General features: G+C 52.0%; 33 protein-coding genes and 1 riboswitch (1 of these 34 running past the window's edge). Of the genes, 21 read left to right on the forward strand and 12 right to left on the reverse strand.

Features of this window, described 5'->3' with window-relative positions; translation table 11 throughout:
• Positions 1-609: the 3' portion of a bifunctional UDP-sugar hydrolase/5'-nucleotidase gene (locus FEK47_RS14160; RefSeq protein WP_130215284.1), read on the forward strand. Its footprint begins 945 nt before the window's first position; 609 of the gene's 1,554 nt are visible here — the last part of the coding sequence; the start codon falls outside the window, past its left edge; it ends in the stop codon at positions 607-609.
• Positions 610-682: 73 nt separating this feature from the next.
• Here the strand turns inward: FEK47_RS14160 and malI are convergent, their stop codons facing one another.
• Together malI and FEK47_RS14170 are read right to left on the reverse strand one after the other, a co-directional pair.
• A complete protein-coding gene (malI, locus tag FEK47_RS14165; protein ID WP_135487056.1) occupies positions 683-1,699 on the reverse strand; it encodes a Mal regulon transcriptional regulator MalI in 1,017 nt (338 codons plus the stop codon).
• Between the two features lie 87 nt (positions 1,700-1,786).
• A complete protein-coding gene (locus FEK47_RS14170) occupies positions 1,787-3,286 on the reverse strand; it encodes a PTS transporter subunit EIIC (protein WP_135487057.1) in 1,500 nt (499 codons plus the stop codon).
• Between the two features lie 497 nt (positions 3,287-3,783).
• Here FEK47_RS14170 and metF point away from each other — a divergent pair, with 497 nt between their 5' ends.
• The 3 genes from metF (at position 3,784) to yijE (ending at position 8,183) form a co-directional block, all read left to right on the forward strand.
• Positions 3,784-4,674, forward strand: coding sequence for a methylenetetrahydrofolate reductase (gene metF, locus FEK47_RS14175; RefSeq protein ID WP_130206580.1), 891 nt, complete (start codon positions 3,784-3,786; stop codon positions 4,672-4,674).
• 329 nt (positions 4,675-5,003) lie between these two features.
• Positions 5,004-7,184 carry a catalase/peroxidase HPI gene (katG, locus tag FEK47_RS14180; RefSeq protein WP_138183223.1) on the forward strand — a complete coding sequence of 727 codons (2,181 nt, stop codon included), beginning with the start codon at positions 5,004-5,006 and terminating at the stop codon, positions 7,182-7,184.
• 93 nt (positions 7,185-7,277) lie between these two features.
• The gene (gene yijE / locus FEK47_RS14185; RefSeq protein ID WP_001271242.1) at positions 7,278-8,183 is read left to right on the forward strand and encodes a cystine transporter YijE; all 906 of its coding nucleotides are present in this window, start codon (positions 7,278-7,280) and stop codon (positions 8,181-8,183) included.
• Positions 8,184-8,209: 26 nt separating this feature from the next.
• On the opposite strand, the gene FEK47_RS14190 is transcribed toward yijE, so the two are convergent.
• The 4 genes from FEK47_RS14190 to ptsP form a co-directional block, all read right to left on the reverse strand.
• Entirely contained in the window at positions 8,210-8,827 is a 618-nt protein-coding gene (locus FEK47_RS14190) for a DUF1287 domain-containing protein (RefSeq protein ID WP_135487058.1), read from the reverse strand.
• A 275-nt stretch (positions 8,828-9,102) separates the two neighbouring features.
• Positions 9,103-10,206 (reverse strand): bifunctional L-1,2-propanediol dehydrogenase/glycerol dehydrogenase, encoded by a 1,104-nt coding sequence (gene gldA, locus FEK47_RS14195; RefSeq protein ID WP_135487059.1) that lies wholly within the window; start codon positions 10,204-10,206, stop codon positions 9,103-9,105.
• A 10-nt stretch (positions 10,207-10,216) separates the two neighbouring features.
• Positions 10,217-10,879, reverse strand: coding sequence for a fructose-6-phosphate aldolase (gene fsa, locus FEK47_RS14200; RefSeq protein ID WP_000424845.1), 663 nt, complete (start codon positions 10,877-10,879; stop codon positions 10,217-10,219).
• An 11-nt stretch (positions 10,880-10,890) separates the two neighbouring features.
• On the reverse strand, positions 10,891-13,392 hold the full coding sequence (gene ptsP / locus FEK47_RS14205) for a phosphoenolpyruvate--protein phosphotransferase (RefSeq protein WP_135487060.1): 2,502 nt from the start codon (positions 13,390-13,392) through the stop codon (positions 10,891-10,893).
• A gap of 309 nt (positions 13,393-13,701) precedes the next feature.
• Here ptsP and FEK47_RS14210 point away from each other — a divergent pair, with 309 nt between their 5' ends.
• The 5 genes from FEK47_RS14210 to FEK47_RS14230 are packed head-to-tail and all read left to right on the forward strand — an operon-like array spanning position 13,702 to position 18,651.
• Entirely contained in the window at positions 13,702-14,781 is a 1,080-nt protein-coding gene (locus tag FEK47_RS14210; protein ID WP_135487061.1) for a PTS fructose transporter subunit EIIC, read from the forward strand.
• Between the two features lie 14 nt (positions 14,782-14,795).
• Positions 14,796-15,116 carry a PTS fructose-like transporter subunit IIB gene (locus FEK47_RS14215; RefSeq protein WP_000161265.1) on the forward strand — a complete coding sequence of 107 codons (321 nt, stop codon included), beginning with the start codon at positions 14,796-14,798 and terminating at the stop codon, positions 15,114-15,116.
• A gap of 50 nt (positions 15,117-15,166) precedes the next feature.
• A complete protein-coding gene (locus tag FEK47_RS14220; protein ID WP_135487062.1) occupies positions 15,167-17,464 on the forward strand; it encodes a formate C-acetyltransferase in 2,298 nt (765 codons plus the stop codon).
• On the forward strand, positions 17,430-18,308 hold the full coding sequence (locus FEK47_RS14225; RefSeq protein WP_000204107.1) for a [formate-C-acetyltransferase]-activating enzyme: 879 nt from the start codon (positions 17,430-17,432) through the stop codon (positions 18,306-18,308). The genes FEK47_RS14220 and FEK47_RS14225 overlap by 35 nt, the downstream gene beginning before the upstream one ends.
• A gap of 1 nt (position 18,309) precedes the next feature.
• Positions 18,310-18,651 carry a PTS fructose-like transporter subunit IIB gene (locus tag FEK47_RS14230; RefSeq protein ID WP_032304250.1) on the forward strand — a complete coding sequence of 114 codons (342 nt, stop codon included), beginning with the start codon at positions 18,310-18,312 and terminating at the stop codon, positions 18,649-18,651.
• On the opposite strand, the gene FEK47_RS14235 is transcribed toward FEK47_RS14230, so the two are convergent.
• The 4 genes from FEK47_RS14235 to argE form a co-directional block, all read right to left on the reverse strand.
• A complete protein-coding gene (locus tag FEK47_RS14235) occupies positions 18,638-19,489 on the reverse strand; it encodes an AraC family transcriptional regulator (protein WP_130258326.1) in 852 nt (283 codons plus the stop codon). The two genes, FEK47_RS14230 and FEK47_RS14235, sit on opposite strands and share 14 nt — an antisense overlap.
• Positions 19,490-19,714: 225 nt before the next feature.
• Positions 19,715-21,448, reverse strand: a complete 1,734-nt coding sequence (locus FEK47_RS14240; protein WP_135487063.1) for a phosphoethanolamine transferase CptA — start codon at positions 21,446-21,448, stop codon at positions 19,715-19,717.
• A 180-nt stretch (positions 21,449-21,628) separates the two neighbouring features.
• Complete coding sequence (gene ppc, locus FEK47_RS14245; protein ID WP_054495099.1) at positions 21,629-24,280, reverse strand: phosphoenolpyruvate carboxylase; 2,652 nt, start codon at positions 24,278-24,280, stop codon at positions 21,629-21,631.
• A gap of 720 nt (positions 24,281-25,000) precedes the next feature.
• Entirely contained in the window at positions 25,001-26,152 is a 1,152-nt protein-coding gene (argE, locus tag FEK47_RS14250) for an acetylornithine deacetylase (RefSeq protein ID WP_130258324.1), read from the reverse strand.
• Positions 26,153-26,305: 153 nt separating this feature from the next.
• Here argE and argC point away from each other — a divergent pair, with 153 nt between their 5' ends.
• From argC to oxyR, 6 genes are all read left to right on the forward strand, one after another.
• A complete protein-coding gene (gene argC, locus FEK47_RS14255; protein ID WP_135487064.1) occupies positions 26,306-27,310 on the forward strand; it encodes an N-acetyl-gamma-glutamyl-phosphate reductase in 1,005 nt (334 codons plus the stop codon).
• Positions 27,311-27,317: 7 nt separating this feature from the next.
• Positions 27,318-28,094: an acetylglutamate kinase gene (argB, locus tag FEK47_RS14260; protein ID WP_130206548.1), complete on the forward strand. Its 777-nt coding sequence runs from the start codon at positions 27,318-27,320 to the stop codon at positions 28,092-28,094.
• Between the two features lie 60 nt (positions 28,095-28,154).
• Positions 28,155-29,528: an argininosuccinate lyase gene (gene argH / locus FEK47_RS14265; protein ID WP_047643719.1), complete on the forward strand. Its 1,374-nt coding sequence runs from the start codon at positions 28,155-28,157 to the stop codon at positions 29,526-29,528.
• A gap of 513 nt (positions 29,529-30,041) precedes the next feature.
• A complete protein-coding gene (manD, locus tag FEK47_RS14270; RefSeq protein WP_135487065.1) occupies positions 30,042-31,256 on the forward strand; it encodes a D-mannonate dehydratase ManD in 1,215 nt (404 codons plus the stop codon).
• A 67-nt stretch (positions 31,257-31,323) separates the two neighbouring features.
• Positions 31,324-32,607, forward strand: a complete 1,284-nt coding sequence (locus FEK47_RS14275) for an MFS transporter (RefSeq protein WP_135487066.1) — start codon at positions 31,324-31,326, stop codon at positions 32,605-32,607.
• 251 nt (positions 32,608-32,858) lie between these two features.
• On the forward strand, positions 32,859-33,776 hold the full coding sequence (gene oxyR / locus FEK47_RS14280) for a DNA-binding transcriptional regulator OxyR (protein WP_130206544.1): 918 nt from the start codon (positions 32,859-32,861) through the stop codon (positions 33,774-33,776).
• Here oxyR and sthA read toward each other — a convergent pair.
• Entirely contained in the window at positions 33,759-35,159 is a 1,401-nt protein-coding gene (gene sthA, locus FEK47_RS14285) for a Si-specific NAD(P)(+) transhydrogenase (RefSeq protein ID WP_130215323.1), read from the reverse strand. The two genes, oxyR and sthA, sit on opposite strands and share 18 nt — an antisense overlap.
• A 329-nt stretch (positions 35,160-35,488) precedes the next feature.
• Here sthA and FEK47_RS14290 point away from each other — a divergent pair, with 329 nt between their 5' ends.
• The 4 genes from FEK47_RS14290 to FEK47_RS14305 all read left to right on the forward strand — a co-directional run bounded on the left by FEK47_RS14290 (position 35,489) and on the right by FEK47_RS14305 (position 39,128).
• Positions 35,489-36,655 (forward strand): M20 aminoacylase family protein, encoded by a 1,167-nt coding sequence (locus FEK47_RS14290; RefSeq protein ID WP_135487067.1) that lies wholly within the window; start codon positions 35,489-35,491, stop codon positions 36,653-36,655.
• Positions 36,656-36,698: 43 nt separating this feature from the next.
• Positions 36,699-38,015, forward strand: a complete 1,317-nt coding sequence (locus tag FEK47_RS14295) for a citrate-proton symporter (protein WP_135487068.1) — start codon at positions 36,699-36,701, stop codon at positions 38,013-38,015.
• Between the two features lie 103 nt (positions 38,016-38,118).
• Positions 38,119-38,769 carry an HTH-type transcriptional repressor FabR gene (gene fabR, locus FEK47_RS14300; protein ID WP_001309117.1) on the forward strand — a complete coding sequence of 217 codons (651 nt, stop codon included), beginning with the start codon at positions 38,119-38,121 and terminating at the stop codon, positions 38,767-38,769.
• Positions 38,769-39,128 carry a YijD family membrane protein gene (locus FEK47_RS14305; RefSeq protein WP_000806411.1) on the forward strand — a complete coding sequence of 120 codons (360 nt, stop codon included), beginning with the start codon at positions 38,769-38,771 and terminating at the stop codon, positions 39,126-39,128. The genes fabR and FEK47_RS14305 overlap by 1 nt, the downstream gene beginning before the upstream one ends.
• Positions 39,129-39,167: 39 nt before the next feature.
• On the opposite strand, the gene trmA is transcribed toward FEK47_RS14305, so the two are convergent.
• A complete protein-coding gene (trmA, locus tag FEK47_RS14310) occupies positions 39,168-40,268 on the reverse strand; it encodes a tRNA (uridine(54)-C5)-methyltransferase TrmA (RefSeq protein ID WP_138183224.1) in 1,101 nt (366 codons plus the stop codon).
• Positions 40,269-40,381: 113 nt separating this feature from the next.
• Positions 40,382-40,572: riboswitch (cobalamin riboswitch) on the forward strand.
• 64 nt (positions 40,573-40,636) lie between these two features.
• Here trmA and btuB point away from each other — a divergent pair.
• Entirely contained in the window at positions 40,637-42,481 is a 1,845-nt protein-coding gene (gene btuB, locus FEK47_RS14315; protein WP_135487069.1) for a TonB-dependent vitamin B12 receptor BtuB, read from the forward strand.
• Entirely contained in the window at positions 42,426-43,283 is an 858-nt protein-coding gene (gene murI, locus FEK47_RS14320; RefSeq protein WP_135487070.1) for a glutamate racemase, read from the forward strand. The genes btuB and murI overlap by 56 nt, the downstream gene beginning before the upstream one ends.
• Positions 43,284-43,486 lie beyond the last annotated feature (203 nt).

Consider the following 43,486-nt stretch of genomic DNA (forward strand, 5'->3'; position numbering starts at 1 on the left):
GGCTGGAATAAAAAGCTTGATGAAGTGGTGCAACAAACGGTGGCGCAATCGCCGGTTGAATTAAAACGTGCCTATGGTGAATCGGCATCCCTCGGGAACCTGGCGGCTGACGCTTTACTGGTAGCGGCGGGTAAAAACACCCAATTGGCTTTAACCAACTCTGGTGGTATCCGCAATGAGATCCCCGCAGGGGCGATTACGATGGGCGGCGTCATCAGTACCTTCCCGTTCCCCAACGAACTGGTGACGATGGATCTCACGGGTAAACAATTACGCAGTTTGATGGAACACGGAGCAAGTTTAAGTAATGGCGTTTTACAGGTATCGAAAGGCCTGGAAATGAAGTACGACAGCAGTAAGCCGGTTGGTCAGCGGGTTATCTCACTGACTCTGAATGGCAAACCGATTGAAGATGCGACGGTTTACCCTATTGCTACTCAAAGTTTCCTTGCTGATGGTGGGGATGGTTTCACCGCCTTTACCGAAGGGAAAGCGCGTAACACAACGGGCGGTTATTACGTTTATCACGCCGTGGTTGATTACTTCAAAGCGGGCAATACCATCACGGATGAACAGCTCAACGGTATGCGAGTGAAAGATATCAAGTAAACATACGCATTGAGTTGGTTTACACCTTATTGCCGGATGATGATATCGACGTATATCTCATTCGGCATTTGTATTACGCCGATTCCCGCACCACCAGTTGCCCGGAAAGCGCAATTCTTTGGGTTTGCAAATCCGGGTCTTTTAATTTGCGAATCATCAGGGTCGCTGCCTGGCGTCCGGTTTCTTCACTGGCGGAAGATACATAGGTGAAAACAGGAGAGGTCAGGTTGATATGCAGCATATCTTCAAAACCAATTAGCGCTACCTGCTGGGTCAGAAAGACGTCTTTCCCGACGGTGCGCCCCACCTGATGTATGCCGTTGATGCTGCCAATCATAGCGTCGGGCGAATGGCAGAGCAGGGCGGTAATGGCGTTGTTATTTTCCAGCAACTGGCGCGTTGCTATGCTGGCAGCCCAGGTGTCACCGTCACAGGCTGGCGTGAACTCGTCACGACCAGCAATGCCAAATTTTGCCAGGGTCTGGCGAAAACCAACCAGTCGCTGCTGACGGATAAGATCACTTTCTCTGCCACCGAGATAGGCAATGTAACGATGGCCGCGCTCAATTAAATAACGTGTGGCAAGACTTGCTGCCTGCTGGTTGTCACGCAACACCAGGTTGCACTCATCTTTGATAGGCGTTTGTGACGCGACAACAAGGGGAAGCGAACACTGGCGGATTAGTGTGGGGAGGGTTTCACGATGCACATCGGAAGCCAGATAAATCACTCCGGCAACACCTTGTTGTTTGAAGGAAAGTAAACAACGTTCAAGATGTTCATGTTCGTTCTGTGGTTGCCCAAGGAATACCATATAGCCCCTGGCTTCCAGTTCCTGAACAATGCTGGCCATCACTTTGATGGAAAAGCTATCGCTAAAATCACGTAAAATCAGTCCGATAAGATTTGAAGTGTGGGAACGTAAATTGGCGGCGGCAACATTATGCACGTAGCCCAGTTCGTCAATAGCAGCATGAACTTTCCCGATGGTCGCCTCCGAGATTTTCCCTTTCTGGCGCAACACTAGCGACACAGTAGAGACGGAAACTCCGGCTCTTTTGGCAACATCAATTATGCTGACTTTCTTCAAACTCACTCCCTGAACAACGTTGATTCTTTAAATAGCAAGAAGGTTCTGGTCAGGGACCAGAACCTCTGACATCGAGTAATCTTAAGGCTATTTACCGATCATCGTCGACATGGTTTGCGCGATAAATTGCGCTCGCGCGCCAAAAATGACCTGAATGCCGTTATCGCCGACAAAAACCACGCCACGGGCGCCAATATTATTCAGACCATCCTGATCCACCGCTTCTTTATCAGAGACTTCCAGACGTAAACGCGTGATGCAGGAGCCTACCGATTTAATGTTTTGCTGACCGCCAAGTAGCGTGATGATTTCTGTTGCCAGCTCGTCATCGGTTTTATCATTAGCGCTAACCGTAGTTTCGGTACGACCAGGCGTTTTTACATCAAAACGACGAATAACAAAGCGGAAGGTGAAGTAGTAGATCACCGCCATTGGCACGCCGACGATAATGGCGCTCAGGAAGTTGGTTTCGTAGCCGTTAAATGATGGCAGGATGCCAAACGAAATATAATCGATAAGCCCTGCCGAGAAGGATTTTGCAATGTGGGCATGGAGCAGATACATCGCCATATAGGAGAGGCCAGCCATTATCGCGTTGAATACGTACAGTACCGGTGCCACGAAAATAAAGGTAAATTCAACGGGTTCTGTAATACCTGTCAGGAAACAGGTTAATGCGGCAGAGAACAGAATACCGGCGGCAATTTTCTTATTTTTGGTGTGTGCTTCATGGTACATCGCCAGACACGCCGCAGGCAGCGCGAACAGCATGAGCGGGAACTCGCCCTGTAAAAACTTACCTGCGTTATGGTAGCTGTCGCTACTGAACGATTTCACACCTTCTTCCAGCATTTTGAACCAAATTGTTTGGTCACCGTGGATTGTTTGCCCTGCCTGGGTGGTGTAATCACCAAAAGAGTACCAGAACGACGGATACCAGATGTGGTGCAGCCCAAGCGGAATGAGCGCACGTTCTGTCACACCAAAAATAAAGGTCGATGCCGCCTGGTTATCACCATTGACGATAACTGATAGTGCATCGATTCCCGACTGAATATGTTGCCAGACATAGGGTAGTAACAAGCCAAGGATGAAGGAAAGAAAAGCCGTCGCGATAGCGACAAAGCGTTTTCCGGAGAAAAAACCAAGGAATTCTGGCAATTGCATGGTATGAAAACGGTTGTAACACCACGCTGCCAGAATCCCGCATATCAGGCCGCCAAAAACGCCCATTTGCAGTGTTGGGATCCCCACCACCATCGCGTATTTGCCGCCTTGCCCGGCCATTTCTGGCGTGATGCTAAGTACGGTGCTGATGGTGATATTGGTGACAAAAACGGAAACGGCTGCGGATAACGCCGCAATTCCTGATTCAGAAGCCAGCCCTACGGCGGAACCGATAGCAAAAAGCATCGGCAAGTTATCAAAAATAATGCCGCCTGCATTCATCATCAACGGCAAATGGAATTTATCGCCGAACGCCAGTAACAACCCAGCGGCAGGCAGAAGCGAAATTGGCAGCATTAGCGCGCGACCAATCATCGACAATTTAGAAAGTGACTTCACGAAACTCGACATCAGATTCATGCTGATTTCCCCCGAATAGCGCATAAATCTGCGCGAATTAGTCTTTTTTGTATAAGTAGAACGTTCTAGTAGAACGTTCTACTTATCGTGGGGGATGCATAATTGCTCTGCAACATAATTTTGGAGGAATTGTTAATAGTTTGAAGTAGTTCAAATAATAAACATGCAGTATTGAATGCAAATTATGGTATCTATTTGTTTTATTTAAATAAGTGTCCAGCTAACACTGACGAGCATATTAATTAACTCTTATTTAAATAAATTTGAAGCCGATGGCTTATCCGTTTATTCATTACTTCGCGCGCGATAATGCGAGAGAACCCATTTACTCCCACATTCAAATGAAGAAAATTCATCTTCACTGATTATTCCTCACCATCATGGGGCATTTTTCGGTTGACGCCCCTCGGCTTTTCCTTCATCTTTACATCTGGACGTCTAAATGGATAGATGTTCACAACACAACATATAACTACAAGCGATTGATGAGGTAAGGTATGAGCTTTTTTCACGCCAGCCAGCGGGATGCCCTGAATCAGAGCCTGGCCGAAGTCCAGGGGCAGATTAATGTTTCGTTCGAATTTTTCCCGCCGCGTACCAGTGAAATGGAGCAGACCCTGTGGAACTCCATCGATCGTCTTAGCAGCCTGAAACCGAAATTTGTTTCAGTGACCTATGGCGCAAACTCCGGCGAGCGCGACCGTACGCACAGCATTATTAAAGGCATTAAAGACCGTACGGGTCTGGAGGCTGCGCCGCATCTCACCTGCATTGATGCGACGCCTGACGAGCTGCGGACCATCGCCCGCGACTACTGGAATAACGGTATTCGCCATATCGTGGCGCTGCGTGGCGACCTGCCGCCGGGAAGCGGTAAGCCGGAAATGTATGCCTCTGACCTGGTGACGCTGTTAAAAGACGTCGCGGATTTCGATATCTCCGTGGCGGCGTATCCGGAGGTTCACCCGGAAGCAAAAAGCGCTCAGGCGGATTTGCTCAACCTGAAACGCAAAGTCGATGCCGGAGCCAATCGCGCGATTACTCAGTTCTTCTTCGATGTCGAAAGCTACCTGCGTTTTCGTGATCGTTGTGTTTCGGCGGGTATTGATGTGGAAATCATTCCGGGCATTTTGCCAGTATCTAACTTTAAACAGGCGAAGAAATTTGCTGACATGACCAACGTGCGTATTCCGGCGTGGATGGCTCAAATGTTCGACGGGCTGGATGATGACGCCGAAACTCGCAAGCTGGTGGGCGCAAATATCGCCATGGATATGGTGAAGATTTTAAGCCGTGAAGGGGTGAAAGATTTCCACTTCTATACGCTTAATCGCGCTGAAATGAGTTACGCGATTTGCCATACGCTGGGTGTTCGACCTGGTTTATAAATATTGTGGCTTTTGTAAAAATCACACAGTGATCACAAATTTTAAACAGAGCACAAAATGCTGCCTCGAAATGAGGATGGGAAAATAAGGCAGTCAGCCTTGTTTTCTCCCTCCTTCCTTGAAGGATACGAAGCTAAAAACCCTTTTTTATAAAGCATTTGTCCGAAATCAGACATACTCATAAAGGCTTAATTACGATCAATTTGATCTACATCTCTTTAACCAACAATATGTAAGATCTCAACTATCGCATCCGTGGATTAATTCAATTATAACTTCTCTCTAACGCTGTGTATCGTAACGGTAACACTGTAGAGGGGAGCACATTGATGAGCACGTCAGACGATATCCATAACACAACAGCCACCGGCAAATGCCCGTTCCATCAGGGCGGTCATGACCAGAGCGCGGGGGCGGGCACCACTACTCGCGACTGGTGGCCAAATCAACTCCGTGTTGACCTGTTAAACCAACATTCTAATCGTTCTAACCCACTGGGTGAGGACTTTGACTACCGCAAAGAATTCAGCAAATTAGATTACTACGGTCTGAAAAAAGATCTGAAAGCCCTGCTGACAGAATCTCAGCCGTGGTGGCCAGCAGACTGGGGCAGCTACGCCGGTCTGTTTATTCGTATGGCCTGGCACGGCGCGGGTACTTACCGTTCAATCGATGGTCGCGGCGGCGCGGGTCGTGGTCAGCAGCGTTTTGCACCGCTGAACTCTTGGCCGGATAACGTCAGCCTCGATAAAGCGCGTCGCCTGTTGTGGCCAATCAAACAGAAATATGGTCAGAAAATCTCCTGGGCCGACCTGTTTATCCTCGCGGGTAACGTGGCGCTGGAAAACTCCGGCTTCCGTACCTTCGGTTTTGGTGCCGGTCGTGAAGACGTCTGGGAACCGGATCTGGATGTTAACTGGGGTGATGAAAAAGCCTGGCTGACCCACCGTCATCCGGAAGCGCTGGCGAAAGCACCGCTGGGCGCAACCGAGATGGGCCTGATTTACGTTAACCCGGAAGGCCCGGATCACAGCGGTGAACCGCTTTCTGCGGCTGCGGCTATCCGCGCGACCTTCGGCAACATGGGTATGAACGACGAAGAAACCGTGGCGCTGATTGCGGGTGGTCATACGCTGGGTAAAACCCACGGTGCCGGTCCGACATCAAACGTAGGTCCTGATCCAGAAGCTGCACCGATTGAAGAACAAGGTTTAGGCTGGGCGAGCACTTACGGCAGCGGCGTTGGCGCAGATGCCATTACCTCTGGTCTGGAAGTAGTCTGGACCCAGACGCCGACCCAGTGGAGCAACTATTTCTTCGAAAACCTGTTCAAGTATGAGTGGGTACAGACTCGCAGCCCGGCTGGCGCAATCCAGTTCGAAGCGGTAGACGCACCGGAAATTATCCCGGATCCGTTTGATCCGTCGAAAAAACGTAAACCGACGATGCTGGTGACCGACCTGACGCTGCGTTTTGATCCAGAGTTCGAGAAGATTTCTCGTCGCTTCCTCAACGATCCGCAGGCGTTCAACGAAGCCTTTGCCCGTGCCTGGTTTAAACTGACGCACAGGGATATGGGGCCGAAATCTCGCTACATCGGGCCGGAAGTACCGAAAGAAGATCTGATCTGGCAAGATCCGCTGCCGCAGCCGATCTACAACCCGACCGAGCAGGACATTATCGATCTGAAATTTGCGATTGCGGATTCTGGTCTGTCTGTCAGCGAACTGGTATCGGTGGCCTGGGCGTCTGCTTCTACCTTCCGTGGTGGCGACAAACGCGGTGGTGCCAACGGTGCGCGTCTGGCATTAATGCCGCAACGTGACTGGGATGTGAACGCCGCAGCCGTTCGTGCTCTGCCAGTTCTGGAGAAAATCCAGAAAGAGTCTGGTAAAGCCTCGCTGGCGGATATCATCGTGCTGGCTGGTGTGGTTGGCGTTGAGAAAGCCGCAAGCGCCGCTGGTTTGAGCATTCATGTACCGTTTACGCCGGGCCGCGTTGATGCGCGTCAGGATCAGACTGACATTGAAATGTTCGAACTGCTGGAGCCAATTGCTGACGGTTTCCGTAACTATCGCGCTCGTCTGGACGTTTCCACCACCGAGTCACTGCTGATTGATAAAGCCCAGCAACTGACGCTGACCGCGCCGGAAATGACCGCGCTGGTGGGTGGGATGCGTGTACTGGGTGCCAACTTCGATGGCAGCAAAAACGGCGTCTTCACTGACCGCGTTGGCGTATTGAGCAATGACTTCTTCGTGAACTTGCTGGATATGCGTTACGAGTGGAAAGCGGCGGACGAATCGAAAGAGCTGTTCGAAGGCCGTGACCGTGAAACTGGCGAAGTGAAATACACAGCCAGCCGTGCGGATCTGGTATTTGGTTCTAACTCTGTCCTGCGTGCGGTGGCTGAAGTTTACGCCAGCAGCGATGCCCACGAGAAGTTTGTTAAAGACTTCGTGGCGGCATGGGTGAAAGTGATGAACCTCGACCGTTTCGACCTGCTGTAATCTGACCTTCTTCAGCGACTGCCTTTCAGGCAGTCGCTGAAGTTTCTTTACCGGCGTATAGTGTCCACAGGAAAACTACACACTGGATCTCTCATGTCTGCCGCAGGAAAGAGCAACCCACTGGCAATCAGTGGCCTGGTTGTGCTCACACTTATCTGGAGTTATAGCTGGATTTTCATGAAGCAAGTCACCAGCTACATCGGTGCCTTCGACTTCACCGCCTTACGCTGCATTTTCGGCGCTCTCGTTTTATTCATCGTCCTTTTATTACGTGGTCGCGGAATGCGCCCGACGCCGTTTAAGTACACCTTAGCCATTGCCCTGTTACAAACCTGCGGGATGGTTGGTCTGGCGCAGTGGGCGCTGGTCAGCGGCGGAGCGGGGAAAGTGGCGATCCTGAGCTATACCATGCCGTTCTGGGTGGTGATTTTCGCCGCGTTGTTTCTCGGTGAACGCCTGCGACGTGGGCAATATTTCGCGATTCTGATTGCCGCTTTCGGTTTATTTTTGGTGTTGCAGCCGTGGCAACTCGATTTCTCTTCGATGAAAAGCGCCATGCTGGCGATCCTCTCCGGTGTCAGTTGGGGGGCGAGCGCCATTGTCGCTAAACGCCTTTACGCCCGTCATCCGCGCGTGGATTTATTGTCGTTAACATCCTGGCAGATGCTGTATGCGGCGCTGGTGATGAGTGTGGTCGCTTTACTGGTACCGCAACGTGAAATTGACTGGCAGCCCACCGTGTTCTGGGCGCTGGCCTACAGTGCGATTCTGGCGACGGCGCTGGCGTGGAGCTTATGGTTGTTTGTATTGAAAAACTTGCCTGCCAGTATTGCCAGCTTAAGTACTCTGGCGGTTCCCGTTTGCGGCGTACTCTTTTCCTGGTGGCTGCTCGGTGAAAATCCTGGTGCGGTTGAAGGTAGCGGTATTGTGCTGATTGTGCTGGCACTGGCGCTGGTGAGCCGTAAGAAAAAAGAAGCCGTCAGTGTAAAAAGGATCTGAATTTTTTCTTCACGTGGGGCGATCGCTTATTTAACAAAATACCGATAGTGCCCCACAATCCGCCAGCTAAACAGTACATCTTCTTCCTGCGCGCCTGCGCCAATGTTATGTATCACCAGCGGCGTACCGTCGCGGGCGAAGCCATCTGAAACCACCCCAATATGTGCCAGCCCGTTGTCCAGTCGCCAGGAGACAATATCACCCGCTTGATAGTCACCGGCGTTTTTGCTGGTGGGGCGTGTTTTATCGTGGCGGGTAAACCAGGTTTCCAGATTAGGCACCCGACGGTGATCGATGTTGCTGTCCGGCCGCTTTAACTTCCATTTTTGTGGGTACTCGGCAAAATTCTTCGCCATATCTTCGTGCACCAGTTTCTGCAAATCGACCTTCTGGCTGCGCAAGGCGCGGATCACCACATCGGAACATACGCCGCGTTCTTGCGGGACATCACCGCCAGGATAGGTAAGCTGCACATACGCCGGATCGTAAAATAGCGTGCTGCCGATTTGCTGTCTGGCACCCTCTGCGATGGCAAGGTTGGTGTTGGCCAGGATTTGTACCACGGTTGGTGGAATGGCGGGAGATTTTAAGGAGTGGCTGGTAAATGCCGTTAGCAGGCTGACCAGCGCCAGTGAAGCTTTCATCTGTTTCATCCGTGAAAATAAGAGTCACAGATTCGACCTTCCTGGCTAACGATTGTTCTGTGGAAAAAATGTCCAGAAGCGGATAAAAAAACTCCCAATCAACGTGGGAGTTTTAGTTTACTGGCACAGAGTGCCGGATGCGGCGTGAACGCCTTATTTGGCCTACAAAAGCACGCAAATTCAATATATTGCAGAGATTGCGTAGGCCTGATAAGCGTAGCGCATCAGGCAATTTTGCGTTCAAACTCCCGGACAAGCCGGGAGTTTGGAGTAGGTTATTCCCACTCTTGCAGGAAACGCTGACCGTACTGGTCGGCTACCAGCAGTGCGGCGTAAACCTGATCTGGCGTCGCGCCGCCAGGCATGTTGTGAATGGTTTCACCTTCTGCACATGCCGCTTCTGCCACAATTCGCATTTTCGCCGGGACATCTTCTTTAATATCCAGTTGAGCGAGAGTTATTGGCAAACCTACCGCATGGCTAAGTGCAGCTACGGTTTCGATTTCCTCAACCGGCGCGTTTTCCAGAACCAGCTGCGTCAGCGTACCGAATGCCACTTTTTCACCGTGATAATAGTGATGCGCATCCGGGATAGCGGTCAGGCCGTTATGCACCGCGTGAGCCGCCGCCAGACCACCGCTTTCAAAACCAACGCCGCTCAAATAGGTGTTCGCTTCAATCACGCGCTCCAGCGCCGGAGTCACTACATGCTGTTCGGCGGCAAGCATCGCTTTTTCGCTTTCTTCCAGCAGGGTGTTGTAGCACAGTTCAGCCAGCGCCAGCGCCGCCTGAGTACACCTACCGCCCGCCATCGTGGTTGCGCCGCTACGAGAGCAGGCACGCGCTTCAAACCAGGTCGCCAGCGCATCACCGATACCCGCTGCTAACAGACGCGCAGGTGCGCCCGCGACGATTTTGGTGTCGACAATGACCATATTCGGGTTATTTGGCAGCAGCAGATAGCGGTCAAACTCACCATCATCGGTGTAGATAACAGACAATGCGCTGCACGGTGCGTCGGTAGAGGCGATAGTCGGTGCGATCGCTACCGGAACACCCATGAAATGTGCCAGCGCTTTGGCAGTATCGAGGGTTTTTCCGCCACCGATACCGAGAATTGCGCCACACTGCGCAGTCTCCGCGATGCCACGCAGACGGTCGATCTCATTTTGCGAACATTCACCGCCAAATGGCGCAATTTCTACTACCAGCCCGGCATCTTTAAAGCTTTGCTCGACGGTTGCCTGAGCAAAACCTAATACAAATTTATCGCCAACAACCAACCAACGTTCTGCCAGCGGCTTCAGGTATTCGCCCAGGCGATTAATGACATCAGCGCCTTGGATGTATTTACCCGGTGATTGAATAATGCGGTCCATAATTGCTCCTTTAGAGATGAGTAGTGCCAAATGCGGCATTCCAGTCGTGTTCGAACTTCTCTATAGCTGACTCTACCGCAGGGGTGTTGAGCATTTGTTGCGCTACATCTAAAGGCAGGGTGATGGATTCACATCCTGCCAGTAAACAGTCCAGCGCCTGACGCGGCGTTTTAAAGCTGGCAGCCAGCACCATACTTTCTGGCGCGTGCATTTCTAACAGCGCTTGCAGCTCCTGAACCGTACGAATGCCGTCTCCGCCCTGGGCATCTACGCGGTTAACATACGGAGCAACGTATTTTGCCCCTGCCAGCGCGGCCAGTAACCCTTGTGCAGCACTGTACACTGCGGTGCCAAGCGTAGTAATACCCTCTTTTTTCAGCATCTTAATGGCGGCCAGACCTTCGGAAGTCACCGGGATTTTCACCACAATGCCCGGAATGGCGTCACGCAGGCGCTTCGCTTCTTCCACCATCCCCTGCGCGTCACGACTCATAGTCTGAGCAAACAGAATGCCTTCATCACCAATCGCTTTTTGCAAACGCGGCAGCACTTCCCAGATGGACTCCTTGCTGGCAGCGATAATGCTCGGGTTAGTTGTTACCCCGGCAATGGGGAATATGCGTGCCAGACGTTCGACTTCTGCGACGTTAGCGGTGTCCAGATACAGTTCCATGATGTTTCCTTTTACAGTTCCAGTTCATGTTGCAGCAGGCTGGCGATAGCGTCGGCAGAGGCGGCGTTAACCAGCGCGTTACGGAATTCTTCGTGCATGATGCGACGAGCGAGGCGCGAGAAAATGCGCATATGCTGATCGCCCGCAGCGTGTTTGTTCAGGGTTAACATAATGATGAATTGCGCTTCATCATCGCCCCAGCGCACCGGTGCTTGCAGACGCGCCACGCTGATGGTGGATTGCTCAATGTGTTCTGATTTGCTGTGTGGAATGGCAAAACTAAAGCCCAGACCGGTAGAGAAAACGGCCTCGCGCGCCCACAAGTCGGCTTCCAGTTTACGCGGATAGCGGCAGCGGCCCGCCAGCAGCAGGTTATCGGTCATGCCTTTGAGCACTTCTTCTTTGCTGCGCCAGTCGCTTTCCAGCGTGATGCACTCGGCGGTGACCAGCGGTGCGTCCTGTTGCGTCATACGGAATTGCGCCAGCAGGTGTTCCACTTCCAGCGAAGTACGGCAGGCCATTGCCTGGTTGAGCAACTGGCGGCACTCACGGCTATCAAGTTGCGCCATCCGCGCTTTCGCCGCCGGAATTGACGGTGCGCTCATGCTCAGCTCATCCAGCCCTAAACCGATCAGCAACGGCAGCACGGAACCTTTCGCCCCCAGTTCACCGCACAGACCAATCCATTTTCCCTGGCGATGCACCGCCTGCACGGCGTAATCGAGCGCCCGCAAGAATGCCGGATTCAGGCTGTTGTAGTGACGAGTAACCTTAGCGTTATCGCGATCCACCGCCAGCAGATACTGCGTCAGGTCATTACTACCAATACTAAAGAAATCAATCTCTTCACAGCATTGATCGATGATGAACATCACCGATGGCACTTCCAGCATAATGCCAAGCTGGATCTTCTCATCAAACGGAATGTGTTCGTTACGCAGTTGCTGTTTGGCTTCCGCCAGTTTTTCTTTCACCCATAAGATCTCTTCCATTGAAGAGATCATCGGGATCATGATTTTCAGGCTGCCGTGAGCGGAGGCGCGCAGGATCGACCGTAGTTGTGTGGTGAACAGCGAGGCGTATTCTTCATAAATACGCACAGCGCGATAACCGAGGAACGGGTTAGCTTCTGCCGGAATGTTCAGATAATCAACGGGTTTGTCGCCGCCAATGTCCATAGTGCGCACAATAATGCTGCGCCCGTTGGCGGACTCCAGCGCCTGACAAAAAATGTTGTACAGCTCGCTTTCGCCCGGTGCGCTGGTGCGATCCATATAGAGCATTTCAGTGCGGAACAAACCAACGCCTTCCGCGCCATTGCCAAATGCGGCCTGCGCTTCCACGGAGTGGGCGATGTTCGCCGCGACTTCGATACGGATACCGTCAGCGGTACGCGCTTGCTGGGTCAGCCAGACACGCTGTTGCTCACGCAGAGCGTCCTGTACGCGGGCTTCTTGCTGATAATAACGGGCCACGGCTTCCCCTGGCTCAACCACAATTGCCCCGGCGTTGCCGTCGATATAAATCGTCTGATGCTGCCACGGAGTAAGGGCATCAATATCCACACCAACCAGCGTCGGAATGTTGAACGAACGAGCAAGAATTACCGTATGTGACGTAGTGCCGCCGCTTTTCAGTAACAAACCTTTGAGGTGATTTTTATCCAGTTCGAGGAACTGGCTGGGGGTCAGTTCATCAGCCATACAAATGGCGGGCTGCGTCAGTTTGCCCGGTGCCGGGAAGCGTTGTTCACCGTAGATTTGCTGAAGCAGCTGGAAGCAGACATCGCGTACGTCCAGCGCACGCTCTTGCAGGTAGCTACTGCTGGAACGGGCGAACTCTTCGCAAAAGTGATTCGCACTGGCGACAATCGCTTCGGCGCAGCTTAATCCGGCGCTGACGCCTGCCAGTAAATGTTCGCGCAGGGAAGTATCGCCAGCCAGTGATCGGTGCGCTTCCAGAATCGCGCTGGTAGCACCGTCGCTATCCAGCAGACGAAACTCAATGTTTTTCATCACCAGCGTCAGGCCGTTTTCCAGCGCGGATTGCTCGGCGTCAACGCCTTTGGCAGCGGGAAGATTACCCAGCGCGTTGAGATCTAAAGAAGATATTGGCGTCAGAATGCCGCCTGCGCTACCACTGCATACGGTGCGGGCGCGGATAATTTGCGGATTCAGATTGGTCAGTGAAACCGGCAGCGGCTCCAGCTCGTCAGATTTAACTTCTGCCAGCGGCGCATCGCAGTGGGGGAATTCATCACGTAACCACTGGCTCAAGCGCTGGTGTGCTGCTTGTTCGTCAGCCCCGGAAATCAGTAACTGGCAGTTATCGCCCACCAGTGTATCGGTGCCAATCAGCGCCAGGGCGCTTTTGGCGTTGCCTTTACGGTCAGTACGCAGGTTATGCCACTCAATTTGAGATGAAAAAGTATTACACAGCGTTTCAACGTGGCTTGCCGGACGCGCATGTACGCCGTTAGGTAGCTCACAAATAAATTCCACAATCAGGGCCATTGCCTCTCTCCCGGTACGGTTTTCTGTTTACAGGATAAGAGCGCACGGCAACGACCTGCCATGTGACAAATCTGCCAAAAGCTGGACAAATGTAATGTAACCGCCAATTTGCGACGCGTCTCACAAGACGCGCCATTCCGGCATGATTCCGAGTTAACGCAAGTTATGAGGCGGATCGCATTTTTGTACTGACATTACAAAAATCCAGTAAATGGCCTTTTTATCCACTGTTTGACCTGCTTGCGATTGCCTTTTGTTTCTCCCATCAAAAAATATGGACATAGGCTTGGGTAAGCCTGGGAGCGACTTATGAATGAGTTGGTACAGATCCTGAAAAACACTCGTCAGCACTTAATGACGGGCGTTTCACACATGATTCCCTTCGTGGTATCGGGCGGTATTTTGCTGGCGGTTTCCGTCATGTTGTATGGCAAAGGCGCAGTGCCGGATGCCGTAGCCGATCCGAATTTGAAAAAACTGTTTGATATCGGCGTTGCAGGTTTGACGCTGATGGTGCCTTTCCTCGCCGCTTACATAGGTTATTCCATTGCAGAACGCTCTGCGCTGGCCCCGTGCGCTATCGGTGCCTGGGTTGGTAACAGCTTTGGTGCGGGCTTCTTTGGTGCGCTGATCGCCGGGATTATCGGCGGCATCGTGGTGCATTACCTGAAGAAAATTCCGGTGCATAAAGTTCTGCGCTCGGTGATGCCAATCTTCATCATTCCAATCGTCGGCACACTGATTACCGCTGGCGTCATGATGTGGGGGCTGGGGGAACCTGTCGGTGCGTTAACCAACAGCCTGACTCAGTGGCTTCAGGGGATGCAGCAAGGCAGCGTGGTGATGCTGGCGGTGATCATGGGGCTGATGCTGGCGTTCGATATGGGCGGCCCGGTTAACAAAGTGGCCTATGCGTTCATGCTGATTTGCGTTGCTCAGGGTGTTTATACCGTGGTGGCCATTGCGGCCGTGGGTATTTGTATCCCGCCGCTGGGGATGGGGCTGGCGACGCTGATTGGTCGTAAAAATTTCTCTGCGGAAGAGCGCGAAACCGGTAAAGCGGCGCTGGTAATGGGCTGTGTTGGCGTCACTGAAGGGGCGATTCCTTTCGCTGCCGCCGATCCGTTGCGTGTCATTCCTTCCATTATGGTGGGGACTGTCTGTGGCACGGTGACCGCAGCAGTGGTAGGTGCGCAGTGCTATGCAGGCTGGGGTGGTCTGATTGTACTGCCGGTGGTTGACGGCAAGCTGGGGTATATCGCGGCAGTGGCTGTCGGGGCTGTAGCAACGGCAATCTGCGTAAACGTGCTGAAAAGTCTGGCGCGTAAAAATGGGTCTTCGACTGCTGAGAAGGAAGATGACCTGGATTTGGATTTTGAAATTAATTAATTGAGGAACGAGCCATGACGAAAATTATTGCAGTAACCGCATGTCCTTCAGGTGTTGCCCATACCTACATGGCAGCAGAGGCGCTGGAAAGTGCCGCGAAAGCGAAAGGCTGGGAAGTGAAAGTAGAAACCCAGGGCTCGATTGGTCTGGAAAATGAACTGACTGCGGAAGACGTGGCGAGCGCCGATATGGTGATTCTGACCAAAGATATCGGCATCAAATTTGAAGAGCGTTTTGCTGGCAAGACCATCGTGCGCGTCAATATCAGCGACGCGGTAAAACGCGCTGATGCCATTATGAGCAAAATTGAAGCTCACCTGGCGCAAACCGCTTAAGTTCTTATCCCGCCCGTAAGGGCGGGTTCGCTTTCCCACAGGAGTTCCTCATGACGAATCGTATCTCTCGCCTCAAAACTGCACTGTTTGCCAATACCCGTGAAATCTCGCTGGAGCGTGCGCTGCTTTATACCGCCAGCCATCGGCAAACCGAAGGCGAACCGGTGATATTGCGCCGGGCGAAAGCAACAGCGTATATCCTTGAACACGTTGAAATTTCGATTCGTGATGAAGAACTGATTGCCGGTAACCGCACCGTAAAACCGCGCGCCGGGATTATGTCGCCGGAAATGGACCCTTACTGGTTGCTGAAAGAGCTGGATCAATTCCCGACGCGCCCGCAGGACCGCTTCGCCATTAGCGAAGAAGATAAACGTATCTACCGCGAAGAGTTGTTCCCGTACTGGGAAAAACGTTCGATGAAAGATTTCATCAACGGGCAGATGACGGATGAAGTAAAAGTCGCGACCAGCACGCAGATTTTCAGCATCAACCAGACGGATAAAGGCCAGGGACACATTATTATTGATTACCCGCGCCTGCTGAATCACGGGCTGGGTGAGCTGGTAGCGCAGATGCAGCAATATTGTCAGCAACAGCCGGAGAATCACTTTTATCAGGCAGCGCTGTTACTGCTCGAAGCCTCGCAGAAACACATTCTGCGTTACGCCGAACTGGCGGAAACGATGGCGGCAAACTGCCCGGATGCTCAGCGTCGCGAAGAGTTACTGACCATTGCGGAGATCTCCCGCCATAACGCCGAACATAAGCCGCAGACGTTCTGGCAGGCGTGCCAGTTATTCTGGTACATGAACATCATTCTGCAATACGAATCCAACGCCAGTTCGCTATCGTTGGGGCGCTTCGACCAGTATATGTTGCCGTTCTATCAGGCATCATTAACTCAGGGCGAAGATCCGGCGTTCCTGAAAGAACTGCTCGAATCTTTATGGATGAAATGCAACGACATCGTGCTGTTGCGTTCCACCAGTAGCGCGCGTTATTTCGCAGGTTTCCCAACCGGCTATACCGCACTGCTCGGCGGGTTAACCGAGAATGGACGTAGCGCGGTGAACGTGCTTTCGTTCCTCTGTCTCGACGCCTATCAAAGCGTGCAATTACCGCAACCGAACCTCGGTGTGCGCACTAACGCCTTGATCGACACGCCGTTCCTGATGAAAACCGCAGAAACCATTCGCCTCGGCACAGGTATTCCGCAAATCTTCAACGATGAAGTGGTGGTGCCAGCGTTCCTCAACCGTGGCGTTTCGCTGGAAGATGCGCGCGACTATTCAGTGGTCGGCTGCGTGGAATTATCTATTCCTGGCAGAACCTACGGCTTGCATGACATCGCGATGTTTAACCTGCTGAAAGTGATGGAAATCTGCCTGCATGAAAATGAAGGCAATGCTGCGCTGACTTATGAAGGCTTACTGGAACAGATCCGCGCCAAGATCAGCCACTACATCACCCTGATGGTTGAGGGCAGCAATATTTGCGATATCGGTCACCGTGACTGGGCACCTGTACCGCTGCTCTCGTCGTTTATCAGCGATTGTCTGGAGAAAGGCCGCGATATTACCGACGGCGGCGCGCGTTATAACTTCTCCGGCGTACAGGGGATCGGTATCGCCAACCTGAGCGATTCTCTCCATGCGTTGAAAGGGATGATTTTTGATCAACAGCGTTTAAGTTTTGATGAATTGCTGTCGGTATTAAAAGCCAACTTCGCAACGCCAGAAGGCGAAAAAGTCCGCGCTCGCTTAATTAACCGCTTCGAGAAATACGGTAATGATATCGACGAGGTGGATAACATCAGCGCCGAACTGTTACGCCATTACTGCAAAGAAGTGGAAAAATACCAGAACCCGCGCGGCGGCTACTTCACGCCGGGATCGTATACCGTTTCTGCTCACGTCCCGTTGGGATCGGTGGTTGGCGCGACGCCAGACGGTCGTTTTGCCGGAGAACAGCTGGCAGACGGCGGCTTGTCACCCATGCTGGGTCAGGACGCACAAGGGCCAACGGCGGTACTGAAGTCAGTCAGTAAGCTCGATAACACGCTGCTGTCTAACGGTACGTTGCTGAACGTGAAATTCACTCCGGCGACCCTGGAAGGTGAGGCGGGATTACGCAAACTGGCCGACTTCTTACGGGCGTTTACCCAGCTTAAGTTACAACATATTCAGTTTAACGTGGTGAACGCCGACACGTTGCGGGAAGCGCAACAGCGCCCACAAGATTATGCCGGGCTGGTGGTGCGCGTTGCCGGATACAGCGCCTTCTTTGTCGAACTGTCGAAGGAGATCCAGGATGACATCATCCGCCGGACAGCGCATCAGCTGTAACGTTGTGGAAACGCGCCGCGATGATGTGGCGCGCATTTTCAACATTCAGCGTTATTCGCTGAATGACGGCGAGGGCATTCGTACGGTGGTCTTTTTTAAAGGCTGTCCGCATCTTTGCCCGTGGTGTGCTAATCCGGAGTCGATCTCCGGCAAAATCCAGACGGTACGCAGAGAGGCGAAATGTCTGCACTGTGCGAAATGTTTGCGCGATGCGGATGAATGCCCCTCCGGGGCGTTTGAACGGATTGGTCGCGATATCAGCCTTGACGCGCTGGAACGGGAAGTGATGAAAGATGACATTTTCTTTCGCACGTCCGGCGGCGGCGTCACGCTTTCTGGCGGCGAAGTGTTAATGCAGGCGGAGTTTGCTACCCGTTTTTTACAGCGACTGCGGCTGTGGGGTGTGTCATGCGCCATCGAAACTGCCGGAGACGCGCCAGCCAGCAAGCTGTTACCGCTGGCGAAATTGTGCGATGAAGTGTTGTTCGATTTAAAAATTATGGACGCGACTCAGGCGCGGGATGTGGTGAAGATGAACCTGCCACGCGTACTGGAGAACCTGCGTTTGCTGGTGAGTGAGGGTGTCAACGTGATCCCGCGTTTGCCGCTGATCCCCGGTTTCACACTCAGCCGGGAGAATATGCAGCAGGCGCTGGACGTGCTGATCCCGCTGAATATCAGGCAGATCCATCTGTTACCGTTTCATCAGTACGGCGAACCGAAATACCGTCTGCTGGGGAAAACATGGTCGATGAAAGAGGTGTCTGCGCCGTCGTCAGCCGATGTGGCAACGATGCGCGAAATGGCAGAACGGGCCGGATTTCAGGTTACCGTGGGAGGTTAAAATGGCATACCTGGTGGCAGTAACCGCCTGCGTGAGCGGCGTGGCGCATACTTATATGGCGGCGGAACGGCTGGAAAAGTTGTGCCAGATAGAGAAATGGGGCGTCAGCATTGAAACCCAGGGCGCGCTGGGAACGGAGAATCGTTTAGCGGACGAGGATATCCGCCGGGCGGATGTTGCGCTGTTGATTACGGATATCGAGCTTGCTGGTGCCGAGCGATTTGAACATTGTCGCTACGTGCAATGCAGTATCTACGCGTTCCTGCGTGAGCCGCAGCGGGTGATGAGCGCGGTGCGTAAAGTGCTTTCTGCGCCGCAGCAAACCCATCTTATTCTGGAGTAGTCGGTTTTTCTGTCAGTTGGCTGTGGTACTGCCGACGATATTCCGACGGCGAGCGTTCGGTGTTTTTACGAAACAGACGGCAGAAGTAGTTGCTGTCGACAAAGCCGCAGGCGTGCGCCACTTCTTTTACCTTCAGGTCATAGCCTTTCAATAACGTCTTAGCGTGCTCCAGTCGCGTGTGATTCAGGTATTCGTTAAAACCAATGGCCCCCGTTTTTTGAAACAGGTGCGAGAGATAGTTTGGTGAAATATAGAACGCCTGTGCGACAGATTCGCGGGTAAGCGCGGAGGCATAGCGTTCGTCGATATAATCACGAATAGCTTCGAATAGAGCCTGGCTGCGTGAGGCGGTCTGGATTTGGCTGCCAAGCAAATCGCGGCAGTGGCTAAGCAGGCTGGCGACGATAAGCCTTGCCGTTTGCTGCTCCTGCGGCTGCATTTGCATTTCATTGAGCGTTTGTAGCAGAAAAGAACCTATGCGTGGGCCGCGTCGGGCGACGTGTTGCTTCGCCAGATTTTGATATTGTTTGCCATCCCATTGTACGACGCTGAAGCCGAGTTGCTGTTTGCCAAACAGCACGCTAAAGGTGGTCGCGGGTGTTTTCCATTGTGGGAAATTCCAGCCGCCAGCGGGAACGTACAGCACATCGCCAGGAACTAACGTTGCTCCAGCGCCGGTATCAACAAACTCACCTTCCAGCACTATTTCCAGCCGTGGAAAATCGACCTGATACGCAAGATCGGGCACCGGACCGTTGCTACTGGCAAAGTAAATCTGGCGCAGCGACAGCGGGCCGTTGATCAGGCGGGAGAGCAGATAGCTGACGTCGTGATACATGTTATTCCCTTAGGTATGTAGACGGGAAAACAGTAACTGGCATTATGAAAAAAGGCCACCTGAAAAGTGTGGCCTGATGGGAGTTCGATGTAAACATTGCGGCAGTTTCAGTCGCCTTGTATTGCCGGATGCGGCGTAAACGCTTTATCTGGCCTACCGCCGCGATCTGTAGGCCGGATAAGACGCGTCAAGCGTCGCATCCGGCAAATAGCATCTGGCTGATAATTACTGATTACCCACCTGATCGCCATACGGCAGAGTGTCGTAATCGATCAGCGCATTTTTCTTATACGGGTTACCAATCCAGCGGGTAGTTTCTTTGAACTGCGGATTCACCACTGAACGGGTTGGATCGTAACCGTCGTAAGATAAGCCCGCCAAATCTGACCAGGTGTGGATCAGTTCCGCCAGGCTGTATTTACGATCAACATCCTGCGAGAAATCACGCGGATGAGTCGCTTGCCATTTTTCCGACGTCCACAGCAGGAACGGAATGGTGTACATATGGCGCGTCGGGTTGTCTTCGTTACGCCCCTGAGTTTTGTGTGGCGGCGTGTCGTAAACCTCTTCACCGTGGTCAGAGAAATAAACCAGGAATCCGTTCGGATCTGCTGCTTTAAAGTCTTTAATCAGGCTGGCAACCACATGATCGTTATACAGGTTAGCGTTGTCATAATCGTTATATGACTCCAGCTCTTCTGCGCTTAATCCTGGCGGAACATGATCGGTATTGCCATCAAACTTGCCCTGATTTTCCGGGTAGCGGTATTTGTATTTGATATGCGTACCCAGCAGATGAACGATGATCAGTTTCTTCGGCGCAGGGTCCTTCAGAACTTCCTGGAACGGCTTCAGCACATTGGTGTCGTATTCACGCGCACTCTGCGTACGTTGCTGGTTCATGTAGTACTGCTTGTCGGTCTGGCGCGAAAATACCGTCAGCATGGTGTTGCGGGCAGTCATCGTCTGCTGGTTGGTTATCCAGAAGGTTTTATAACCTGCCTGTTTCATCATGTTCATCAGCGACGGCTGTGTCAGATACAGGTCCGGGTTCTTTTCGTTGGCAAAGGTTAGCGCCTGTTGCAGGATTTCAATGGTGTACGGACGCGATGTGACCACGTTATTGAACACCGTCAGGTTCGGATCGGTTTTATGCAGCGCATCCAGTTCCGGCGTGGTTTCACGCGGATAGCCGTACAGGCTCATGCGTCCACGCTGGGTCGATTCGCCAATCACCAGCACTAAGGTGCGCGGTTCGTTACCTGATTCGTCTTTGAAATTAGCCAGTGGCGGTAATGCGTTATTTTCATTCAGCAGCTTCGTCAGTGAGTTAAGTTGTTGACGATACTGATAATAACCGGTCAGAAATTGCCACGGCGCGGCAGGTTCCATGCGAGATGCCAGATTATCCAACGTTTTCTCAAATGGCTTGTTCTTGATAAACGTATTCATGGCGATCGGGTGCAGAATCAAGCCATAAAGCAGGGCAAAAGAGACAACATAACGCCACGGTTTTGGAATATAGACCGGGCGCAGGCGCGTCCACAGCAAAACTGCCACCGCCGTGTAGGCCAGCGCGATAAGCACAATCTTCAGGCTGAAATACTGGCTTAAATACTCGCTGGCTTCGTTGGTGTTGGTCTCAAACATCACAAACAGAACGCTCTGCGAGAACTCCTGACCGTAGATGACGTAGTAGCACAACGCTGCCAGAGAAGCCGCCCACAGCATTACGCCGATTACCGCTGCGATAATCTTAATCCGCTTCGGAAAGAGGAATACCGGGATCAACCACAGCGAACTGAACAGCAGCGAGTCGCGAATGCCGTTGGTGCCGCTGTAGCCGCTGATGTAAATAATGGCCTGTAACAGGGTAGAGAAAAACCAAAAGTAGAGCAGTGCCCAACCCAGGGCTTTCCAGCTAAAAATGGGTTTAGTCTGGACTTCAGTGGAATGCATAGTAAGAACCCGTTTTGGATAATAGCGCCGAATGTAAGGACAAAACCTTAAGGATATCTGAAGGGATATCCAGAATCTGGGTGAAATGCAGACAGAAATATATTGAAAACGAAGGTGTTAGAACAGAAGTATTTCAGAAAACCCTCGCGCTATTGCACGAGGGTTGATAGAGGAGGGGGGTTAGCCAGTATTACGCATACCAGCTGCAATTCCGGCAATAGTGACCATCAACGCTTGTTCGACGCGGGGATCTGGCTCCTGGCCTTCTTTTTCAGCCTGGCGCGAACGATGCAGCAACTCTGCCTGCAGTACGTTCAGCGGGTCAGTGTATATATTTCGTAGCTGAATAGACTCGGCAATCCACGGTAGATCGGCCATCAGATGGGAGTCGTTGGCAATCGCTAGCACCACTTTGATGTCTTCTTCTTGCAGATTGCGTAACTCTTTACCTAACGGCCACAGTGCTTTGTCGACCAGGCGTTGGTCATAGTATTCCGCCAGCCACAGATCTGCTTTGGCGAATACCATTTCCAGCATACCCAGACGCGTTGAGAAGAACGGCCAGTCGCGGCACATGGCTTCCAGTTCGCTCTGTTTGCCATCTTCCACCACTTTTTGCAGCGCCGTACCCGCGCCCAGCCAGGCGGGGAGCATCAGGCGGTTTTGTGTCCAGGCAAAAATCCACGGAATGGCGCGCAGAGACTCGACGCCGCCGGTTGGGCGACGTTTCGCCGGGCGTGAACCTAACGGCAGTTTACCCAGTTCCTGTTCCGGCGTAGCGGAGCGGAAGTAAGGGACAAAGTCTTTGTTTTCACGCACGTAGCCACGGTAGAGATCGCAGGAGATGACTGACAGTTCATCCATAATGCGACGCCAGCTCTCTTTCGGCTCAGGCGGTGGCAGCAGGTTAGCTTCCAGAATCGCCCCGGTGTACAGCGACAAGCTGCTAACGGTGATTTCTGGCAGACCGTATTTGAAGCGGATCATCTCGCCCTGCTCGGTTACTCGCAGGCCGCCTTTCAGGCTTCCCGGCGGTTGCGACAGCAGCGCCGCATGGGCAGGTGCGCCGCCGCGACCAATGGAACCACCGCGACCATGGAACAGCGTCAGTTCAATACCCGCTTTTTCGCAGGTTTTGATTAACGCGTCCTGTGCCTGATATTGCGCCCAGGAGGCCGCCATCACGCCCGCATCTTTTGCTGAGTCGGAATAGCCAATCATCACCATCTGTTTGCCCTGAATCAGACCGCGATACCAGTCGATATTCAGCAGTTGGGTCATGACATCGTTGGCGTTGTTCAGGTCATCGAGAGTTTCAAACAGCGGTGCGACTGGCATCGCAAACCCGATACCCGCTTCTTTCAGCAGCAGGTGGACGGCCAGTACGTCGGACGGCGTTTTCGCCATCGAGATCACGTAGGCGGCAATAGAGCCTTGCGGCGCTTCGGCAATCACCTGACAGGTATCAAGCACTTCGCGCGTTTCGGCGCTTGGTTGCCAGTTGCGCGGCAGAAGCGGACGTTTGGAGTTCAATTCGCGGATCAGGAATGCCTGCTTGTCGGCCTCTGACCAGCTTTCATAATCGCCGATACCGAGATAGCGGGTCAGCTCGCCCAGCGCTTCGGTATGGCGGGTGCTCTCCTGACGGATATCAATACGCACCAGCGGTACGCCGAAACATTTCACGCGGCGCAGGGTGTCGAGCAGATCGCCGTTGGCGATAATACCCATGCCACACGCCTGAAGTGACTGGTAGCAAGCGTAGAGCGGCTCCCACAGTTCTTCGTTCTGCGTCAGCAGACCTTCCGGCTTCGGCAGTTCTTCGCCTTTCAGACGCGCCTCCAGCCAGGCCTGTGTCGCCATCAGGCGAGAACGCAGGTTTTTCATCAGATAGCGATACGGTTCTGCGGCACCTTCTTCGCCGACCAGCGCCAGCAGTTCTGGGGTGGCCTCAACCATCGACAGTTCAGAAACCAGAACCTGAATATCTTTCAGGAACAGGTCGGTGGCTTTCCAGCGGCTGAGCAGCAGGACGTGGCGGGTGATATCGGCAGTGACGTTCGGGTTGCCGTCGCGGTCGCCGCCCATCCACGAAGTAAAACGGACCGGAACAAATTCGACCGGCAGTTTGTAGCCGAGGTTCTCTTCCAGTTGTTCGTTCAGTTCGCGCAGGTAATTTGGTACGCCTTGCCACAGGCTGTTTTCCACTACGGCAAAGCCCCATTTGGCTTCATCTACCGGGCTTGGACGCAGCTTACGGATTTCATCAGTATGCCAGGACTGAGCAATCAACTGGCGCAGGCGGCGCATCAGCTGGTGGTGTTCGTAGTCGGCGATATCTTTGTTATCGAGCTGTTTTAAGCAGGCGTTCACTTCCACCATTTTGTGGATCAGTGTCCGACGGGTAATTTCGGTTGGGTGAGCCGTGAGGACCAGTTCCAGCGACAGCGATTCCACTGCTTTTTTGATGGTGTCTTCGCTCAGTTCCGGCTGGTTTTTCAGTTTACGCAGGGTGCGGGCGATCACTTCCGGATTGCTGGCAGCCTCGCCTTTCGGCGAAATGCTGTGGTATTGCTCGGCGGTGTTGGCCAGGTTCAGGAACTGACTAAACGCACGCGCAACGGGCAGCAGCTCGTCGTTCGACAAATTTTGTAAGGTGGTGAGTAACTCCTGGCGGTTAGCATCATTGCCAGCGCGTGAAGATTTGGACAACTTACGGATAGTTTCTACGCGTTCAAGAATGTGTTCTCCTAACGCATCCTTGATGGTTTCTCCCAGCACTTTGCCGAGCATACTGACATTACTACGCAATGCGGAATATTGTTCGTTCATATTACCCCAGACACCCATCTTATCGTTTGATAGCCCTGTATCCTTCACGTCGCATTGGCGCGAATATGCTCGGGCTTTGCTTTTCGTCGTCTTTTATAAAGCCACGTAAAAGCGGTGACGTCAAATGCTGCGAAATCGCTTCAGCAAACGAATAAATAGCAGGAATTTACGCCATTAAATTCACGACGTTTTAAATAAGCGTAACTTATGGGAATGTTAAAAAACCACCATACATAACACCAAAGGTGTAGGTCAGATAAGATGCGCAAGCATCGCATCCGACATTATTGCGGCACTGGAGTTTGGCAACGGTGCCGGATGCGGCGCGAGCACCTTATCCGGCCTACGGTTGGACATCGTTTGAGTCACTGTAGGTCGGATAAGATGCGCAAGCATCGCATCCGACATTATTGCGGCACCGTAGTTTGACAACAGTGCCGGATGCGGCGCGAGCACCTTATCCGGCCTACGGTTGGGCATCGTTTGAGTCACTGTAGGTCGGATAAGATGCGCAAGCATCGCATCCGACATTATTGTGGCACCGGAGTTTGACAACAGTGCCGGATGCGGCGCGAGCGCCTTATCCGGCCTACAGTTGGGCATCGTTTGAGTCACTGTAGGTCGGATAAGATGCGCAAGCATCGCATCCGACATTCATTGCGGCACCGGAGTTTGGCAACGGTGCCGGATGCGGCGCAAGCGCCTTATCCGGCCTACGTTTTAATGCCAGCAAAAATGGTGAATTACCTGGGTAATCAACTCACGGGTGGGTTTAATAAACCGCGTCTCCAGATATTCATCAGGCTGATGAGCTTGATTGATGGAACCCGGACCGAGCACCAGCGTCGGGCATAACGTTTGAATAAACGGCGCTTCGGTACAGTAGTTAACCACTTCGGTCTTTGCACCGAGCAATTTCTCAACCACTTCAACCAGTTGATGATTTGGCGGGCATTCATAGCCTGGGATCGGTGGGTGCAACTCTTCGACCGTCAGACGACCCGGCCAGCGTTCGCTCACCGGAGCCAGCGCGTCGTTGAGTAGGCCATTAAGTTCATTAAGTGTCATGCCCGGCAGCGGTCGAATATCCATATGCAACTCACAGCAGGCGCAAATTCGGTTAGAGGCGTCGCCGCCGTGAATATGCCCGAGGTTGAGCGTGGGGTATGGCACGGTAAACGCTTCGTAGTGATAACGTTCTTTCAGGTTATCGCGTAATTGCAAAATATGGCCGATGGCGTCGTGCATCAGTTCGATAGCGTTAACTCCGCGCGCCGGATCGCTGGAGTGGCCCGACTGACCCAGAATGCGAATGGCATTTGAGATGTGGCCTTTATGCGCGCGTACTGGTTGCAGCGACGTCGGTTCGCCAATGATGGCGCAATCCGGGCGCAGGGCGGTAGTTTCGGCAAAATAACGCGCTCCGGCCATACTGGTTTCTTCATCGGCAGTCGCCAGAATGTAGAGCGGTTTTTTCAGTTTCGTGACGTCGACATCGCGTAATGCATCGAGGATAAACGCAAAGAAGCCTTTCATGTCGGCGGTGCCTAAGCCGTAAAGCTTGCCGTCATGCTCCGTTAGCGTAAACGGATCGCGCGTCCAGCGACCGTCATCAAACGGCACCGTATCGGTATGCCCCGCCAGCAACAAGCCACCAGCACCCTGTCCGGTACTTGCCAGCATATTAAATTTGTTGCGAGTTCCTGGCACAGGCTGCACTTCCACATTGAAGCCCAAATCTTTAAACCAGTCCGCCAGCAGAGTGATTAAATCTGCATTGCTTTGATCGAGTGCCTCTTCCGTAGCGCTTATTGAAGGTGTGGCAATCAGAGCGCGGTAAATCTCGATAAATGGCGGTAATTTGTTTTTCATTGTTGACACACCTCTGGTCATGATAGTATCAATATTCATGCAGTATTTATGAATAAAAATACACTAACGTTGAGCGTAATAAAACCCACCAGCCGTAAGGTGAATGTTTTACGTTTAACCTGGCAACCAGACATAAGAAGGTGAATAGCCCCGATGTTGAATACGCTGATTGTGGGTGCCAGCGGCTACGCTGGCGCAGAGCTAGTGACCTATGTAAATCGCCATCCGCATATGAACATAACCGCTTTGACTGTCTCAGCGCAAAGCAATGATGCGGGAAAGTTAATCTCCGATTTGCATCCGCAGCTCAAAGGCATCGTTGACCTGCCGTTGCAGCCGATGTCGGATATCAGCGAGTTTAGCCCAGGGGTGGATGTGGTGTTTCTCGCCACCGCCCATGAAGTTAGCCACGATTTAGCGCCGCAGTTTCTTGAAGCTGGCTGTGTGGTGTTCGACCTTTCCGGCGCGTTTCGTGTTAACGACGTCACCTTCTATGAAAAATATTACGGCTTTACCCATCAATACCCGGAACTGCTGGAACAGGCAGCCTACGGTCTGGCGGAGTGGTGCGGTAATAAATTAAAAGAAGCAAATTTGATTGCGGTGCCAGGCTGTTATCCGACGGCGGCACAGCTGGCGCTGAAACCGTTGATTGATGCCGATCTTCTTGACCTCAGTCAGTGGCCGGTGATTAACGCCACCAGCGGCGTGAGCGGTGCAGGACGTAAGGCAGCGATTTCAAACAGCTTTTGTGAAGTTAGCCTGCAACCGTATGGCGTCTTTACTCATCGCCATCAACCAGAGATCGCCACACACCTCGGTGCTGACGTTATCTTCACCCCGCATCTGGGCAATTTCCCGCGCGGCATTCTCGAAACCATTACCTGCCGCCTGAAACCGGGTGTGACCCAGGCGCAAGTCGCGCAAGCGTTACAGCAGGCGTATGCCCATAAACCGCTGGTGCGGCTGTATGACAAAGGCGTTCCGGCGCTGAAAAATGTCGTTGGGCTGCCATTTTGCGATATCGGGTTTGCCGTTCAGGGCGAGCATCTGATTATTGTGGCGACCGAAGACAACTTACTGAAAGGCGCGGCGGCACAAGCGGTACAGTGCGCCAATATTCGTTTCGGCTATGCGGAAACGCAGTCTCTTATTTAAGGGTGCAATGATGAATCCATTAATTATCAAGCTGGGCGGCGTACTGCTGGATAGCGAAGAGGCGCTGGAACGGCTGTTCAGCGCACTGGTGAAATATCGTGAGTCACATCAGCGTCCGCTAGTGATTGTCCACGGCGGCGGCTGCGTGGTGGATGAGCTGATGAAAGGGCTGAATCTGCCGGTGAAAAAGAAAAACGGCCTGCGGGTGACGCCTGCGGATCAGATAGACATTATCACCGGAGCGCTGGCGGGAACGGCAAATAAAACCCTGCTGGCATGGGCGAAGAAACATCAGATTGCGGCCGTAGGTTTGTTTCTCGGTGACGGCGACAGCGTCAAAGTGACCCAGCTTGATGAAGAGTTAGGTCATGTTGGACTGGCGCAGCCAGGTTCGCCTAAGCTTATCAATACGTTGCTGGAGAACGGCTATCTGCCGGTGGTCAGCTCCATTGGCGTAACAGACGAAGGGCAACTGATGAACGTCAATGCCGACCAGGCGGCGACGGCGCTGGCGGCAACGCTGGGCGCGGATCTGATTTTGCTCTCCGACGTCAGCGGCATTCTCGACGGTAAAGGGCAACGCATTGCCGAAATGACCGCCGCGAAAGCAGAACAACTGATTGAGCAGGGCATTATTACTGACGGCATGATAGTGAAAGTGAACGCGGCGCTGGATGCTGCGCGCACGCTGGGCCGTCCGGTAGATATCGCCTCCTGGCGTCATGCGGAACAGCTTCCGGCACTGTTTAACGGTATGCCGATGGGTACGCGGATTTTAGCTTAAGTTTTGTTAGCCGGAGGCGCAGCTTTCCGGCATTGAATTTCAAAATAAGGAAACAGAGTTATGGCACTTTGGGGCGGGCGTTTTACCCAGGCAGCAGATCAACGGTTCAAACAATTCAACGACTCACTGCGCTTTGATTACCGTCTGGCGGAGCAGGATATTGTTGGCTCTGTGGCCTGGTCCAAAGCCCTGGTAACGGTCGGCGTGTTAACCGCAGAAGAGCAGGCGCAACTGGAAGAGGCGCTGAACGTGCTGCTGGAAGATGTTCGCGCCAGGCCACAACAAATCCTTGAAAGCGATGCCGAAGATATCCATAGCTGGGTGGAAGGCAAACTGATCGACAAAGTGGGCCAGTTAGGCAAAAAACTGCATACCGGGCGTAGCCGTAATGATCAGGTAGCGACTGACCTGAAACTGTGGTGCAAAGATACCGTTAGCGAGTTGCTGACGGCTAACCGTCAGCTGCAATCGGCGCTGGTGGAAACCGCACAAAACAATCAGGACGCGGTGATGCCGGGTTACACCCACCTGCAACGCGCTCAACCGGTGACTTTCGCGCACTGGTGCCTGGCCTACGTTGAGATGCTGGCGCGTGATGAAAGCCGTTTGCAGGACGCGCTTAAGCGTCTGGATGTCAGCCCGTTAGGCTGTGGCGCACTGGCGGGAACGGCCTATGAAATCGACCGTGAACAGTTAGCAGGCTGGCTGGGCTTTGCTTCGGCGACCCGTAACAGTCTGGACAGCGTTTCTGACCGTGATCATGTGCTGGAACTGCTTTCTGCTGCCGCTATCGGCATGGTGCATCTGTCGCGTTTTGCTGAAGATCTGATTTTCTTTAACACCGGCGAAGCAGGTTTTGTGGAGCTTTCTGACCGCGTGACTTCAGGTTCATCATTAATGCCGCAGAAGAAAAACCCGGATGCGCTGGAGCTGATTCGCGGTAAATGCGGTCGGGTGCAGGGCGCATTAACTGGCATGATGATGACGCTGAAAGGTTTGCCGCTGGCTTACAACAAAGATATGCAGGAAGACAAAGAAGGTCTGTTCGACGCGCTCGATACCTGGCTGGACTGCCTGCATATGGCGGCGCTGGTGCTGGACGGCATTCAGGTGAAACGTCCGCGTTGCCAGGAAGCGGCGCAGCAAGGTTACGCGAACGCCACTGAACTGGCGGATTACCTGGTGGCGAAAGGCGTACCGTTCCGCGAGGCGCACCATATTGTTGGTGAAGCGGTGGTGGAAGCCATTCGTCAGGGCAAACCGCTGGAAGAGCTGCCGCTCAGTGAGTTGCAGAAATTCAGCCAGGTGATTGGCGAAGATGTCTATCCGATTCTGTCGCTGCAATCGTGCCTCGACAAGCGTGCTGCAAAAGGCGGCGTCTCACCGCAACAGGTGGCGCAGGCGATTGCTTTTGCAAGGGCGCGGTTGGGGTAATTTGTTTATATAGCTCCCTTGAAAATGGGGAGCTAACCTGATGCGCTTCGCTTACCACGCCTACAAAGTGCGACACTACGTAGGCGGATGAGGCGTTTACGCCGCATCAGGCAGAAATTTGTCAGCATTCTGGTGACCTTAAATTTAACGCCCAACCAGAATCATTATTTGTCACATTCCTTTTTATCCCAGTGCCTTCTTTTATGTTCGTTCCTCGCATAAAAATACTTTTAAATACATCAAACAATACACATTTTAATTAATTGAATATAATTAATTTCTATAGTTGTGTTCATTTTTAAGATTAATGGGTCTTGTTATGTGATTATTTAACGTGTTGTTTTAACAATGGTAATTAATAGTGTGGATGAAATTTGAGGATATTCTTGTTCCTCGGTGGGAATTTTTGTTTTTAATGTGATCACGGTTGAATAATCGCCCTTTCTCTCTTGTATGGTAGTAGGCGTAAATTTAAGTTTGAAACGCCTATTTACAACACAGGAGATTGCAATAATGAAAATTATTGCTGCGGATGTTTTTGTTACTTGCCCCGGGCGTAATTTCGTTACGCTTAAAATAACCACGGAAAGCGGACTTTGCGGACTGGGAGATGCCACCTTAAATGGTCGCGAATTGTCGGTCGCTTCTTATCTGAAAGATCATCTTTGCCCACAATTAATTGGCCGTGATGCCAGTCGAATCGAAGATATCTGGCAATTCTTTTATAAAGGCGCTTACTGGCGGCGTGGCCCCGTCACGATGTCTGCCATTTCTGCTATTGATATGGCGTTGTGGGATATCAAAGCTAAAGCAGCCAATATGCCGCTGTATCAACTGCTTGGTGGTGCTTCTCGTGAAGGCGTGATGGTTTATTGCCACACCACCGGGCGCACGATTGATGAAGTCCTTGAAGACTATGCAAAGCACCAGCAGATGGGCTTTAAGGCGATTCGTGTGCAGTGTGGTGTACCGGGTATGCAAACCACCTATGGCCTGGCGAAGGGCAAAGGGTTGGCGTACGAACCGGCAACCAAAGGTCAGTGGCCGGAAGAGCAGTTGTGGTCTTCAGAAAAGTATCTCGACTTTACGCCGAAGTTGTTTGAAGCGGTGCGCAATAAGTTCGGTTTTAACGAACATCTGTTGCATGACATGCACCATCGCCTGACCCCTATCGAAGCGGCGCGCTTTGGGAAGAGCATTGAGGATTACCGCCTGTTCTGGATGGAAGATCCGACGCCTGCCGAGAACCAGGAATGTTTCCGTCTGATTCGCCAGCATACCGTAACGCCGATTGCGGTCGGTGAAGTGTTTAACAGTATCTGGGACTGCAAGCAGTTAATCGAAGAGCAGCTGATTGACTATATTCGCACGACGATTACCCATGCCGGCGGCATTACCGGGATGCGGCGGATTGCCGATTTTGCATCGCTTTATCAGGTACGTACCGGTTCGCATGGCCCTTCAGATTTATCGCCTGTTTGTCATGCGGCGGCGCTGCATTTTGACCTCTGGGTACCAAATTTTGGCGTTCAGGAGTACATGGGCTATTCCGAACAAATGCTTGAAGTCTTCCCGCACAGCTGGCGCTTCGATGAAGGTTATATGCACCCAGGCGATGAACCGGGGTTGGGTATTTCTTTCGATGAGAAACTGGCGGCGAAATATCCGTATGACCCGGCGTATCTCCCCGTCGCACGACTGGAAGACGGCACATTGTGGAATTGGTAATAACGCGTTCGCTTAATTATTTTCTGATTAGTCATCAAATCGATTAATTCTGCTCAAGGAGCTAAAAATGGACGTTGATTTGCCAGGTAGTGCTGCGGGTAATAAACCGCAACGGATTCGTCGTATTCAGACAGTGACGCTGGTTTTATTATTTATGGCAGGGATTGTTAATTTCCTCGACCGCTCGTCATTGAGCGTGGCAGGCGAAGCGATTCGTGGCGAGTTAGGATTATCTGCCACCGAGTTTGGTTTTTTGCTTTCTGCATTTTCTCTGTCTTATGGTTTTTCACAACTTCCTTCCGGTATTTTGCTAGACCGCTTTGGCCCACGAATAGTTTTAGGCGCAGGTTTAATATTCTGGTCATTAATGCAGGCATTAACAGGAATGGTTAATTCTTTTAGCCACTTTATTTTAATGCGTATCGGTCTGGGTATTGGCGAAGCGCCATTTATGCCTGCGGGGGTAAAATCGATCACCGACTGGTATGCACAAAAAGAACGCGGCACGGCGCTGGGGATTTTTAACTCATCTACCGTTATCGGCCAGGCTATCGCGCCTCCTGCTCTTGTATTGATGCAGCTGGCATGGGGCTGGCGGACGATGTTTGTCATCATCGGCGTGGCGGGGATACTGGTTGGGATCTGTTGGTACGCGTGGTATCGCAACCGGGCGCAGTTTGTCCTGACCGAGGAAGAACGGACATATCTCTCCGCGCCGGTTAAACCGCGTCCACAGTTACAATTTAGCGAGTGGCTGGCGCTGTTTAAGCATCGGACAACGTGGGGGATGATTTTAGGTTTCTCTGGCGTCAACTATACAGGCTGGCTCTACATCGCGTGGCTACCCGGTTATTTGCAAGCCGAGCAAGGTTTCAGTCTGGCGAAAACGGGTTGGGTGGCGGCGATTCCTTTCCTCGCGGCGGCAGTCGGAATGTGGGTTAACGGTATTGTTGTCGATCGGCTGGCGAAAAAAGGCTACGACCTGGCGAAGACGCGTAAAACGGCTATTGTCTGCGGTTTGATGATGTCGGCATTAGGCACGTTGCTGGTCGTGCAATCTTCCTCACCAACGCAAGCGGTGGCATTTATCTCAATGGCGCTGTTCTGTGTGCATTTCGCGGGAACGTCTGCATGGGGACTGGTGCAGGTGATGGTGTCTGAAACCAAAGTGGCTTCCATCGCCGGTATTCAAAACTTTGGTAGTTTTGTCTTTGCTTCCTTTGCTCCGATCGTAACTGGTTGGGTAGTGGATACTACGCACTCGTTTAATCTTGCGCTGGTTATCGCTGCCTGTGTGACCTTCACTGGTGCGCTGTGTTACTTCTTTATTGTCAAAGATCGCATTGAGTAACCGTGACTTTCAGGCTCTCTTGCTGTGGGCCTGTAGAATAAAAAAAAGCGGATCCTGGAGATCCGCAAAAGTTCACGTTGGCTTTAGTTATTCGAGTTGAGAAACTCTCGAAACGGGCAGTGACTTCAAGGGTTAAAAGAGGTGCCGCTCCGTTTCTGTGCGCAATTATCAGTCACAATGCTTGATAGGGATAATCGTTCGTTGCTATGCTACCTATCGCCATGAACTATCGTGGCGATGGAGGATGGATAATGAATATTCGTGATCTTGAGTACCTGGTGGCATTGGCCGAGCACCGCCATTTTCGCCGTGCGGCAGATTCCTGCCACGTTAGCCAGCCGACGCTTAGCGGGCAAATTCGTAAGCTGGAAGATGAGCTGGGCGTGATGTTGCTGGAGCGGACCAGCCGTAAAGTGTTATTCACCCAGGCGGGAATGCTACTGGTGGATCAGGCGCGTACCGTGCTGCGCGAGGTGAAAGTCCTTAAAGAGATGGCAAGCCAGCAGGGGGAGACGATGTCCGGGCCGCTGCATATTGGTTTGATTCCCACGGTTGGGCCTTACCTGTTGCCGCATATCATCCCGATGCTGCACCAGACCTTTCCGAAGCTGGAAATGTATCTGCATGAAGCGCAGACCCATCAGTTACTGGCGCAACTGGACAGTGGCAAACTCGACTGCGTGATCCTCGCGCTGGTGAAAGAGAGCGAAGCATTCATTGAAGTACCGTTGTTTGATGAACCCATGTTGTTGGCAGTCTATGAAGATCACCCGTGGTCTAATCGCGAATGCGTGCCGATGGCCGATCTGGCAGGGGAAAAACTGCTGATGCTGGAAGATGGTCACTGTCTGCGCGATCAGGCGATGGGCTTCTGCTTTGAAGCTGGAGCGGATGAAGATACACACTTCCGCGCGACCAGTCTGGAGACGCTGCGCAACATGGTGGCCGCAGGTAGCGGGATCACTTTATTGCCTGCGCTGGCTGTACCGCCAGAACGCAAACGTGATGGCGTGGTTTATCTGCCGTGCATTAAGCCGGAACCACGCCGTACCATTGGTCTGGTTTATCGTCCTGGCTCACCGCTGCGCAGCCGCTATGAGCAGCTGGCAGAGGCCATCCGCGCAAAAATGGATGGCCATTTCGATAAAGCGTTAAAACAGGCGGTTTAAGCCGTTTAATGCCGCTACCCGATAGGCTTCCGCCATGGTCGGGTAGTTAAAGGTGGTGTTGACGAAGTACTCAATGGTGTTGCCGCCACCTTTCTGTTCCATAATCGCCTGACCGATATGAATAATTTCGGCAGCGCGCTCACCAAAGCAATGGATCCCCAGAATCTCTTTTGTTTCCCGATGGAACAAAATTTTCAGCGTACCCACGTTCATGCCAACGATTTGTGCACGCGCCAGATGTTTAAACTGGGCGCGGCCTACTTCATACGGTACTTTCATCGCGGTCAGCTGCTGTTCAGTTTTGCCCACGGAGCTGATTTCCGGGATGGTGTAAATACCGGTAGGGATATCTTCAATCAAGTGCGCGGTGGCTTCACCTTTTACCAGCGCCTGCGCGGCAATGCGCCCCTGGTCATAAGCCGCTGAAGCCAGGCTCGGATAACCAATCACGTCGCCCACCGCGTAAACGTGCGGCTGCGCGGTCTGATACATGCTGTTGACCTTCAGCTGTCCGCGACTGTCAGTTTCCAGCCCAATGTTCTGTAACGCCAGCGAATCGGTATTACCGGTGCGACCGTTGGCATAGAGCAGACAGTCGGCTTTCAGTTTTTTGCCCGACTTCAGATGCATGATCACACCGTCGTCACAGCCTTCGATCTTCTCGTACTCTTCGTTGTGACGAATCACTACGCCACTGTTCCAGAAGTGATAGGAGAGCGAATCTGACATCTCTTGATCGAGAAACGCCAACAGGCGATCGCGGGTATTGATCAGATCTACTTTTACGTCCATACCGCGGAAGATCGACGCATATTCACAGCCGATCACTCCAGCACCGTAAATAAGTACATGGCGCGGTTCGTGGTGCATGCTAAGAATTGAGTCGCTGTCGTAAATGCGTGGATGGGTGAAATCGACGTCTGCTGGATGATAAGGGCGTGAGCCGCAGGCAATGACAAATTTTTCAGCGGTTAGTGTTTCGACGCTGCCGTCCGGGCAATCCAGCGCCAACGTATGCTCGTCAACAAAGCGAGCGTTCCCCTGCAATATTTCACAGTGATTACGTTCGTAAAATCCCTGACGCATGCGCGTTTGTTGATTAATCACGTTATCGGCATGGTTAAGGATATCGGCAAAAGAAGAGCGGAGCAGTCGGGAATGGTCGCTGTAAAGTGGGTTTTGATTGAATTCTATAATGCGGCTGACGGCGTGACGGAGAGCTTTCGACGGGATGGTTCCCCAGTGGGTGCAACCGCCGCCAACATTTTGATAACGCTCGATAACTGCGACGCGCGCACCTTGCTTAACCAGGCCCATTGCAGCGCCTTCGCCGCCGGGGCCGGAACCTATTACTATGGCATCGTAATCGTAGGAATGTGGCATGGTAGGGCTTACCTGTTCTTATACATAAAAGCAACAGAATGGTAACATTTTATCGCGGGTAAGCCAATTGATCCCCGTCATTTATCTGGCTATATCGTGAGCGGCCTTTGCTTTGTCTTCCTCCTTCTTATTTTATTTATTCACTATTAATTGCTTTTTCTTATGGCTGATAGTTTTATCTTGCCGAAGTGTGCTTTTTTGTTATTGTCTATGTTAAATATTCTTATAAAACAAACATATAAATATTTTATATTGATGTCTTATTTATATTTATACCATCAATAAAATCCGTTAATTAACCTGTTTATAAGTGAATAAAGGAATAGTCGATGATCGAACACTACATTCGTGGGTTTGAGGAAGAGTTGCGCGAGATCCGCCACAAAATCCACGAAAACCCGGAGTTGGGGCTACAAGAATTTAAAACCAGTGCTCTGGTTGCGGAAAAGCTGCGCCAGTGGGGCTATGAGGTTGAGCAAGGGCTGGCGACGACGGGGATAGTGGCCACGTTAAAAGTGGGCGACGGAGAGAAAAGTATTGGCCTGCGGGCGGATATGGATGCGCTGCCAATTTATGAAAATAGTGGCAAGCCCTGGGCCAGTAAACATCCCGGTTTAATGCACGCATGCGGGCATGACGGCCATACCACGATATTACTAGGAGCTGCACGTTATCTTGCCGAAACTCGTCGTTTTAACGGCACGTTACGTCTTATCTTCCAGCCCGCAGAAGAGATGATTAACGGCGGCGAGATTATGGTTAAAGAAGGTCTTTTTGACCACTTCCCCTGCGATGTGATTTTCGGGATGCACAACATGCCGGGCTTGCCGGTTGGCAAGTTTTTCTTCCAGCCAGGGGCGCTAATGGCGTCAATGGATCAGTTCCACATCACAGTTCGCGGCTGTGGAGGGCATGGCGCAATTCCTCACAAAGCCATCGATCCGGTGCTGGTCGCGGCACATATCACCACCGCATTACAAAGCATTGTGTCGCGCAATGTCGATCCGCTGGAAGCGGCGGTAATTACCGTTGGTAGCATTTTTGCAGGGGAGGCGGCTAACGTCATTCCTGACAGTGCTGAGATGAAAATCAGTGTCCGCTCTCTTAGCCACGATACCCGACAACTTCTTCTGACCCGTATTCCTGCTCTGGCACAAGCCCAGGCTGCCAGCTTTGGCGCTACGGCTGAGGTTACGCATGTTAACGGTACACCAGTATTAGTAAATGACGAGGAGATGGCGCGCTTCGCCTGGCAGGTGGCGTGTAAAACGTTTGGTGAAGATCGGGCCGAGTTTGGCATCAAGCCCCTGATGGGCAGTGAGGATTTCTCTTTCATGCTGGAAGCCCAACCAAAAGGTGGTTTCCTGTTATTCGGTAATGGCGATGTTGGGGAAGGTTCCTGCATGGTGCATAACCCGGGTTACGACTTCAACGATGCAAGTCTGGTCCCGGCAAGCAGCTACTGGGGCGCACTGGTAGAAGCCTGGCTGCAATAAATAAAAAAACAACACAACAACACTTTTTGGCAAGGAACATGGAATGACGGCGATCGTAAATGAAACCGTGAGTGTGAAGAAAAAGCTCAGCGGCAGGCGGGTGATTTTTGCCTCGGCGTTTGGCAATGCGCTCGAATTTTTTGATTTTGGCGTTTACAACTTTTTTGTGGTCTATATCAGCACGCTATTTTTTCCGCCCAGTGCAGATAAAAACGTCGCGCTACTGCTGGCATTTGCCACTTTCGGCGTGAGCTTTTTTATGCGCCCGCTCGGCGGCATTATTGTGGGGGCCTGGGCCGATCGTTTCGGACGCAAACCCGCGATGGTGTTCACCATTGCCCTGATGAGTCTTGGTACACTGATGATCGGCATCGCACCGACGTATGAAACGGCGGGCTATTGGGGAACGGCGACGCTGGTGCTGGCGCGTCTGATTCAGGGCGTTGCGGCAGGTGGTGAAGTCGGCGCCTCAATGTCTTTACTGGTTGAATCAGCTCCGGCAAATCGTCGCGGTTTTTACAGCAGTTGGTCACTGGCGACCCAGGGGCTGGCAACGACCTTTGGTGGTGTTGTCGCTTTAGGTCTGAGCGCATGGCTACCGTTCGCCACAGGTTCAGAAACTGTAATGGCCGAATGGGGCTGGCGTGTGCCATTTTTTATTGGTGTGCTTTTAGCGCCCATCGGTTGCTGGCTGCGTCTGAGTCTGGAAAATGATGTGCCTGAACCTGTACACAATAAAAAAGCTGCTGCCAGCGAAAGCGCGTTCTCTCTGCTCCTGCAACATAAAGCGACTATCATTAACGGCGTTTTACTCGCTATTGGTAGCACGGTAGCAACCTATATTTCCCTCTTTTACTATGGCACCTGGGCGGCGAAGTATCTGGCAATGCCTCAACACTATTCTCATGCAGCGATGTTACTGGCGGGGGTAATTACGTTTGTTGGCGCGCTGTTGGTGGGGATGCTATGTGATTCGGTCGGGCGTAAAAAACTGATTTTAATCTCTCGTGTGATGGTTCTGATCTGTAGCTGGCCTTCGTTCTGGCTGTTGGTGAATTACCCCAGTCCCGGCATGTTGCTGACGGTCGTTTTCGTGATGGTCAGCTTTACCACGCTTGGTGGGGTACCGGTAATGTTGTTGATTTCCGAACTGTTGCCGAAACGGATTCGGGCGTTAGGCTTCGCGCTGGTTTATAGCATTGGCGTAGCAATCTTCGGCGGTTTTGCGCAATATTTCGCCACGCAATCCATCGTGTTACTGGATAGCCTGACGGCTCCGGCGTGGTATCTGGGCGGAGGCACGTTGCTGTCGATGCTGGCGTTATTGTTTGTAAAAGAACCGGCCAAAGAGTTGCAGTAAATGTGTTTTATTGCGCTACCGTTCATTCACAACACTGGAGCAATCCAGTATGTTCATTCTCTGGTATAGTGCCAGCAGTACTTTTGGCAAGGATTCAGACATCGTGATGGGCGTAAGAGCGCAGCAAAAAGAAAAAACCCGACGTTCGCTGGTAGAAGCCGCATTTAGCCAATTAAGTGCTGAACGCAGCTTCGCCAGCCTGAGTTTACGTGAAGTGGCGCGTGAAGCGGGCATTGCTCCCACCTCTTTTTATCGGCATTTCCGCGACGTAGACGAACTTGGCCTGACCATGGTTGACGAGAGTGGTTTGATGCTGCGTCAGCTTATGCGCCAGGCGCGTCAGCGTATCGCTAAAGGTGGGAGTGTGATCCGTACCTCGGTATCCACATTTATGGAGTTCATCGGTAATAATCCTAACGCCTTCCGGTTATTATTGCGGGAACGCTCCGGCACCTCCGCCGCGTTTCGTGCCGCCGTTGCGCGTGAAATTCAGCACTTCATTGCGGAACTTGCGGACTATCTTGAACTCGAAAACCATATGCCTCGCGCGTTTACTGAAGCGCAAGCCGAAGCCATGGTGACGATTGTCTTCAGCGCGGGTGCCGAGGCGTTGGATGTCGGCGTCGAACAACGTCGGCAATTAGAAGAGCGACTGGTACTGCAACTGCGAATGATTTCGAAAGGGGCTTATTACTGGTATCGCCGTGAACAAGAGAAAACCGCAATTATTCCGGGAAATGTGAAGGACGAGTAATGAAACAAGCAAATCAAGATAGAGGTACGCTGCTGCTGGCGTTAGTTGCTGGCTTATCGATTAATGGTACTTTCGCAGCGCTGTTTAGCTCCATTGTGCCATTTTCTGTATTCCCGATTATTTCCCTGGTGCTGACGGTTTACTGCCTGCATCAACGTTATCTTAATCGCACTATGCCGGTCGGCTTGCCGGGTCTGGCTGCTGCCTGTTTTATTCTCGGCGTTCTGCTTTATAGCACTGTGGTTCGTGCGGAATATCCGGATATCGGTTCTAACTTCTTCCCGGCTGTGCTGTCCGTCATTATGGTGTTCTGGATTGGCGCGAAGATGCGTAACCGTAAGCAGGAAGTTGCTGAGTAATCGGAATCATGCCGGATGCTGGCGCATCCGGCATGGGTATTACTTCGCCGTCAGTAATACGCCGCACTCCATATGGTGCGTGTAGGGGAACTGATCAAACAGAGCCAGACGTTCAACCTTGTGCGTCTGGCTTAATGTTTCCAGATTCTTACATAATGTTTCCGGATTGCAGGAGATATACAGAATACGCGGATACGCCTGCACCATTTTCTCGGTTTCACTGTCCAGACCGCTGCGCGGCGGGTCGACAAAAATGGTTTCGCACTGATAACTCTTTAAGTCGATCCCTTGCAGGCGGTTAAACTCGCGCACACCATTCATCGCCTGAGTAAATTCTTCTGCCGCCATACGAATAATTTGTACGTTATCAATATGGTTAGCTGCGATGTTGTATTGCGCAGCAGCAACCGACGGCTTGGCGATTTCGGTAGCTAATACCCGATCAAAATTGCGCGCCAGCGCTAATGAAAAGTTACCGTTGCCGCAGTACAGCTCCAGTAAATCGCCTTTTGAGCCTTTGGTTACGTCCAGCGCCCATTCCAGCATCTGAATATTCATCGCCGCGTTCGGCTGGGTAAAGCTGTTTTCTACCTGACGGTAGATCATCTCTTTCCCTGCGACCGGCAGACGTTCATCGATGTAATCCTGATCCAGCGCGATTTTGGTTTTCGTTGCCCGACCAATCAGATGCACATTCAGATTCTGCGCGCGCAACGCATCGCGCAGGGCTTCCGCCTGCTGACGCCATTCGTCATCCAGCTTTTTATGGTACAGCAGGGAAACCACCGCCTGATTACTCAGCGTGGTGAGGTAATCAATCTGGAACAACTTGTGGCGCAGAACGGGATTATTACGCACACCCGCAATCATCGCCGTCATCAACTGGTTGATGAGTTCACTGGCGGCGGGGAAGCTATCCACGCGGATACGGCTTTTGGTTTGTTGATCGAAAATGATGTGGTACAGGTCATCACCATCGTGCCAGATGCGGAACTCCGCACGCATCCGGTAATGGCTGACCGGCGAGCGAAACACTTCCGGAACCAGGGCAGAAAACGGTGCCATCATACTTTGCAAACGTACCACTTTTTCGGCTAACTGCGCTTCATACTGTTCTGTTGGAAGGTGTTCGGGGGTCATGATGTATCCTGAAAAATTAAAGTACGCGGCGATTGTAGGGATTGCTCATCAGATGTCCAGATCTTGATGAATTCCTATTTGTGAGCTACGTCTGGACAGTAACTTGTTACAACCTGTAGCATCCACTTGCCGGTCCTGTGAGTTAATAGGGAATCCAGTGCGAATCTGGAGCTGACGCGCAGCGGTAAGGAAAGGTGCGATGATTGCGTTATGCGGACACTGCCATTCGGTGGGAAGTCATCATCTCTTAGTATCTTAGATACCCCTCCAAGCCCGAAGACCTGCCGGCCAACGTCGCATCTGGTTCTCATCATCGCGTAATATTGATGAAACCTGCGGCATCCTTCTTCTATTGTGGATGCTTTACAATGATTAAAAAAGCTTCGCTGCTGACGGCGTGTTCCGTCACAGCCTTTTCTGCTTGGGCACAGGATACCAGCCCGGATACTCTCGTCGTTACTGCTAACCGTTTTGAACAACCGCGCAGCACTGTGCTTGCGCCAACTACTGTTGTGACGCGTCAGGATATCGACCGCTGGCAGTCGACTTCGGTCAATGATGTGCTGCGCCGTCTCCCTGGCGTGGATATCACCCAAAACGGCGGTTCAGGTCAGCTTTCTTCTATTTTTATTCGTGGCACAAATGCCAGTCATGTGTTGGTGTTAATTGATGGCGTACGCCTGAATCTGGCAGGGGTGAGTGGTTCAGCCGATCTTAGTCAATTCCCCATTGCACTTGTTCAGCGTGTCGAATATATCCGTGGGCCGCGTTCCGCCGTTTATGGTTCTGATGCAATAGGTGGGGTGGTGAATATCATCACGACGCGCGATGAACCTGGAACGGAAATTTCAGCGGGGTGGGGAAGCCATAGTTATCAGAACTACGATGTCTCTACGCAGCAACAACTGGGGGATAAGACACGGGTAACTCTGTTGGGCGATTACGCTTATACCCATGGTTATGATGTTGTCGCTTACGGCAATACAGGAATGCAAGCGCAGCCTGATAACGATGGTTTCTTAAGTAAAACGCTTTATGGTGCGCTGGAACATAATTTTACCGATGCCTGGAGCGGCTTTGTACGTGGTTATGGCTATGATAATCGGACCAATTATGACGCGTATTATTCTCCGGGTTCACCATTGGTCGATACCCGTAAACTCTATAGTCAAAGTTGGGACGCCGGGCTGCGCTATAACGGCGAACTGATTAAATCACAACTCATTACCAGCTATAGCCATAGCAAAGATTACAACTACGATCCGCATTATGGTCGTTATGATTCGTCGGCGACGCTCGATGAGATGAAGCAATACACCGTCCAGTGGGCAAACAATGTCATCGTTGGTCACGGTAGTATTGGTGCGGGTGTCGACTGGCAGAAACAGACTACGACGCCGGGTACAGGTTACGTTGAGGATGGATATGATCAACGTAATACCGGCATCTATCTGACCGGGCTGCAACAAGTCGGCGATTTTACCTTTGAAGGCGCAGCACGCAGCGACGATAACTCACAGTTTGGTCGTCATGGAACCTGGCAAACCAGCGCCGGATGGGAGTTCATCGAAGGTTATCGCTTCATTGCTTCCTACGGGACATCTTATAAGGCACCAAATCTTGGACAACTGTACGGCTTCTACGGTAATCCGGATCTGGACCCTGAGAAAAGCAAACAGTGGGAAGGCGCGTTTGAAGGATTAACAGCAGGAGTGAACTGGCGTATTTCCGGATATCGTAACGATGTTAGTGACTTAATCGATTATGACGACCATATCCTGAAATATTACAACGAAGGGAAAGCGCGGATTAAAGGTGTCGAGGCGACCGCCAATTTTGATACCGGACCACTGACGCATACTGTGAGTTACGATTATGTTGATGCCCGTAACGCAATTACCGACACACCGTTGTTACGCCGTGCTAAACAGCAGGTGAAATACCAGCTCGACTGGCAGTTGTATGACTTCGACTGGGGTATTACTTATCAGTATTTAGGCACTCGCTATGATAAGGATTACTCATCTTATCCTTATCAAACCGTTAAAATGGGCGGTGTGAGCTTGTGGGATCTTGCGGTTGCATATCCGGTCACCTCTCACCTGACAGTTCGTGGTAAAATAGCCAACCTGTTCGACAAAGATTATGAGACAGTCTATGGCTACCAAACTGCAGGACGGGAATACACCTTGTCTGGCAGCTACACCTTCTGAACCACGTCCCACCGTGCTGGTGTTTGACTCCGGCGTCGGTGGGTTGTCGGTCTATGACGAGATCCGGCATCTCTTACCGGATCTCCATTACATTTATGCTTTCGATAACGTCGCTTTCCCGTATGGCGAAAAAAGCGAAGAGTTTATTGTTGAGCGTGTGGTGGAAATTGTCACCGCAGTGCAAGAGCGTTATCCCCTTGCGCTGGCTGTGGTCGCTTGCAACACCGCCAGTACCGTCTCACTTCCTGCATTACGCGAAAAGTTTGCGTTCCCGGTTGTCGGTGTCGTTCCGGCAATTAAGCCAGCGGCACGCCTGACAGCTAATGGCATTGTCGGATTGCTGGCAACTCGTGGTACGGTAAAACGTTCTTATACCCACGAGCTAATCGCGCGTTTCGCTAATGAATGTCAGATAGAGATGCTGGGCTCGGCAGAAATGGTTGAGCTGGCTGAAGCGAAGCTGCATGGCGAAGAAATCTCTCTGGATGCGCTAAAACGTATCCTGCGCCCGTGGTTAAGAATGAAAGAGCCACCAGATACTGTTGTTCTGGGGTGTACCCACTTCCCTCTATTACAAGAAGAACTGTTACAGGTACTGCCAGAGGGAACTCGACTGGTAGATTCAGGCGCAGCGATTGCCCGACGAACGGCCTGGTTGTTAGAACATGAAGCTCCTGAGGCAAAATCTGCCGATGCGAACATTGCCTTTTGCATGGCCATGACGCCAGAAGCTGAACAGTTATTACCCGTTTTACAGCGTTACGGCTTCAAAACGCTCGAAAAACTGGCAGTTTCAGGCTGATTTGGTTGAATGTTGCGCATTCGGAAAATTATTTTAAATTTCCTCTTGTCAGCTCAGAATAACTCCCTATAATGCGCCACCACTGACACGGAACAACGGCAAACACGCCGCCGGGTCAGCGGGATTCTCCAGAGAATTCCGGCAGGGAAAAGCAAAAAAATGCTTGACTCTGTAGCGGGAAGGCGTATTATGCACACCCCGCG

This window comes from Escherichia sp. E3659 (assembly GCF_005781135.1).
Lineage (GTDB): Bacteria > Pseudomonadota > Gammaproteobacteria > Enterobacterales > Enterobacteriaceae > Escherichia.

Coding starts and splice junctions, on each gene's coding strand:
- oxyR (WP_130206544.1), top strand. CDS start 32,859: ATGAATATTCGTGATCTTGAGTACCTGGTGGCATTGGCCGAGCACCGC.
- FEK47_RS14295 (WP_135487068.1), top strand. CDS start 36,699: ATGACGGCGATCGTAAATGAAACCGTGAGTGTGAAGAAAAAGCTCAGC.
- sthA (WP_130215323.1), bottom strand. CDS start 35,159: ATGCCACATTCCTACGATTACGATGCCATAGTAATAGGTTCCGGCCCC.
- argH (WP_047643719.1), top strand. CDS start 28,155: ATGGCACTTTGGGGCGGGCGTTTTACCCAGGCAGCAGATCAACGGTTC.
- murI (WP_135487070.1), top strand. CDS start 42,426: ATGGCTACCAAACTGCAGGACGGGAATACACCTTGTCTGGCAGCTACA.
- ptsP (WP_135487060.1), bottom strand. CDS start 13,392: ATGGCCCTGATTGTGGAATTTATTTGTGAGCTACCTAACGGCGTACAT.
- FEK47_RS14215 (WP_000161265.1), top strand. CDS start 14,796: ATGACGAAAATTATTGCAGTAACCGCATGTCCTTCAGGTGTTGCCCAT.
- FEK47_RS14220 (WP_135487062.1), top strand. CDS start 15,167: ATGACGAATCGTATCTCTCGCCTCAAAACTGCACTGTTTGCCAATACC.
- katG (WP_138183223.1), top strand. CDS start 5,004: ATGAGCACGTCAGACGATATCCATAACACAACAGCCACCGGCAAATGC.
- argE (WP_130258324.1), bottom strand. CDS start 26,152: ATGAAAAACAAATTACCGCCATTTATCGAGATTTACCGCGCTCTGATT.
- trmA (WP_138183224.1), bottom strand. CDS start 40,268: ATGACCCCCGAACACCTTCCAACAGAACAGTATGAAGCGCAGTTAGCC.
- btuB (WP_135487069.1), top strand. CDS start 40,637: ATGATTAAAAAAGCTTCGCTGCTGACGGCGTGTTCCGTCACAGCCTTT.
- FEK47_RS14240 (WP_135487063.1), bottom strand. CDS start 21,448: ATGCATTCCACTGAAGTCCAGACTAAACCCATTTTTAGCTGGAAAGCC.
- gldA (WP_135487059.1), bottom strand. CDS start 10,206: ATGGACCGCATTATTCAATCACCGGGTAAATACATCCAAGGCGCTGAT.
- FEK47_RS14230 (WP_032304250.1), top strand. CDS start 18,310: ATGGCATACCTGGTGGCAGTAACCGCCTGCGTGAGCGGCGTGGCGCAT.
- metF (WP_130206580.1), top strand. CDS start 3,784: ATGAGCTTTTTTCACGCCAGCCAGCGGGATGCCCTGAATCAGAGCCTG.
- manD (WP_135487065.1), top strand. CDS start 30,042: ATGAAAATTATTGCTGCGGATGTTTTTGTTACTTGCCCCGGGCGTAAT.
- FEK47_RS14225 (WP_000204107.1), top strand. CDS start 17,430: ATGACATCATCCGCCGGACAGCGCATCAGCTGTAACGTTGTGGAAACG.
- FEK47_RS14305 (WP_000806411.1), top strand. CDS start 38,769: ATGAAACAAGCAAATCAAGATAGAGGTACGCTGCTGCTGGCGTTAGTT.
- yijE (WP_001271242.1), top strand. CDS start 7,278: ATGTCTGCCGCAGGAAAGAGCAACCCACTGGCAATCAGTGGCCTGGTT.
- argC (WP_135487064.1), top strand. CDS start 26,306: ATGTTGAATACGCTGATTGTGGGTGCCAGCGGCTACGCTGGCGCAGAG.
- fsa (WP_000424845.1), bottom strand. CDS start 10,879: ATGGAACTGTATCTGGACACCGCTAACGTCGCAGAAGTCGAACGTCTG.
- FEK47_RS14190 (WP_135487058.1), bottom strand. CDS start 8,827: ATGAAAGCTTCACTGGCGCTGGTCAGCCTGCTAACGGCATTTACCAGC.
- FEK47_RS14290 (WP_135487067.1), top strand. CDS start 35,489: ATGATCGAACACTACATTCGTGGGTTTGAGGAAGAGTTGCGCGAGATC.
- FEK47_RS14170 (WP_135487057.1), bottom strand. CDS start 3,286: ATGAATCTGATGTCGAGTTTCGTGAAGTCACTTTCTAAATTGTCGATG.
- FEK47_RS14210 (WP_135487061.1), top strand. CDS start 13,702: ATGAATGAGTTGGTACAGATCCTGAAAAACACTCGTCAGCACTTAATG.
- FEK47_RS14275 (WP_135487066.1), top strand. CDS start 31,324: ATGGACGTTGATTTGCCAGGTAGTGCTGCGGGTAATAAACCGCAACGG.
- argB (WP_130206548.1), top strand. CDS start 27,318: ATGATGAATCCATTAATTATCAAGCTGGGCGGCGTACTGCTGGATAGC.
- ppc (WP_054495099.1), bottom strand. CDS start 24,280: ATGAACGAACAATATTCCGCATTGCGTAGTAATGTCAGTATGCTCGGC.
- FEK47_RS14235 (WP_130258326.1), bottom strand. CDS start 19,489: ATGTATCACGACGTCAGCTATCTGCTCTCCCGCCTGATCAACGGCCCG.